General features: G+C 74.4%; 44 protein-coding genes and 2 tRNA genes (1 of these 46 running past the window's edge). 15 read left to right on the top strand and 31 right to left on the bottom strand.

From position 1 onward, the window contains the following. Positions 1 to 346, bottom strand: partial view of an SOS response-associated peptidase gene (locus ABZ457_RS08905; protein ID WP_359155476.1) — the 5' portion only. Its footprint begins 470 nt before the window's first position; the window shows 346 of its 816 coding nt (coding positions 1–346); the start codon lies at positions 344 to 346; the stop codon falls past the left edge of the window. A gap of 77 nt (positions 347 to 423) precedes the next feature. Between ABZ457_RS08905 and ABZ457_RS08900 the strand changes: the two genes are divergently transcribed. The 4 genes from ABZ457_RS08900 (at position 424) to ABZ457_RS08885 (ending at position 4,076) form a co-directional block, all read left to right on the top strand. Beyond that, complete coding sequence (locus tag ABZ457_RS08900; protein ID WP_359155606.1) at positions 424 to 1,167, top strand: M50 family metallopeptidase; 744 nt, start codon at positions 424 to 426, stop codon at positions 1,165 to 1,167. 40 nt (positions 1,168 to 1,207) lie between these two features. Next, entirely contained in the window at positions 1,208 to 2,557 is a 1,350-nt protein-coding gene (gene aroA / locus ABZ457_RS08895; RefSeq protein WP_359155474.1) for a 3-phosphoshikimate 1-carboxyvinyltransferase, read from the top strand. Between the two features lie 4 nt (positions 2,558 to 2,561). Beyond that, on the top strand, positions 2,562 to 3,602 hold the full coding sequence (gene rsgA / locus ABZ457_RS08890; protein ID WP_359155471.1) for a ribosome small subunit-dependent GTPase A: 1,041 nt from the start codon (positions 2,562 to 2,564) through the stop codon (positions 3,600 to 3,602). Positions 3,603 to 3,752: 150 nt separating this feature from the next. Next, positions 3,753 to 4,076 (top strand): multidrug efflux SMR transporter, encoded by a 324-nt coding sequence (locus ABZ457_RS08885; protein ID WP_359155469.1) that lies wholly within the window; start codon positions 3,753 to 3,755, stop codon positions 4,074 to 4,076. Here the strand turns inward: ABZ457_RS08885 and ABZ457_RS08880 are convergent. Beyond that, positions 4,042 to 4,707 (bottom strand): TetR/AcrR family transcriptional regulator, encoded by a 666-nt coding sequence (locus ABZ457_RS08880; RefSeq protein ID WP_359155467.1) that lies wholly within the window; start codon positions 4,705 to 4,707, stop codon positions 4,042 to 4,044. The genes ABZ457_RS08885 and ABZ457_RS08880 overlap by 35 nt on opposite strands. Before the next feature lie 169 nt (positions 4,708 to 4,876). Between ABZ457_RS08880 and hisN the strand changes: the two genes are divergently transcribed. Both hisN and ABZ457_RS08870 read left to right on the top strand, forming a co-directional pair. Beyond that, a complete protein-coding gene (gene hisN / locus ABZ457_RS08875) occupies positions 4,877 to 5,686 on the top strand; it encodes a histidinol-phosphatase (RefSeq protein ID WP_359155465.1) in 810 nt (269 codons plus the stop codon). Between the two features lie 197 nt (positions 5,687 to 5,883). Continuing rightward, positions 5,884 to 6,285, top strand: a complete 402-nt coding sequence (locus ABZ457_RS08870) for a CBS domain-containing protein (RefSeq protein WP_359155463.1) — start codon at positions 5,884 to 5,886, stop codon at positions 6,283 to 6,285. 213 nt (positions 6,286 to 6,498) lie between these two features. On the opposite strand, the gene ABZ457_RS08865 is transcribed toward ABZ457_RS08870, so the two are convergent. After that, a complete protein-coding gene (locus ABZ457_RS08865; protein WP_359155461.1) occupies positions 6,499 to 7,950 on the bottom strand; it encodes a catalase in 1,452 nt (483 codons plus the stop codon). A 182-nt stretch (positions 7,951 to 8,132) separates the two neighbouring features. On the opposite strand from ABZ457_RS08865, the gene ABZ457_RS08860 reads away from it, so the two are divergent. After that, positions 8,133 to 8,549 carry a Fur family transcriptional regulator gene (locus ABZ457_RS08860; RefSeq protein ID WP_359155459.1) on the top strand — a complete coding sequence of 139 codons (417 nt, stop codon included), beginning with the start codon at positions 8,133 to 8,135 and terminating at the stop codon, positions 8,547 to 8,549. A gap of 116 nt (positions 8,550 to 8,665) precedes the next feature. Here ABZ457_RS08860 and ABZ457_RS08855 read toward each other — a convergent pair. From ABZ457_RS08855 to ABZ457_RS08840, 4 genes are all read right to left on the bottom strand, one after another. Further along, positions 8,666 to 8,739 (bottom strand) — tRNA-Met (locus tag ABZ457_RS08855). A gap of 75 nt (positions 8,740 to 8,814) precedes the next feature. Beyond that, the gene (locus ABZ457_RS08850) at positions 8,815 to 12,075 is read right to left on the bottom strand and encodes a tetratricopeptide repeat protein (protein ID WP_359155457.1); all 3,261 of its coding nucleotides are present in this window, start codon (positions 12,073 to 12,075) and stop codon (positions 8,815 to 8,817) included. Between the two features lie 233 nt (positions 12,076 to 12,308). After that, a tRNA-Met gene (locus tag ABZ457_RS08845) sits at positions 12,309 to 12,382 on the bottom strand. 46 nt (positions 12,383 to 12,428) lie between these two features. After that, positions 12,429 to 15,323 (bottom strand): UPF0182 family protein, encoded by a 2,895-nt coding sequence (locus ABZ457_RS08840; protein ID WP_359155604.1) that lies wholly within the window; start codon positions 15,321 to 15,323, stop codon positions 12,429 to 12,431. Between the two features lie 137 nt (positions 15,324 to 15,460). Here ABZ457_RS08840 and ABZ457_RS08835 point away from each other — a divergent pair, with 137 nt between their 5' ends. Next, complete coding sequence (locus ABZ457_RS08835) at positions 15,461 to 16,018, top strand: PPA1309 family protein (protein ID WP_359155455.1); 558 nt, start codon at positions 15,461 to 15,463, stop codon at positions 16,016 to 16,018. Positions 16,019 to 16,093: 75 nt separating this feature from the next. Here the strand turns inward: ABZ457_RS08835 and ABZ457_RS08830 are convergent, their stop codons facing one another. The 4 genes from ABZ457_RS08830 to ABZ457_RS08815 form a co-directional block, all read right to left on the bottom strand. Then, a complete protein-coding gene (locus tag ABZ457_RS08830; RefSeq protein WP_359155453.1) occupies positions 16,094 to 17,182 on the bottom strand; it encodes a PDZ domain-containing protein in 1,089 nt (362 codons plus the stop codon). Between the two features lie 93 nt (positions 17,183 to 17,275). Continuing rightward, positions 17,276 to 17,452 carry a hypothetical protein gene (locus tag ABZ457_RS08825; RefSeq protein ID WP_359155451.1) on the bottom strand — a complete coding sequence of 59 codons (177 nt, stop codon included), beginning with the start codon at positions 17,450 to 17,452 and terminating at the stop codon, positions 17,276 to 17,278. 204 nt (positions 17,453 to 17,656) lie between these two features. After that, positions 17,657 to 18,136, bottom strand: a complete 480-nt coding sequence (locus ABZ457_RS08820) for a molybdenum cofactor biosynthesis protein MoaE (RefSeq protein WP_359155449.1) — start codon at positions 18,134 to 18,136, stop codon at positions 17,657 to 17,659. 132 nt (positions 18,137 to 18,268) lie between these two features. Beyond that, positions 18,269 to 19,381 (bottom strand): SDR family oxidoreductase, encoded by a 1,113-nt coding sequence (locus ABZ457_RS08815; RefSeq protein ID WP_359155446.1) that lies wholly within the window; start codon positions 19,379 to 19,381, stop codon positions 18,269 to 18,271. Positions 19,382 to 19,596: 215 nt separating this feature from the next. Here ABZ457_RS08815 and ABZ457_RS08810 point away from each other — a divergent pair, with 215 nt between their 5' ends. After that, a complete protein-coding gene (locus tag ABZ457_RS08810) occupies positions 19,597 to 21,114 on the top strand; it encodes a zinc-dependent metalloprotease (RefSeq protein WP_359155444.1) in 1,518 nt (505 codons plus the stop codon). Next, positions 21,111 to 21,644 carry an NUDIX hydrolase gene (locus ABZ457_RS08805; protein WP_359155442.1) on the top strand — a complete coding sequence of 178 codons (534 nt, stop codon included), beginning with the start codon at positions 21,111 to 21,113 and terminating at the stop codon, positions 21,642 to 21,644. Before ABZ457_RS08810 ends, ABZ457_RS08805 begins: the two co-directional genes overlap by 4 nt. Before the next feature lie 74 nt (positions 21,645 to 21,718). On the opposite strand, the gene ABZ457_RS08800 is transcribed toward ABZ457_RS08805, so the two are convergent. From ABZ457_RS08800 to ABZ457_RS08785, 4 genes are all read right to left on the bottom strand, one after another. Further along, positions 21,719 to 22,474, bottom strand: coding sequence for an AIM24 family protein (locus ABZ457_RS08800; RefSeq protein WP_359155440.1), 756 nt, complete (start codon positions 22,472 to 22,474; stop codon positions 21,719 to 21,721). A 19-nt stretch (positions 22,475 to 22,493) separates the two neighbouring features. Further along, a complete protein-coding gene (locus ABZ457_RS08795) occupies positions 22,494 to 23,174 on the bottom strand; it encodes an AIM24 family protein (RefSeq protein WP_359155438.1) in 681 nt (226 codons plus the stop codon). A gap of 13 nt (positions 23,175 to 23,187) precedes the next feature. Then, positions 23,188 to 24,885 (bottom strand): TerD family protein, encoded by a 1,698-nt coding sequence (locus ABZ457_RS08790; protein ID WP_359155436.1) that lies wholly within the window; start codon positions 24,883 to 24,885, stop codon positions 23,188 to 23,190. Positions 24,886 to 25,058: 173 nt separating this feature from the next. Further along, the gene (locus tag ABZ457_RS08785; RefSeq protein ID WP_018845588.1) at positions 25,059 to 25,682 is read right to left on the bottom strand and encodes a M48 family metallopeptidase; all 624 of its coding nucleotides are present in this window, start codon (positions 25,680 to 25,682) and stop codon (positions 25,059 to 25,061) included. 222 nt (positions 25,683 to 25,904) lie between these two features. On the opposite strand from ABZ457_RS08785, the gene ABZ457_RS08780 reads away from it, so the two are divergent. Together ABZ457_RS08780 and ABZ457_RS08775 are read left to right on the top strand one after the other, a co-directional pair. Continuing rightward, on the top strand, positions 25,905 to 27,083 hold the full coding sequence (locus ABZ457_RS08780; protein WP_359155433.1) for a TOMM precursor leader peptide-binding protein: 1,179 nt from the start codon (positions 25,905 to 25,907) through the stop codon (positions 27,081 to 27,083). Between the two features lie 63 nt (positions 27,084 to 27,146). Next, on the top strand, positions 27,147 to 28,556 hold the full coding sequence (locus ABZ457_RS08775; RefSeq protein ID WP_359155431.1) for an AarF/ABC1/UbiB kinase family protein: 1,410 nt from the start codon (positions 27,147 to 27,149) through the stop codon (positions 28,554 to 28,556). Here the strand turns inward: ABZ457_RS08775 and ABZ457_RS08770 are convergent. The 5 genes from ABZ457_RS08770 to ABZ457_RS08750 all read right to left on the bottom strand — a co-directional run bounded on the left by ABZ457_RS08770 (position 28,516) and on the right by ABZ457_RS08750 (position 32,377). Continuing rightward, complete coding sequence (locus ABZ457_RS08770; RefSeq protein WP_359155429.1) at positions 28,516 to 28,758, bottom strand: hypothetical protein; 243 nt, start codon at positions 28,756 to 28,758, stop codon at positions 28,516 to 28,518. The two genes, ABZ457_RS08775 and ABZ457_RS08770, sit on opposite strands and share 41 nt — an antisense overlap. 93 nt (positions 28,759 to 28,851) lie before the next feature. Then, a complete protein-coding gene (locus tag ABZ457_RS08765; protein WP_359155427.1) occupies positions 28,852 to 29,178 on the bottom strand; it encodes a hypothetical protein in 327 nt (108 codons plus the stop codon). After that, positions 29,175 to 29,543, bottom strand: coding sequence for a WhiB family transcriptional regulator (locus ABZ457_RS08760; protein ID WP_018845592.1), 369 nt, complete (start codon positions 29,541 to 29,543; stop codon positions 29,175 to 29,177). The genes ABZ457_RS08765 and ABZ457_RS08760 overlap by 4 nt, the downstream gene beginning before the upstream one ends. A gap of 170 nt (positions 29,544 to 29,713) precedes the next feature. Then, positions 29,714 to 30,037, bottom strand: a complete 324-nt coding sequence (locus tag ABZ457_RS08755; RefSeq protein WP_359155424.1) for a hypothetical protein — start codon at positions 30,035 to 30,037, stop codon at positions 29,714 to 29,716. 162 nt (positions 30,038 to 30,199) lie between these two features. Beyond that, positions 30,200 to 32,377 (bottom strand): ATP-dependent DNA helicase UvrD2, encoded by a 2,178-nt coding sequence (locus ABZ457_RS08750; protein ID WP_359155422.1) that lies wholly within the window; start codon positions 32,375 to 32,377, stop codon positions 30,200 to 30,202. Positions 32,378 to 32,541: 164 nt separating this feature from the next. Between ABZ457_RS08750 and ABZ457_RS08745 the strand changes: the two genes are divergently transcribed. Next, positions 32,542 to 32,784 (top strand): mycoredoxin, encoded by a 243-nt coding sequence (locus ABZ457_RS08745; RefSeq protein WP_177150610.1) that lies wholly within the window; start codon positions 32,542 to 32,544, stop codon positions 32,782 to 32,784. Between the two features lie 68 nt (positions 32,785 to 32,852). Here the strand turns inward: ABZ457_RS08745 and nudC are convergent, their stop codons facing one another. From nudC to ABZ457_RS08715, 6 genes are all read right to left on the bottom strand, one after another. Continuing rightward, entirely contained in the window at positions 32,853 to 33,800 is a 948-nt protein-coding gene (nudC, locus tag ABZ457_RS08740) for an NAD(+) diphosphatase (protein ID WP_359155420.1), read from the bottom strand. A 102-nt stretch (positions 33,801 to 33,902) separates the two neighbouring features. Further along, positions 33,903 to 35,321, bottom strand: a complete 1,419-nt coding sequence (locus tag ABZ457_RS08735; protein WP_359155417.1) for a dipeptidase — start codon at positions 35,319 to 35,321, stop codon at positions 33,903 to 33,905. 10 nt (positions 35,322 to 35,331) lie between these two features. After that, on the bottom strand, positions 35,332 to 38,877 hold the full coding sequence (locus ABZ457_RS08730; RefSeq protein WP_359155415.1) for an ATP-dependent DNA helicase: 3,546 nt from the start codon (positions 38,875 to 38,877) through the stop codon (positions 35,332 to 35,334). A gap of 174 nt (positions 38,878 to 39,051) precedes the next feature. Next, complete coding sequence (locus tag ABZ457_RS08725; RefSeq protein ID WP_359155413.1) at positions 39,052 to 40,086, bottom strand: hypothetical protein; 1,035 nt, start codon at positions 40,084 to 40,086, stop codon at positions 39,052 to 39,054. A 109-nt stretch (positions 40,087 to 40,195) separates the two neighbouring features. Beyond that, on the bottom strand, positions 40,196 to 44,275 hold the full coding sequence (locus ABZ457_RS08720) for a UvrD-helicase domain-containing protein (RefSeq protein ID WP_359155410.1): 4,080 nt from the start codon (positions 44,273 to 44,275) through the stop codon (positions 40,196 to 40,198). A gap of 102 nt (positions 44,276 to 44,377) precedes the next feature. Continuing rightward, positions 44,378 to 45,013: an MGMT family protein gene (locus ABZ457_RS08715; RefSeq protein ID WP_359155407.1), complete on the bottom strand. Its 636-nt coding sequence runs from the start codon at positions 45,011 to 45,013 to the stop codon at positions 44,378 to 44,380. Between the two features lie 176 nt (positions 45,014 to 45,189). Between ABZ457_RS08715 and ABZ457_RS08710 the strand changes: the two genes are divergently transcribed. Together ABZ457_RS08710 and ABZ457_RS08705 are read left to right on the top strand one after the other, a co-directional pair. Beyond that, positions 45,190 to 48,018 carry a lysylphosphatidylglycerol synthase transmembrane domain-containing protein gene (locus ABZ457_RS08710; protein WP_359155405.1) on the top strand — a complete coding sequence of 943 codons (2,829 nt, stop codon included), beginning with the start codon at positions 45,190 to 45,192 and terminating at the stop codon, positions 48,016 to 48,018. A 205-nt stretch (positions 48,019 to 48,223) separates the two neighbouring features. After that, on the top strand, positions 48,224 to 49,837 hold the full coding sequence (locus tag ABZ457_RS08705; protein ID WP_359155403.1) for an alpha/beta hydrolase: 1,614 nt from the start codon (positions 48,224 to 48,226) through the stop codon (positions 49,835 to 49,837). Positions 49,838 to 49,953: 116 nt separating this feature from the next. On the opposite strand, the gene moeZ is transcribed toward ABZ457_RS08705, so the two are convergent. The 5 genes from moeZ to ABZ457_RS08680 form a co-directional block, all read right to left on the bottom strand. Then, positions 49,954 to 51,132, bottom strand: coding sequence for an adenylyltransferase/sulfurtransferase MoeZ (gene moeZ / locus ABZ457_RS08700; RefSeq protein WP_359155401.1), 1,179 nt, complete (start codon positions 51,130 to 51,132; stop codon positions 49,954 to 49,956). 69 nt (positions 51,133 to 51,201) lie between these two features. After that, positions 51,202 to 51,984, bottom strand: a complete 783-nt coding sequence (locus ABZ457_RS08695) for a spherulation-specific family 4 protein (RefSeq protein ID WP_359155399.1) — start codon at positions 51,982 to 51,984, stop codon at positions 51,202 to 51,204. After that, positions 51,972 to 52,931 carry an NAD-dependent epimerase/dehydratase family protein gene (locus tag ABZ457_RS08690; protein ID WP_018845606.1) on the bottom strand — a complete coding sequence of 320 codons (960 nt, stop codon included), beginning with the start codon at positions 52,929 to 52,931 and terminating at the stop codon, positions 51,972 to 51,974. The genes ABZ457_RS08695 and ABZ457_RS08690 overlap by 13 nt, the downstream gene beginning before the upstream one ends. A gap of 140 nt (positions 52,932 to 53,071) precedes the next feature. Continuing rightward, a complete protein-coding gene (locus tag ABZ457_RS08685) occupies positions 53,072 to 54,040 on the bottom strand; it encodes a hypothetical protein (RefSeq protein WP_359155396.1) in 969 nt (322 codons plus the stop codon). 1,814 nt (positions 54,041 to 55,854) lie between these two features. Then, the gene (locus tag ABZ457_RS08680) at positions 55,855 to 57,498 is read right to left on the bottom strand and encodes a DUF3492 domain-containing protein (RefSeq protein WP_359155394.1); all 1,644 of its coding nucleotides are present in this window, start codon (positions 57,496 to 57,498) and stop codon (positions 55,855 to 55,857) included. Positions 57,499 to 57,671 lie beyond the last annotated feature (173 nt).

The raw sequence follows: 57,671 nt of genomic DNA, 5'->3' as shown, positions 1-57,671 counted from the left end.
CCCACTCGTAGTAGCCGTCGGCGGGCAGGATGCAGCGCCGGGACAGCAGGGGCTTGCGGAAGGAGGGCTTCTCGTGGACGGTCTCGGCGCGGGCGTTGATCATCCGCGCGGCGCCCTCGGGCGACTTCGACCAGGAGGGCACCAGGCCCCACTTCAGGGTCCGCATCTGACGAACCGGACGCCGGTCGTCCGCGTCTTTCAGAGGACGTTCCAGGATCGCGTACACCTCTTTGGTGGGCGCCACGTTCCAGTCGGGCGCCAGCGCCTCCTCCGGCTCCCACATCTCGACCTGGAACAGCCCCACGAGATCCTCGGGCTGCCGACTCGCTGCATACCGTCCGCACATAAGTGCCACACTGCCACTTCGATACGCCGTCCGAGGGAGCCACCCGCGAAATGGTCATCACACCGGTCACGCCGTCCATGGCCGAGCCCATAGCCGCCGGCCCGTTCATCGCCGACGGCTCGTTCGGCGACTTCTGGGACCGGCTGACCGGGACCCAGGACGCCCCCGAGGTCTGGCTCGTCGTCGCCACCGGCGTCCTCGCCCTGGCCGCCGTGCTCCCCGGCCCGCTGTGGCGCCTGTCACGGAACGCGGTCACCATCGCGCACGAGGGCGGCCACGGACTGGTCGCCCTGCTCACCGGCCGCAAGCTCCAGGGCATCCGGCTGCACTCGGACACCAGCGGACTGACCGTCAGCCGGGGCAAGCCGACCGGACTGGGCATGGTCCTGACCGCCGCCGCCGGCTACACGGCGGCGCCGCTGCTCGGCCTCGGCGGCGCCTGGCTGCTCGCCGCGCACCACATCACCCTGCTCCTGTGGGTGGCGACCGCCCTGCTGCTGGCCCTGCTGGTCATGGTCCGCAACGCCTACGGGGCGCTCACCGTGACCGTCACCGGCGCCGCGTTCCTGCTGATCTCCTGGCTCACCGGACCGGATGTGCAGTCCGCCTTCGCCTACGCGGCCGTGTGGTTCATGCTCCTGGGCGGGGTGCGGCCGGTGTTCGAGCTCCAGACCAAGCGGCGCCACGGGGAGGCGGCGGACTCGGACGCGGACCAGCTCGCCCGGCTGACCCATGTCCCGGCACTGGTCTGGCTCGGCTTCTTCCACCTGGTCGCGTTCTGCTCCCTGATCGGCGGAGGACGCTGGTTGCTCGGTTTGTGACGCATCAGGGGCTCGGTGACTACCCACTAAAGTGAAGGCCATGACCGAGACCGTGCACCCCCTGTGGCCTGCTCCCTACGCCGACGGCGCCGTCGAGGCGACGATCACCGTGCCCGGGTCCAAGTCGGTGACCAACCGGGCCCTGGTACTCGCCGCGCTCGCCTCCGAGCCCGGCTGGCTGCGCCGCCCCCTGCGCTCGCGCGACACCCTGCTGATGTCCGCCGCCCTCCAGGCGATGGGCGTGGGCATCGAGGAGACGGTCTCGTCCAGCACCGCGGGCTCCTCCGGTGGCGCCGGCGGCGCGGGCGAGGCATGGCGGGTCATCCCCTCCGGCCTGCACGGACCGGCCTCGGTCGACGTGGGCAACGCGGGCACGGTCATGCGCTTCCTGCCGCCGGTCGCCGCCCTCGCGGACGGCCCGATCCGCTTCGACGGCGACCCGCGCTCCTACGAGCGGCCGCTCGGCGGGGTGATCGGGGCGCTGCGCTCGCTGGGCGCGCGGATCGACGACGACGACCGCGGCGCGCTGCCGCTGACGGTGCACGGCGGCGGCGCGGTGGAGGGCGGCGCGGTGCGCATCGACGCCTCCTCGTCCTCCCAGTTCGTCTCGGCGCTGCTGCTCTCCGGCGCCCGTTTCAACCAGGGCGTGGAGGTGCGGCACGTCGGCGGGCCGCTGCCGTCCCTGCCCCACATCCGGATGACGGTGGACATGCTGCGCGCGGTCGGCGCGCAGGTCGACGAGCCGGAGACCGGCGGCGAGCCGAACGTCTGGCGGGTGGCGCACAGCGCCCTGCTCGGCCGGGACCTGACCATCGAGCCCGACCTGTCCAACGCCCAGCCGTTCCTGGCCGCCGCGCTGGTCACCGGCGGCCGGGTCACCATCCCGGACTGGCCCGAGCGCACCACCCAGCCGGGTGACGCGCTGCGGCACATCTTCACCGAGATGGGCGGTTCCTGTGAGCTGACCACCACCCCGCACGGCACGGCCCTGGTCTTCACCGGCGGCGGCCGGGTGCACGGCATCGACATCGACCTGAGCGAGGTCGGCGAGCTGACCCCGGGCATCGCCGCGGTCGCCGCCCTGGCCGACTCCCCCTCCACCCTGCGCGGGGTCGCCCATCTGCGGCTGCACGAGACGGACCGGCTGGCGGCCCTCACCAAGGAGATCAACGCGCTCGGCGGGGATGTCACCGAGACCGAGGACGGTCTGCACATCCGCCCGCGCACCCTGCACGGCGGGGTGTTCCACACCTACGACGACCACCGGATGGCGACGGCCGGCGCGCTCATCGGCCTGGCCGTGAAGGACGTCCGCGTCGAGAACGTGGCGACCACGGCGAAGACCTTGCCCGACTTCCCGCAGATGTGGGCCGAGATGCTCGGGGTCTGACGCCATGCGCCGCTACGGCAAGCACACCGACGAGGACGACATCCGCTCGCGCCCCAACCGCAAGGGGAACCGCCCGCGCACCAGCATCCGCCCCAAGCACGAGGACGCGGCCGAGGGCATGGTCCTCACCGTGGACCGGGGCCGGCTGACCTGCCTGGTCGACGGCCGGGTGGTGGTCGCGATGAAGGCCCGCGAACTGGGCCGGAAGGCGGCGGTCGTCGGGGACCGGGTCGGCATCGTCGGGGACCTGTCGGGCGACAAGGACACGCTGGCCCGGATCGTGCGCATCGAGGAGCGCAGTTCGGTGCTGCGGCGCACCGCGGACGACGACGACCCGTTCGAGCGGGTGGTCGTCGCCAACGCCGACCGGCTCGCCATCGTCACCGCCCTCGCCGACCCCGAACCGCGGCCCCGGCTGATCGACCGCTGCCTGGTCGCCGCGTACGACGGCGGGCTTGAACCGCTGCTGGTGCTGACCAAGTCGGATCTCGCCGCACCGGACGAACTCCTGGAGATGTACGGCGCGCTGGGTGTGCCCCATGTGGTCACCACCCGTGAGGAGTTCGTGGACGGTGTGGCCGCCGACCGGGTCCGGGAGCATCTGGCCGGGCGGACCACGGCCTTCGTCGGCCACTCCGGCGTCGGCAAGACCACCCTGGTGAACGCCCTGGTGCCGGAGGACCGCCGCCGGGTCACCGGGCACGTCAACGCGGTCACCGGCCGCGGCCGCCACACCACCACCTCCGCCCTCGCCCTGCCGCTGGCCGCCGCGGGCGGCGGCGAGGCCGCCACGGGCGAGGCGGCGGGCTGGGTGATCGACACCCCGGGTGTGCGCTCCTTCGGTCTGAACCACGTCGACCCCTCGCGGGTGATCCACGCCTTCCCGGACCTGGTGCCGGGGACGGAGGGCTGCCCGCGCGCCTGCTCCCACGACGAGCCGGACTGCGCCCTGGACGACTGGGTGGCCGAGGGGCACGCGGACCCGGCTCGTCTCTACTCGCTGCGGCGGCTGCTCTCGACGCGCGAGCGGCGCGAGGGCGACTGACGTCCCGTCGGGCGCGACGCGCGGGCGGGACGGGGGTCGGCGGGTCACCTGTCGCGGCCATCGGTGAGGGCATAATCGGCGCGAGTACGACCAAAAGGGCGCGCGTGCGACCCAAGAGCAGTCACCGACGACGTGGGAGGTCGAGGACCGATGGCGTGGCTGCTCGTAGTGGTCGCCGGACTGCTGGAGACCGGGTTCGCGGTGTGTCTGAAGCTCTCCCACGGCTTCACCCGGCTGTGGCCCACGATCGCCTTCGCGGCCTTCGCCCTGGGCAGCTTCGGCCTCCTCACCCTCGCCCTGCGCCGGCTGGACGTGGGCCCGGCGTACGCCGTGTGGACGGGCATCGGCGCGGCCGGCACCGCCATCTACGGCATGGTCTTCCTCGGCGACGTGGTCTCCGCCCTGAAGATCGTCTCGATCTCCCTGGTCATCTGCGGGGTCATCGGCCTCCAGCTCTCCGGCTCGGCCCACTGACCCCGGACTCCCCGGCGCCGAGCGCGGTCCGCACCAGCGCGCCGACCCCGTCGCCGGTGGGCGCGATCGCGTAGGACAGGGCCAGCCGGACGGCGAGTTCGCAGAGCACCGGCAGCCCGTCCGGATCGGCCTCCGTCCCGCCCGCACCGGGCTGCTGCCGTCCGGCGCGGGCGACCGCCGCGAGGGACCGCTTCCGTACGGCGGCCAGCAGTTCGGCGGGGTCCGGCGGCCCGCCGTCGGCGCGGCGCTGGGCGGGGACCGTGCGCCGGGGCGGACCGTCCGGCAGGGGCGGGGGCGCGGGCAGCAGGGTGTCCCGGCAGCCGGTGAGCAGCCCCCGCAGCAGGGGTCTCGCCGTCAGCCGGTCGACGGTCCACTCGGCGAGCGGGACGAGCCGGTCGGCGACGGTGTCGCCGGGCAGGGCGGCGATCCGTTCCACGCCCCGCAGAAAGGCGTCGGCCTCCCGGCGCAGCAGGGCCCGCGCGAGTCCGTCCTTGCTGCCGAACTCGTTGTAGAGGGTCTGCCGGGAGACCCCGGCGGCGCGGGCGACGTCGACCATCCGCACCGCGCTCCAGGGGCGTTCGCCGACGGCCCGGGCCGCGGCGTCGAGCAGGGCCTCGCGCGCTGCGGGCATCGTCGCCTCCCGGCCGTGGAGCCGCCGGCCGGTCCGGGGCCCGCCGACGGCCCGCCGGCGGAGCGGATTGCGCACAGGGTCGGGGCACCGGGCACGGCTGTCAAGGGAGGCGGACGGGCTCCGCCGGAGGTCCGGACCGGCGCCCGGCGCCCACCGATAGGGTGAAGGCATGCCCGACTACCACGATGATCTGCGCCTCGCCCACGTCCTCGCGGACGCCGCCGACGCCGTCACGACGGAGCGTTTCAAGGCCCTCGACCTCAAGGTCGAGACGAAGCCGGACATGACGCCCGTCAGCGAGGCGGACAAGGCCGCCGAGGAGCTGATCCGCGGGCAGTTGCAGCGCGCCAGGCCGCGGGACGCGATCCTGGGCGAGGAGTACGGCATCGAGGGCACCGGGCCGCGCCGCTGGGTCGTGGACCCGATCGACGGCACCAAGAACTACGTCCGCGGGGTGCCGGTCTGGGCCACCCTGATCTCGCTGATGGAGGCCGGGGAGGACGGGTTCCAGCCGGTGGTCGGCGTGGTCTCGGCGCCCGCACTGGGCCGCCGCTGGTGGGCGGCGAAGGGCGCGGGCGCGTACACCGGGCGGAGCCTGACCTCGGCGACGCGGATGCAGGTCTCCCGGGTGGAGCGGCTCGCGGACGCCTCGTTCGCGTACTCCTCACTCAGCGGCTGGGAGGAGCGGGGCCGGCTCGACGGGTTCCTGGACCTGGGCCGGGCCTGCTGGCGGACCCGTGCCTACGGCGACTTCTGGTCGTACATGCTGGTCGCCGAGGGCGCGGTCGACATCTGCGCCGAGCCCGAGCTGTCGCTGTGGGACATGGCGGCCCCGGCGATCGTGGTGCAGGAGGCGGGCGGCTCGTACACCGGCCTCGACGGCACCCCGGGCCCGCACAGCGGCAACGCGGCGGCGTCGAACGGGCTGCTCCACGCCGAGCTGCTGGAGTACCTGGGCGGGCAGTCCGAGCACGCCTGACCCCCGGCCGGCCCGGCCCCGGCGCCGGCGTGCGGGCGCGTCCGTGCCCGCGACCGGCGCCGGTACGCGCCCCGGCATGCCCCGCACGCCCTCTTGCCGCCTTCGCGCACGACTGGGACTCTGAAAGTCCCCCCACTTGTGAACTTGTGAATCCGTTCTCATGTGGGATCCGTCCACGCAGGAGGTGGCTCCAGTCCATGCTCGTCCGTGACGCCATGAGCACGGTGGTCCTCACCATCGGCCCCGCACACACACTCCGCCAGGCGGCCCGGTTGATGTCCGCGCGGCGCGTCGGCGCGGCCGTCGTCCTCGACGGCGACTCCGGCCTCGGAATCCTGACCGAACGAGACATCCTCAACGCGATCGGCGCCGGCCAGAACCCCGATCTGGAGACCGCGGGCACCCACACCACGAACGACGTCGTCTTCGCGGCACCCTCCTGGACCCTGGAGGAGGCGGCCGAAGCCATGACCCACGGCGGGTTCCGCCATCTGATCGTGACGGACCCCGGCGGTCCGGTCGGGATCGTGTCCGTCCGGGACATCATCCGCTGCTGGGTCCCGGCCAGGCGGCACGCGGACACGGCCGCGGCGACCTGACCCGACCGGACAGGCCCCTGTGCGGGGTCGGGTCCGACCGGGACCGGACATGCGAGGAGGGCCGGGCCCGGGCGGTGTCGGGTCCGACCGGGACCGGACATGCGAGGAGGGCCGGGCCCGGGCGGTGTCGGGTCCGACCGGGACCGGACATGCGAGGAGGGCCGGACCCCCTGGACAGGGATCCGGCCTCGCTCACCCCCGGCAGGCGGGCCGTCAGCCGCGCAGGGCCTGGACCGCGGCCTCCAGCCGCTTGCCGAAGTCTCCGTCCGCACTGCGGAAGTTGCCGATCGCCCGCTCGGCGATGTCCTCGCGCGAGACCTTGGCGATGAAGCCGGCGAGGTTGCCGACCAGCCGGTCCTTCTCGTCCTCGGACATCAGCCGGTAGAGGTTGCCGGCCTGCACGAAGTCGTCGTCCTCGGCATGCCTCGGGGTCGCGTGGTCACCGGCGACACCGGAGACCGGAGCCGGCGCCCACAGCGGCCGGTCCGTCTGGAACGGGCCGCCGAAGCTGTTCGGCTCGTAGTTCTTCGCGCCCTTGTGGCGGCCGTCGTAGAGGAAGCCGTCCCGGCTGTGGGTGCGCGCCTCGGTGGCGTGCGGGCGGTTCACCGGCAGATGGTCGGCGTTGATGCCGACGCGGTAGCGGTGGGCGTCGCCGTAGGCGAACAGGCGGCCCTGGAGCATCTTGTCCGGAGACGGGCCGATACCGGGGACGAAGTGGGCGGGGCTGAAGATCGACTGCTCGACCTCGGCGAAGACGTTCTCCGGGTTGCGGTTGAGCTCCAGCCGCCCGATCTCGATACACGGGTAGTCCGCGTGCGGCCACACCTTGGTGAGGTCGAAGGGGTTGAAGCGGTAGGTCGCCGCCTCGGCCGCCGGCATGATCTGGACGTAGACCGTCCAGGACGGGAACTCGCCGCGCTCGATGGCCTCGCGCAGATCGCGCTGGTGCGAGTCCGGGTCCTCGCCGGCCAGCCGGTTGGCCTCGGCCTGGGTGAGGTTCCTGATGCCCTGGTCGGTCTTGAAGTGGTACTTGACCCAGAAGACCTCGCCGGCCTCGTTCGTCCACTGGAAGGTGTGCGAACCGAAGCCGTCCATGTGCCGGTACGAGGCGGGGATGCCCCGGTCGCCGAAGAGCCAGGTCACCTGGTGGGTGGACTCGGGCGACAGGCTCCAGAAGTCCCAGACGTTGTCCGCCTCCTGGCTGCCCGTGTACGGGTCGCGCTTCTGGGTGTGGATGAAGTCGGGGAACTTGATCGCGTCCCGGATGAAGAAGACCGGGGTGTTGTTGCCGACGAGGTCGTAGTTGCCCTCCTCGGTGTAGAACTTCAGCGCGAAGCCGCGCGGGTCGCGCACCGCGTCCGCCGCGCCCAGGTTCCCCGCGACCGTGGAGAAGCGGAGGAAGGTCTCGGTCTCCTTGCCGATCCCGGAGAGGAACTTCGCCCGCGTGTACTTCGTCACATCGGCGGTGACGGTGAAGGTGCCGTAGGCCCCCGCGCCGCGCGCGTGGACGACGCGCTCGGGTATCCGCTCGCGGTTGAAGTGGGCGAGCTTCTCCAGCAGGAGCTGGTCCTGGACGAGAACCGGCCCGCCGGCGCCCGCGGTCTCGCTGTTCTGGTTGTCCGCGACCGGAGCCCCGGCTTCCGTGGTGAGCGGTCCCTGTGTCACGTGCGCCTCCTGCGTCTCTCTGCTGCCCTGCGGCCGCGCCGGAGCGCCGCCGAAACGGATCCCGCCGCCTGCCCCGTGGCCAGATCCGAAATCGATCCTACATTGGACTTAGTCCAAGTCAAGTTGTTGTCCGGAACCACACCCGTTCGGGATCACGGACCTCCGCTGTTACGCTGACCCTTATGAGTGACCTGTTGGAACGACTTCGCGGACGCGGCTGGCGCATGACCGCGCAGCGGCGCGTCGTGGCCGAGGTCCTCGACGGCGAGCATGTGCACCTGACGGCCGACGAGGTCCACGCACGCGCCGTCGAGCGCCTGCCCGAGATCTCCCGGGCCACCGTCTACAACACGCTGGGCGAGCTGGTCGGCCTGGGCGAGGTGCTCGAGGTGTCCACCGACCGCCGCGCCAAGCGCTACGACCCGAACGCCCACCGCCCCCACCAGCACCTGGTGTGCTCGCGCTGCGGCACGATCCGTGACGTCCACCCCGTGGGGAACCCGCTGGCGGACCTTCCGGACTCGGAGCGCTTCGGCTTCACGGTCTCGGACGTCGAGGTGACGTACCGCGGGACCTGCCCGAACTGCGCGAGCGCGTAACGCGGCGGCGACATGTACGGAGAAGGGCCCCGGCATGCGCCGGGGCCCTTCTCCGTATGGTGCTTGCCCACATGCCGAAGGCCCGGATCCTTGAGGATCCGGGCCTTCGGTTTCAGTAGCGGGGACAGGATTTGAACCTGCGACCTCTGGGTTATGAGCCCAGCGAGCTACCGAGCTGCTCCACCCCGCGTCGGTGAACCCAACCTTACGGGACGCCGCCGACCAGCGCAAATCCCTTCCGGGGCCGTGCCCGGGCCGGGCCCTCTCAGGCCCTGAGCTCCTGGATCAGCGCCTCGCGCAGCTTCCCCGCCCGCTCGGACACCTCCGCCGGGCCCAGCTCCACGGCCCGGGCGCACCACCGCTGCCCCTCCGCGAGCTCGCCCCGGCGGGCGGCGAGCAGGGCGAGGCGCAGGGCGGCCCGCCCGTGACCGGCCCGGGCCGCCCGGGTCCACCACAGGGACGCCTCACGCTCATTGCCCTCACGGGCGAGGAGCAGACCGAGGTTGAAGGCACCGCTGCGGCTTCCCGCCTCGGCCGCCTCCCGGTACCAGCGGGCCGCGTCCAGGTACTCGCCACGGGCCGCGGCCAGCATGCCGACCCGCACCTGCGCACGGCGGTGCCCCTGTTCGGCGGCCCGCTCGTACCACTCCTCGCACTCGCTCTTCTCCGCGACGGACTCACCGAGCGCGGGCGCGGCGGCCGGCGGGCGCCGGGCGTCGAGCAGCGTGGCGAGCCGGAAGGCGGCCTCGGTGCTACCGCCGCCCGCGGCACAGCGCAGATGGCGTTCGGCCTCCTGCTCGTCGCCGTCCCGGAGGCGGGCGATGCCGACCTGGAGGGCGGCCTCGGTGTGTCCCGCGGCGGCGGCGCGCTCGTACCAGGACAGCGCGGTGCGGTCGTCGTCCCGGCCCGCGTGCAGGATGCCCAGGTTGAACGCGGCGTCCACGCTGCCCGCCTCGGCGGCCTTGGAGAACCAGGGCTCGGCGCCGGTGTGGTCCCCGGCCTGGAGCAGCAGCACGGCGAGCGCGTTGGCGGCCTCCCGGTGCCCGGCGTAGGCGGCACGGCGGTACCACTGCTCGGCCTGCGGCGTCCGGTCCTGGGCCGCGCACAGCAGGCCGAGGTTATAGGCGCCGTTCACATCGCCCGCGTCCATCGCGGCGCGGTACCAGCGCTCGGCGGTCTGCGGCTCACCGCGCGCGGCGTGCAGGGCGCCGAGGGCGTTGGCCGCGTTGCCGTCGCCGTCCTGGGCGGCGCGCAGCCACCAGACGGCGGCGCTCTCCTCGTCGCCCGCGTCGCGCAGCAGGAAGCCGAGCGCGCAGGCGGCGCGGGGCTCGCCGTCCTTGGCGGAGGTGAGGTACCAGCGCCCGGCCTCCTTGAGCAGACCGCGCTGCTCCAGAATCGCGCCGAGGTGCAGGGCGGCCCGCCGGTGCCCGCGGGCGGCCGCCTGGCGGTACCACTGCTCGGCCTCGTCGAGCAGCCCGGCCACCGGTCCGCCGGCGACGGTCAGCCGCGTCCCGGTACTGGTGGCCCGCTCGGCGGCGGTGCCCTCGGTCGACCGGCCCCGGTCGCCCCGGGACGCCCCGGAGCCGCCCCCCGGCCGGGGAGCGCCGCCCCGCGACGGCCTGGAGCCGGTCCGGGCTCCGGGCCGGGCGGCGCCGGACCGCCGGTCGCCACCGGCTGCCGGGGCCCCGGCGGAACGGAGGTCGTCGGTGCGGGCCTGGGCGCGCGCGTCGGCCCGGTCCGCTCCGGGCCGCCGGTCGTCGCCACCGGTCGAGGCGGTCGGGCCGGAACGGACGGCGTTGCTCCGCGCACCGCGGGACCACCGGTCACCACCGCTCGCAGCCGGGCCCGAACGGCCGGCCTCGGCCGGGGCCTGCCCCCGGGCGGCCCGGCCGCCGTCGTTGCGCGCCCCGGCGCGCGCGTCGGCCCGGTCCGCTCCGGGCCGACCGTCGCCACCGGAACGGAGGGCGTCGGCCGGCTCCGTACCCGCGCGGGAGCCGTCAGCGCCTCCCGGTCGCCGGGTGCCGGCACTCGCGCCGTCCCGGCCCGAACCGGACGCTCCGGAGCCCGCACGAGCCCCGGTTCCGGTCGCACCGGACCGCCGGTCGCCACCGGTCGCCCCCGCCCGGCCGGAACGGGCGGTGTCGCCGCCCGCTGCGCCGGTGGGCCGGTCGCCACCGGCGGCCCCCACCGAGCCCCAACGGCCGGCCTCGGCCGGAGCGTGCCCCCGGGCGGCCCGGCCGCCATCGGAGCGCGCCCCGGCGCGCGCGTCAGCCGAGGCAGCGCCGGTGAGCCGGTCGCCACCGGCCACCCCCGCCATGCCCCAACGGCCGGCCTCGGCCCGGTCCACGCCGAGTTGCTCGTCGATGGGCGTCGGCGCCCGCCCGGCGGTCGGCTCGGTGCCGGTCGCCGCGCCCCGGCCGGAACGCGCCCCGGTCCGACCCGCGCCGACGCGGAAGCCCGCGCCGTCGCCGCCTCCCGACCGGTCCCGGCCGGTGCGGGCGCCGGTATCGGTGGCGTCGGACTGACCGCCGACGTCGCTCCGGTCCGCGACGGACGCCCCCGGGCGCGCCTGCGAGTCGGCAGACCCCTGGCCGGCGCCCGGCGTCTCGGCCGGCCCGCCCCCGTACACGTCCACCGCTCCGCCGCCACGACGCGGCGCACCGCGCCCGGTGCCGGGCGTACCGAAGTGCCCGTCACCGGAACGGAGTTCAGCCGCCGCGCCGCTGCCGCCCCGGCGCTGGACAGGCGCCCCCGCGCCGGACCGGTCCGTGTCCGTGAGCCGGCCGGCCCGGGAGCCCGGGCCCGCGACGCCGCCCAACGCGCCCTCGCCGCCGGGCACCAGCCCCGCGGACTCCTCGCTGCGGCGGCTCTCCGCCGCCGCCCGGCCCTCCAGACCGCGCGCCAGTCGGTACGCGGCCTCCCGGTGGCCCTGTTCGGCGGCGGTGCGCAGCCAGCGTTCGGCGCCGTCGTCGCCCCGGTGCTCCAGCAGGTCGGCGAGGGCGTACGCGCCCAGCGCGTGGCCCTGTTCGGCGGACTGGCGCAGCCAGTACTCCGCGGCGGGCTCGTCACCGCGCTCACGGAAGTGGCGGCCCAGCGCGTGCGCGGCCGCGGCCGAGCCGGCGACCGCGGCGATGCGCCACCAGCCGGCCGCCTCGTCGGCGTATCCGCGCTGGTGGAGAAGGACACCCAGATTGTTGGCGGCCGCCCGGTCGCCGTCGGCGGTCGCCCGCCGCAGATAGGGCTCCGCGCCGTCGAGGTCGCCCCGGCGCAGCAGCAGCGCGCCGAGCACGCTCATCGACGCGACGTCCCCCCGGTCGGCGGCGCCGCGGTGGCGCGCCTCGTCGCCGGCGGTCTCCGCCGCGTCGGCGTGACCCGCCCCGGGGAGCGGTCCCTCCCCCGTGACGGCGACGCGGCCCGCACGAGCGGCCGCGTCGACGCCGTCCATCGCGTCGGCCGCGTTCCTCGCATGCGGTTGTTCAAACCGCCCTGTCTCCAACAGCGTTGCCCTGTCCCCCATGAATTCCATCGTCGCACCACCCGCAACCCGCGTACACCTGGTATACCGCAGCCAGTGAGGTCACTTCAGCGTTTTGTCGACATGCCCACAGAGAGATAAGTGAAACACGTCGGAGGCCAACTGGTGCCGCGCGGCGCGCACTTCGTCCCGGATGCCCCCGAAGGAGGTCTCCCTGAACGCATGAACGTATCCGCACACGGAAGAGGACCCGGATCCAGTCGGATCCGGGTCCTCTTCTTCAGTAGCGGGGACAGGATTTGAACCTGCGACCTCTGGGTTATGAGCCCAGCGAGCTACCGAGCTGCTCCACCCCGCGTCGGTGAAACCAACCTATCACGACGCGGGAGGAGCCTCTGACCGGCTCAGTCGCTGCCCGACTGCTCCTCCTGGAGTCTGGCCTCGGCGTCGGCCGCGCGCTGCAGGGCCTTCTGGAGGTCCTCCTGCGCCTTGCCGTAGGCCGTCCAGTCGCCCTTCTTCATGGCCGCGTCACCGTCCGCGTACGCCTTCTGCGCGTCGGCGATCGCGTCCTTCAGAGCCTGGTCGCCCGAGGCGGGCGGCTGGTCCGGATCGGTGGGCGGGGTGTCCGGTTCCTCGCCCGGCGGCGGAGTCGTGCCGTCCTCGCCCGTGCCCTCGCCGAACACCTGGGACAGCGCGCCGCCCAGGTCGTTGGCGAAGCCGATCTTCTGCCCGTACACCACGGCCACCTTGCTCAGCAGCGGGTACTCGGAGCCACGGCCCTGGGCGTAGATCGGCTCGACGTACAGGAAGCCGCTGTCCAGGGGAACGGTCAGCAGATTGCCGTACTTGATCGTCGAGTCGGCGCCCTTGAGGTCGCGGACGAAGTTGGCGATCGGGTCGTGGCGGTTCAGCCGGCTCTGGATCTGCTCGGGGCCGTCGACCTTGTCGTCGGTGACCCGCATGAGTCTGATCTTGCCGTAGTCCTTGCTGTTGGCGTCCGCGTCGACCGCCATGAACGCCCGGAGGTTCGGACGGCCGCTGGGGGTGAACGTCGTCGTCAGCGAGAACTGCTGCGCCGTCTGGCCCGGCAGCTTCATCGACAGGTAGTACGGCGGGACCGCGTTGCTGTCGGACTTGGTCGGGTCGTTCGGGACCTGCCAGGCGTCACTCGCGTTGTAGAACGGAGCGGGCTCGGTGACGTGGTACAGGCTCAGCAGCTCGCGCTGGACCTTGAAGATGTCCTGCGGGTACCGCAGATGGGCCTTCAGCTCGGCCGGGATCTCTCCCTTGGCCTTCACCGTGCCCGGGAACGCCTTCTTCCACGTCTTGAGGACCGGGTCCTTCTCGTCCCACTCGTACAGCGTGACGGTGCCGTCGTACGCGTCGACGGTCGCCTTCACCGAGTTCCGGATGTAGTTGACCTGGTTCTGCTGGGCGACCACCGCGCGCTGCCGGTCGGTCAGCGAGTCGGCGGTGGTGTCACCGAGGGTCGTCCGGGAGGCGTACGGGTACCCGTTGGTGGTCGTGTACGCGTCGACGACCCACTGGATCCGCTTGCCGACGACCGCCGGGTAGGCGTCGCCGTCGATGGTCAGCCACGGGGCGACCGCCTCGACGCGCTCCTTCGGAGTGCGGTTGTAGAGGATCTTCGAACCCTCGCCGATGGCCCCCGAGTAGAGGATCTGCGGCTCGTTGAAGGCGACCGAGTACGCGGCGCGGTTGAGCGGGTTGGACAGGTCGATGCCGCCCTTGCCCTTGTAGCTCGTGGTGACCTGGCCGCCGCCGTCCTTCTCGTAGTCCAGCTCCTTCTGGGGCCCGCCGACGATCGAGTACTGGGTGGTCTTCTCGCCGTAGTAGATCCGCTGCTCGTACTCGCCGAGGCTGCCCTTGGACGGGATGCCCGACTCGGTGAACTCCGGCGCGCCCGTGATGCCCTTGGCCGTGCTGGTGCCCTTGGCCGCGACGGCGCCGTATCCGTGGGTGTACGTGAAGTGGTCGTTGATCCAGTTGCGCTTGTCGACGCCCTGGAGGTTCAGCTCGCGCAGACCGATGACCGTGTCCTGGCCGTTGTACCGGTCCACGTCCAGGGTGGCGGGGAACTGGTAGTACTTCCGCTCCTGCTCCAGCTGCTGGAACGTGGGCGAGACGATGTTCGGGTCGTTGATGCGGTAGCTGGCCGCCGAGTCCGCCTGCTCGCGCTGCTTCTTGGAGTCCGTGATCTCGCCGCGGCCCGTGTAGTCGGTCGGCTTGACGTCGGTGATCCCGTACGCCTCGCGCGTCGCGTCGATGTTCTTGCGGATGTACTCCGCTTCCTTGGCCTGCTCGTTCGGCTGGACCTGGAACTTCTGGACGATCGCCGGGTAGAGGCCGCCGATGAGGATCGCGGACAGCACCATCAGACCGAAGCCGATCACGGGGAGCTGCCAGGTGCGGCGCCAGAGCGTGGCGAAGAAGAGCACCGCGCAGATGATCGCGATGCAGAAGAGGATCGTCTTCGCCGGGAGGTAGGCGTTGGCGTCGACGTACCGCAGGCCCGTCCAGTTGCTGGTGGCCTTGAAGTCACTGGACTTCACGGCGAGGCCGTACCGGTCGAGCCAGTACGCCACGGCCTTGAGGGCCACGAAGATGCCGAGGAGCACCGAGAGGTGGCCGGTGGCCGCGCCCGTGGCCCGCGCCCCGGGGCTGGTGATGCGCAGCCCGCCGTACAGGTAGTGGGTGACCGCGGCGGCGATCAGCGACAGCACCACGGCGGCGAAGCCGAAGCCCAGCAGGAAGCGGTACCAGGGCAGGTCGAAGGCGAAGAACGCCACGTCCATGCCGAACTGCGGGTCCTTCTGGCCGAAGGACTCGCCGTTGACCCACATCAGCCAGGTGCGCCACTGGCTCGTCGCCGAGGCTCCGGCGATCAGCCCCACGAGCGCGGTGATCGCGAGGAGCACCCACTTCTTGTAGGGGGCGATGCCCATGCGGTACCGGTCGAGGCTCTGCTGCTCCAGCGACATCGCGCTCAGCGGCGGCCGCAGCCGGTGCGCCAGCCAGATGTTCAGCCCGACGACGCCCGCCATCAGCAGGCCGAAGACCGCGAACAGCCCGACCTTGGTCCACAGGGTCTTGGTGAACACCGACGAGTACTCGACGGAGCGGTACCACAGCCAGTCCGTCCAGAACCCGGCGAACATGACGAACGCCATGGCCAGAACGGCCAGGACGCCCAAGGTCATGAGCAGGGTGCGGACCCGCCGGGACGGCCGGCCCACTCTCATCCGTGGCCCGGTCGGGCCTCCGCCGCGGTCCGGCATCTGGAAAGCCAACGTGCGCACCTCGAAGTCGCGATCGGTGTGAAGCGGGCCCCGCGATCGTAGGGCCCCACCTATGCAACTTACCGAGGCTTTACCTAGTTCCCGTCACCGGGGAGGAAGGAGGCAGGATGTTCGCCATGTCCAACGTTTCCCCCTCCGGCCCCCCGATGGCCGCGAATCCCCTCACCCGTGCCGTGCTGGAGATCGACGAGTACGCGTCCGGCATCGGCTGGGACCAGCCCGCCCGGCTCTTCGCCCTCGTCGACACCGCCCGGCTGCGCGCCCAGGAGCCCGGTCTCGCCGCCCAGCTCGGCATCGACGAGGGGGACGCGGGCGCCGCCCTCACCCCCGTCGAGCAGGACGAGATCCCGGCCGGCACGGCGCTGGACGAGTTCCTCGCCACCGTCGCCTGGCCCGAGGCGGTGGCCGGCTGCGCGCTGACCGTGGAGCGGCTGATGCTCCCGCCGAGCGCGGAGGACTCCGTTCCGGCCGGCCTCGACGGCAACGCGCTCACCGACTGGGTGGCCTCCCACCCGGACCGCCAGGAGGTGCGGATGACGGTGGGGGTGCTGCGCGACGGCTCCCGGGAGTCGGCGCTGCGGCTGCGCGAGAAGGACTCGCCGAACGAGGTGCTGACGGGCGCGGGCCTGGTCCCCGGCCTCGCCGAGGCGCTGGCGGCGACCTTCGAGGACTGAGCCGCCGGGCACGCCCCTGCCGGGCCGCCACCCGCCGCGGCCCGGCTCACGGGTCGCGGGCGGGGCCCCGGCGGGTCAGCCGGTGGTGCAGGCGGGCAGCCCCGCCGTGTCACCCTTGCGGATCTTCTCCAGGGACCGCTTGGCGTCGTCGATGGTGTCGACCTTGACCAGGTTCAGCCCGTCCGGGATGTCGGAGGCGGCGCTCGCGCAGTTGGCGCTGGGCGTCAGGAAGTACTCGGCACCCGCCTTCCGCGCGCCGACGAGCTTCATCTCGATGCCGCCGATCGGCCCGACCTTGCCCGCGTCGTCGATGGTGCCCGTGCCCGCGACGAACTTCCCGCCGGTCAGATCGCCCGGGGTCAGCTTGTCCACGATGCCGAGGGAGAACATCAGGCCCGCGCTGGGCCCGCCCACATCGGCGAGGTGGATGTCGATGGTGAACGGGAAGGTGTGGTCCGTCCCGGCCTGGATGCCGACGATCGCCCGGTCGTCGTCCTCGGCCTTCACCGTCCTGACGGTGACCTTCTGCGTGGTCTTCGGCTCCCGCCCGGCCTTCTCGGCCGCGGCGGCCTCCTTGGCGGGCACGATCGTGAAGACGACCGGCTCCCCCGGCTTCCGCTCGACCACCTGCTCGGCGACGTCCCCGGGCTCCTCGATGCGCACATCGTCGACGGCCCGGATCACGTCCCCGGCGTGCAGCTCGCCCTCGGCCGGCGACCCCTTGACCACGGTGGCGACGACGACCCGGGACTTCACCGGGATGTCCAGCTCGCGCAGCGCGGCGACCTTGGCGCTCTCCTGCGACTGGCTGAACTCCTCCGCGTTCTCCTGGGTGGACTGCTCCTCCGTCTTGCCGTCCGGATAGAGCGTCTCGTGCGGCACCACGACGCTGTCGTGCGCGATCCAGCCGTACATCGCCTCGAACAGGTTCATCCGGTAGTCCGCGCCGGTCACCCGGACCGTGGTCATGTTGAGGTGACCGGTCGTGGGGAACGTCTCACGGCCGGAGATCTGGAGCACCGGCTCGCCGCCCGCGGACCCCAGGGTGTTCACGGTGGGCCCGGGGGACATCTCCGCGTAGGGGACCTTGAAGAACACACCCGCGCAGAGCAGCGCGATGAAGACGAGGGTGGAGGCGAGCATCGTCGCGGTGCGGCGTGGCATGGAACGACAGTACGGGAAGAGCCTGTGCGGGCACTGCCGGGGCCGGTCCGTACGGGCCCGCACACGGCCTGGACGCGCTCGGGGCGGCGGCGGTCAGTTCCGGACGGCGTCCGTGCCGGAACCGGCCCTCTCCATCGCGTCACGGAACCGGGCGTAGCCGGCGAGTTCGGCGACATCCCCGCTCGTACGGTTGCGCGAAGCCCAGCCGGCCCATATCGCCGCACCGACAGCGGCGAAAAGCGGAATCAGCAACCACGCCAGAACTGCCATCGCGACCTCCCTACCCCATGAGTGAAAGCGACTGAGTGATCAGCAGATTAGTCATCTGCGAGATCAACGCTCACCGCAGGGGTGGGGTTACGCAAATCGGGGCGGATGGGGTCCGAGGAGGTTTCAACGAAGCGTCAGGTCTCCAGGAGGCGCTACGCGCCCACCCACCCTCCCGTCACCCGACCACCACCCCCCGACGAGGCGCTACGCGCCCACCCACTCTTCGGTGCCGTCCGAGAAGGTCTGGTGCTTCCAGATGGGGACCTCGTGCTTGAGGTCGTCGATGAGCTTGCGGCAGGCCGCGAACGCCTCCCCGCGGTGCGGGCAGGAGACGGCGACGACCACCGCGAGGTCCCCCACACGGAGGTCACCCACTCGGTGGACCGCGGCCAGGGCCCGGACCGGGTACTCGGCGGCGACCTTCTCCGCGATCCGGCGCATCTCCGCCTCGGCGCTCGGGTGGCAGGAGTAGCCGAGGGCGTCGACGTCCGACCCGCCGTCGTGATCGCGCACGGTGCCGACGAAGAGGGCCGTGCCGCCGGCCGCGTCGTCGCCGACCGCCGCGAACACCTCGTCGACCGAGAGCGGGGTCTCACGGACGGCGATCAGGCGGACGGGATCGGGGGCTCCCCGCTCGCCGGGGTGGTCGGACTGCTCACCGGGGTGATCGTGCACAGGTGCCATGACGGCCATCGTGCCGTACCGCGCGGGGCACGCGAAATGGCCGCTCCCACGGTTCGCGCGCCCGGCCCTTTGGAGCCTCCTACAGGGCCGGGGCCGGACGCGGAACCGGGGCCGGGCCCGGCGTCCGGCCGGTCAGATCCGGCGGCGGGCCTTCCGCGCCCGCCGCACCAGCGCGGCCGTGCCCAGCAGTGCCACCGTCGCGCCCGCGGCCCCCGCCGCCGTCGCGTCCTTGCGGCCCAGCCGCCGCCCCGCCACGGTGTGCCGGCCCTCGACCTCCTCCAGCAGGGCGGTCAGCACCTCCTCGTTGGTGCGGCTCGGACGCCAGCCCGCGTCGTGGAGCCGGCTCACGCTGACCACCCAGGGGTGCATCGTGTAGGCGAGGTCCCCGGCAGGCGAGGGCGTCAGCCCGATCCGGTGCAGCCGCGCCGCCGCGCCGAGGGCGACCGCCGAGGGCAGCTCCATGCGCCGGATGCCGCTCAGCTCCTCGACCTGCTCCTGCTCCAGCCAGCCGTCGCAGCCGACCGCGAACTCGCCGTCGACCTTCTCCAGAGCCGCGTACTCCAGCGCGCTGACCAGGTCGTCGACATGGCAGAACTGCCAGGTGGGCCGAGATCCGGCCACCACCAGCAGCCGGGGCGACTCGAAGTACCGGGTCAGCGCGGTGTCGGTGCCGCCGACCAGGACCGCGGGGCGGACCACGGTGACGTTCAGGCCCGGGTGCGCGCGCGGCGCGCGGCGCGCCAGCCGCTCGATCTCCAGCAGGTCGCCGACACCGGTCGCCTCGGCCGTGGCCCGCAGCTCCGCGTCCTCGGAGAGCGGGATGTCGTTGTCCGGCAGAGCCCCGTAGACCATCGCCGAGGTGCACAGGACGACCCGGTGGACCCCGGCCGCCGCGGCCGCCGTCAGCACCGTCTGCGTACCGCGGACGTTGTACGCGGTACGGGCCGCCGGGTCCGACTCCAGATCGAGGTCGAGCGCGAGGTGCACCACGACGTCGGCGCCGCGGAGCTTCTCCGCGATGGCGGGGTCCCGGACGTCGAGGACATGCCAGTGCGCCTCGGGAACCTCGCCCCGGCGCTCGTCGATGGCGACGACCTGTCTGATCTCGTCGGACGCGGCGAGGCGCCTCACGAGCAGGTCTCCCACGCCCGTCGCGGCACCGGTGACCGCGACGACGGGGCCGCGCCCCGGCGCCGGGGTTGAGTGGTTTCGCGCTGCGCGAACCTGCGGATCTGGGGAACTCACCAGGCGTCTCCAGCGGTTGTCTTCAGTACGCAAGCGAATGACCCATGCGCACCAGGTGACGTCCATCCTGCCGCAGGCAGCGGTCCGGCGGGGCACCCAGCCCCTGAGCGGCGCCGTGCCGCAGCCGCCGGGGCTCCCGGCCGCTTAGGCTGGGTGGTGTTGTCAGGCAGTCGCCGTCGGCCGACAGCCGACGGCCCTACGAGCCGAGGAAACCCGTGAGTGACACCCCATTCGGATTCGGCCTTCCGCCGGAGGAGCCGGAGCACGGCGACGAGGGCAAGAAGAAGAATCCCGGCGGAGGTGACCAGGGCTCCGGCGGGTCCCCGGGCAACCCCTTCGGGTTCGGGCTCGGCGGGGGCGGCGGTGACAACCCCTTCGCCGCGATGTTCGGCGCCATGAACCCCAACGACCTCGGCGCGGCCTTCCAGCAGCTCGGCCAGATGCTGAGCTACGAGGGCGGCCCGGTGAACTGGGACATGGCCAAGCAGATCGCCCGCCAGACGGTCTCCCAGGGCACCCCGGACGGCACCAAGGACGCCAGCGTCGGCCCGGTGGACCGCACCGCGGTCGAGGAGGCCGTGCGCCTGGCCGACCTCTGGCTGGACGGCGTGACCTCGCTGCCGTCCGGTGCGAGCACGGCCGTCGCGTGGAGCCGCGCCGAGTGGGTCGAGGCGACCCTGCCCGCGTGGAAGCAGCTCGTGGACCCGGTGGCCGAGCGGGTCGGCGTCGCCATGGGCGATGTGCTGCCCGAGGAGATGCAGGCCATGGCCGGCCCGCTGCTCGGCATGATGCGGTCCATGGGCGGGGCCATGTTCGGTCAGCAGATCGGGCAGGCCGTCGGGGTGCTGGCGGGCGAGGTGGTCGGCTCGACCGACATCGGCCTGCCGCTCGGCCCGGCCGGCAAGGCGGCCCTCCTCCCGCTCAACGTGGAGAAGCTCGGCAAGGACCTCGGCGTCCCCAAGGAAGAGGTGCGGCTCTACCTCGCCCTGCGCGAGGCCGCCCACCAGCGCCTCTTCGCCCATGTCCCGTGGCTGCGCTCGCACCTCTTCGGCGCCGTCGAGGGGTACGCGCGCGGGATCAAGGTCGACACCGGCAAGCTGGAGGACGTGGTCGGCCAGTTCGACCCGACCCACCCGGAGCAGCTCCAGGAGGCCCTTCAGCAGGGCATGTTCCAGCCGGAGGACACGCCGGAGCAGAAGGCCGCCCTGGCCCGGCTGGAGACGGCGCTCGCGCTGGTCGAGGGCTGGGTCGACGCGGTGGTCCACGAGGCGGCCTCCTCCCGGCTGTCCTCGGCGAGCGCGCTGCGGGAGACCCTGCGCCGCCGCCGCGCCTCCGGCGGACCGGCCGAGCAGACCTTCGCCACCCTGATCGGGCTCCAGCTCCGGCCCCGCCGGCTGCGGGACGCCTCCCGGCTGTGGGCCTCGCTGACGGACGCGCGGGGGCTGGAGGGCCGTGACGCCCTCTGGGAGCACCCGGACATGCTGCCGACCGCGACCGACCTCGACGACCCGGACGGCTTCGTCCACCGCGAGCAGCTCGACTTCTCCGAGCTGGACAAGATGCTCGGCGAGGCGGCGTCCCCCAAGGCTCCCGGGGCGTCCAAGACTCCCGGGGCTCCCGGGGCTCCGGAGGCCGGGGAGAGCGGCACGGACGCCGGGGACGACGGTGCCAAGGACGACGGCGACGGCGGCAACGACGGCTCCGAGGACGGCAAGGGCGACACCGGCAAGTGAGTCTCCACGAGGACGCGGTCCTGGTGCTCAAGGGCTACCAGGGCCGCGACGACGAGCAGGCCGCGCTGCGGACCGCCTATCTGGACCATCTCGCCGCCCACCCCGACGGGATGTGGAAGTCCTGCCACGCGGGGCACCTCACCGCGAGTGCGCTGGTGATCGACCCGGAGCGCGGCCGGGTGCTGCTGACCCTGCACCGGAAGCTGAACATGTGGCTCCAGATGGGCGGCCACTGCGAGCCCGGTGATGTGTCCCTGGCCGCGGCCGCGCTGCGCGAGGCGACGGAGGAGTCCGGCGTGCCGGGCCTCACCCTGCTGCCCGGCGGGCCCGTCACCCTGGACCGCCACCCGATCCCCGCGCCCTGCCACTGGCATCTGGACGTGCAGTACGCGGCCCTCGCCCCGCCCGGCGCCACCGAGGCGATCAGCGAGGAGTCGCTGGATCTGCGCTGGTTCCGCTACGAGGAGGTCGCGGGCGTCGCCGACACCTCGGTCGTCCGGCTGCTGGAGCGGACCCTGGCCGTGCTGTGACCCGTGCGACGGAAGGGGCGGGGTGGTCGTGCGACCACCCCGCCCCTTCCGGTATCCGCGGGCTTCCGTGACCGTCAGTTCCAGGCGTTGTTCTGGTTCTGCGCGTGCGAGCCGTGCTGGCCGACGCCGAACTGGGCCCGGACGCCCTGGCCGAGGTCGGCGTTCTGCGGGGGCATGACCTCGCTCGGCTGCACCAGGGCGAAGCCCTGGCCGAGGAAGCTCAGCTCCCAGCCCTCCCCCGTGTTGCCGCGGCGGCGGCGCACGTTGGTGGAGTGCGTCTGGGCCTGCATCTGCACCCGCAGCCCGGACGACCAGGCGACGATCGCGTCGGCGTCGGCGTTGACGTACTTGTCGGGCGTGACCTGCATCATCAGCGGCTGGCCCGAGGTCATCAGCGCGACCTTGCCCCGGCCGGAGATATTGAGCTGGTACTTGCCCGAGCCGGAGATGCCGTACTGGCTGTCCACCGCGATGACCTCGGTGTGCAGGGCGGAGTCGAGCGCCAGGACATAGGCGCTGTCGACCGTCATGCCCTCCTGGTCCACGTCGACGACATGGATGTACTGCGCCAGGTTGGCGAAGTAGACGGTGCCCTGCCCGGAGCAGCGCATCAGGTCCAGGCCCTCGCCCGTGCGGGCGCGCGCCCGGCGCTGCGAGGAGGTCTGGTACTCGCCGTCGAAGTCGACCAGGCCCTGGTAGGCGACCATGGCGCCCTTGCGGGCGAGGACGTCGTCGTGCCCGCCGAGGGCGACCCGCAGGAGCTGCGGGTTCTGGACGACGTACCGCTCCTGGGACTGCTGCTCGGTGTGGCCGAAAAGCGAACTCTGCATGATGTGTTCCCGCTCCCCCTCAGCCCCGCACGCGCAGGCGGTCGGTGCTGTCCTCGCTCGGCTGTACGACGACGATGCCCTGGCCCGAGAAGGCCATCTGGTACGCCTCGCCGCTGCCCCGCCCGATCAGGGAGGACGCCTTGAAGCTGCGCTTCCCCTTGACCTTGAGGTTCGGGGACCAGGCGACCAGGGCGTCCGGATCGACGTAGGTCTCGTCCTCGCCGCGGCCGCAGTCGACGACGATCGGCGTGCCGCGCGAGGTGAGCGCGACCCAGCCGGTGCCCGCGATCTCGACGTTCCACAGGCCCTGGCCGGCGAGCTTGGCGAGGCCCTTGACCTTCTCCACGCCCCACTGGAGGTGCGCGTCGAAGGCGAGGACGTTGGAGCCGTTGACCGACAGGGAGTCGTTGTTGAGGTTGATGACGACCACGTCGGCCCCGTAGTCGGCGAGGTAGAGCAGCCCGTCGCCGGAGCACTTCATGATCGGGGCGCCCTCGCCGGTCACCCACTGGGAGGCGATCTGGCGGACGGCGGGCGGGTTGGGCTCGTACTGGACGAAGCCCTCGTAGGCGACCATGGAGCCGGTGCGCGCGTAGAGGTCCTGGCCGGTGGCCATGGCGACCTTGAGCATGGTGCGGCCGTGGTTCTCCATCCGGGCCGCGATGGGTGTCGGGGCGTAGCCCGCAAGTTGCTGGTTCATTCTCCGGGCTCCCTCAGACCTCGTAGGGCTGGACGACGATGAAGTTGCCGGGGGCGCCCCGGAACTGGAGGTTCACGGTCTCCCCGCTGTGGCCCGGGTACGCGTTGCGGCGCAGGCGGACCTGGCTGGAGAGGATGACCTGGGAGGCGGCGGACCAGGCGACGACCGCGTTGCAGTCGGCGAAGGTCGTGGGCGTGACCGGCAGGACCACGGGGACGCCGTGGGTCTTGACGACGACGGTGCCCGTGCCGTGGAACAGCATCGTGAACAGCGCCCCGCCGGGGATGCCGTGGCCCTCGATGCGACGGACCTCGTACTGGAGGGTCCCGTCGAAGGCGAGGACGTTCTCCGCGGAGACGCAGATGCCGTCGCCCTGGAGGTCGATCTGGTGCAGATGGGAGCCGTCCTCGGCGAGGAAGACCTGGCCGCGGCCGGTGCAGCGCATGAGCTGCATCTCCTGGCCGGTGGCGTCGCCGACGATGCGGCCGCTGAACCCGGCGCCCTTGTAGCTGAAGTCGACTTTGCCCTGGTACATCACCATGCTGCCCTGCCGGGCCAGCACCGGGGTGCCGCCCATGGTCAGGTCGACCCGCATGAGCTGCTGGTTCTGCGGGGTCCAGCGCTGCCCGGTGGGCGTCTCGCGGTACGCCTGGAGGGCGGCCTGGAGTCCGGGGCCGGCCTGGGGCGCGCCCTGCGGGACGCCTGCGTGCGGGGCGCCGGGCGGCTGCTGGCCGTAAGGGCCCGGGGCCTGCTGGGCCTGCTGGGCCTGCTGGCCGAACGGCGGGGCGGGCGGCGGGACCTGGCCGCCGTGACCCTGGCCGGGGAACTGCCCGGGCGGCTGCTGGCCCGGGACCTGGCCGAACGGGGGCTGCTGGGGTCCGCCCGGCGGCTGCCCGTACGGGGCGGGGGCGGGCGGCGGCACGGTGCCGGCCGGGGGCGTCGCCATGGGCGCGGCCATCGTCGGCGCGCTGTGCATCTGCGGGCCGGGAGCGGCCGGCTGCGGGGCCGGTGCCGGTGCCGCGGGAGCGCCGAAGGAGGGCGCGGGCTGGGGGGCCTGCGGGGCCGGGGGCGCCTGCGGGGCACCGAAGGCGGGCGGCGGCACGGGCGCGGCGGGCGCGCTAGGCGCGCTGGGCGCGGCGAACGCCGGGGGCGCGGCCGGGGCCTGCTGGGGCGCGGGCTCCTCCTCGGCCACCTCGCCGCCGAAGTTCTTCAGCAGCGCCTCCAGTCCGCCGTCGAAGCCCTGGCCGATGGCGGCGAAGCGCCACACGTCCTTGAGGTAGAAGTCGCCGAGCATCAGCGCCCGCTCCGTGCTGAACTCGGAGCCGTCGAACGCGTACCGGACGACCTCCTCGCCGCCCGCGACGATCCGGATGTAGCCCGGGCCGATCTGCGACATCTGCCCGGCACCGTCGATCGTGGCGGTGAAGGAGAGCTTGTGGATGCTCGCCGGAATGCGGTCCAGCGTGACGCGGAACGACTCGGTGTCGCCCGCCTGCGCGCCGAGGAGCTGCACGGACTCCTCGGGCGACTTCGGCTGGTTGAAGAAGATGAAGTAACGGTCGTCGGAGAGCTGCTCGTTGGCGTCGAGACCGAAACAGCTGATGTCGAACGTCAGCCCGGGAGCGGAGATCTGCACGCCGACGTACAGATCCGTTCCCGGAGTGAGATCACTGATCTTGGCCTTGTGGCCGCGCTGGAATTCCCTGGCCATACGTGACGACCGTCCCCCATCCTGAAAGCTGATTGCGTCGCGTCAGGCTAACCGCTGCGGGCGACATTGAGCCAAGCCGGTACACATTCGGTACAGGACCGTCGACCTCGTGAGGGCGTCGTCACTCGGCGCGCGGAGGCGTCGGCGTGAGTCACCGCGCGGAGGCGGTCGTGTCAGTCCTCGGCGGCCGCGGCGTGCGGGAGGCGGCCCGCCGCGACCACGCCCTCCAGATAGCCGCGGGCGCGCTCGGTGCGCGGATACGCCTCCAGCAGCCGCCAGAACCGGGGGCCGTGGCCCGGCACCAGCAGATGGGCCAGCTCGTGCAGCAGCACGTAGTCGACGACGTACTCGGGCATGCCCTGGAGGCGGTGGGAGAGGCGGATGCTGCCCTCGGCCGGGGTGCAGGAGCCCCAGCGGGTGTTCTGGTTGGTCACCCAGCGCACGGAGGCCGGCTTGGCGCGGCCCTCGAAGTACTGGGCGGACAGCCGCTCCGCGCGTTCGGCCAGTTCCTCGTCGCCGAGGACCCGCTTGCTCTCCTGCGCGGCGAGCTTGTCGAGCATCACCCCGACCCAGCGCCGCTCCTCGGCCTCCGACATCCGGGCCGGGATGAGGACGATGGTGCGGTCGCCCTCGCGGTAGGCGGAGACCGTCCTGCTGCGCCGGGCGCTCCGGCGGACCTCGACCGCGCTCGCGGCGGTCCCGCGGGGCGGGTGACGTGTCGCGTTTCGCTGCGTGCTTCCCGCGCCGCGCGCTGAGGTCTCCCCCGAGGTGAGCCGGGTGGACGGGTCGACGGGCACGCGCCCGACGTTACCTGCTGTTCCGGTGGGAAGTCCCGCCCCCGGCGCCCGTTCCCGCGCGTTCCCCTCCATCGCTGCACGATTTGAACGACTAATACCCCATGCCTGTGGACAACTTTTCACACGGCTCACGGCGGAACGGCATTCTGACAACGGATCGGCAACCGAAGATCCAATTCACGGGGACCTCCGGGAACCACGGGGAACGGAACGGGGGACGATATGCGTCCGATGATGAAGCCCGCACTGCGGCGGGCATGGCGGGACCGGCAGTCGGTGCAGTTCGGGGTGACACCGGAACGGGCGATGACCGTCGGGCCGCTGGACACGGCGACGGGCTCGCTCGTCGACCTGCTCGACGGCACACGGGGCATGGAGCTGCTGCGCGCCGAGGCCCGCGCCCGGGGGCTGCCCGAGGGCCGGGCGGACGCCCTGGTCCGCCGGCTCGCGGACGCCGGGCTGCTCGACGACACCGGGCCCGCCACGAGTCCCGCGGCCGGTGCGCTGCGCGGCCGGGCGGCGGCCGTGGAGCGGCTGCGGCCCGACCTGGCGTCGCTCTCCCTGGTCCATCCCGAACCGGGCGGCGCCTTCGCGCGGATGGGCGGGCGCAGATCGGCCCGGGTCCTGGTGCGCGGGGCCGGGCGGGTCGGCGCGGCGATCGCCGCCACCCTCTCCGCGGCCGGGATCGGGCAGGTGGAGGTCCGGGACGGCGGCGTCACCGAGCCGGGGGACACGGCGCCCGGCGGGATCGGGCCGGAGGAGACGGGCGAACGGCGGGACGCGGCCGCCCGGCGGCTGGTGCGCCGCTCGGCCCCGGACCGCCCGCCCCGCGCCACCGCCGCCGGGGCAGGTGCCACCGCCGGAGCCGGGGCCCGGGAGCCGTGTCTCTCGCTGGTGGTGGTCGCACCGCGTGACGGGCTCGGCGCGTACGCCCCGGACCCGGTGATCGCGCAGGGCTGGGTCGCCGGCGGAATCCCCCATCTGTACGCGGGGGTGGTCGAGGCGACCGGTGTGGTGGGGCCGCTGGTCCTGCCGGGGGCCACACCGTGCGCGGAGTGCCTGGAGCGGACCCGCACCGAGCGGGACCCGGCCAGGGGGATGCTGCTGGCGCAGTGGCGGTCGGGCGGCCGCCGGGCGGTGCCCCCGGCCTGCGACACCGCCCTCGCCTCGGCGGTCGCGGGCCTGGCCGCCTGCCACGCCCTGTCCTTCGTCGACGGAGACCTGCCGGGGAGCACCGGGGCCCGGTGGGAGGTGTCCCTGCCGGCCGGCGGCTGGCGGCGGGAGAGGGTGGCGGCCCACCCCGACTGCCTCTGCGGCGCCTCGCGCGCCGGCGGGGAGGCGCACTCCGGTGGCGAGGGCGCCTCGGCCCGACGGGAGGCGCAGGGGACAATGGCCGGGTGACCGCCGTCAACGGGCCCGGCCCGCACGGCACATGCGACAGCCGACTGGGTTTTGGAGGGGCGTATGTCTGATCTTCCCCGGAAGGCGGTCACGAGGACCGCCAAGCTGGCAGCACTGCCGATCGGTATCGCCGGGCGGGCGACCTGGGGCCTCGGCAAGCGGATCGGCGGCAAGTCCGCGGAGATCGTGGCGCGGGAACTGCAACAGCGCACCGCGGAGCAGCTGTTCAAGGTCCTCGGAGAGCTGAAGGGCGGTGCGATGAAGTTCGGGCAGGCCCTGTCCGTCTTCGAGTCCGCCCTCCCGGAGGAGGTCGCCGGGCCGTACCGGGCGGCCCTGACGAAGCTTCAGGACGCGGCTCCCCCGATGCCGACCCGGACCGTGCACGGGGTGCTGGCGGAGCGGCTGGGCGAGGAGTGGCGGGAGCTGTTCCTCGCCTTCGAGGACAAGCCGTCCGCCGCCGCGTCCATCGGGCAGGTGCACCGGGCGGTGTGGCACGACGGGCGGGAGGTCGCCGTCAAGGTCCAGTACCCGGGGGCGGGCGAGGCCCTGCTGTCGGATCTCGCCCAACTGAGCCGTTTCGCCCGGCTGCTGGGGCCACTGATCCCCGGTATGGATGTGAAGCCGCTGATCACGGAGTTGCGGGACCGGGTTGCTGAGGAGCTGGACTACGAGCTGGAGGCGGCGGCCCAGCGCGCGCACGCGGCGGAGTTCGCCGGCGATCCCGATGTCCTCGTCCCGGACGTGGTGCACCACTGCGAGCAGGTGCTGATCACGGAGTGGATCGACGGGACGCCGCTGGCCGAGGTCATCGGCGAGGGGACGCCCGAGGAACGCGACCGGGCCGGGCAGCTCCTCGCCCGGTTCCTGTTCTCCGGTCCGGCGCGCACCGGGCTCCTGCACGCGGACCCCCACCCGGGGAACTTCCGCCTGCTGCCCGGCGAGGACGGCACGGGGGCGCGGCTGGGGGTGCTGGACTTCGGGACGGTGGACCGGCTGCCCGGCGGGCTGCCGCCGACCATCGGCCGCTGCCTGCGGATGACGCTCGACGGGGAGGCCGACGCCGTCTACCGGCTGCTGTGCGAGGAGGGCTTCGTCAAGGAGACCATCGATCTCGATCCGGACGCGGTGCTGGACTATCTGCTGCCGATCATCGAGCCGGCCGAGGCGGAGGAGTTCACCTTCACCCGCGGCTGGATGCGGGCGCAGGCGGCGCGGATAGCGGATGTCCGCTCCCCCGCGCACCAGTTGGGGAAGCAGTTGAACCTGCCACCCGCCTATCTGCTCATCCACCGGGTGACGCTGAGCACCATCGGCGTGCTGTGCCAGCTCAACGCGTCGGTGCGGTTGCGCGAGGAGCTGGAGACCTGGCTTCCCGGTTTCCCCGCCCCCGGAGGCGAGGACTCCGCCCCGGAGGCGGAGGCGGCCGGGGCGGCTACCACCACGACGAGTCGAGTCGCCCCTCGATCGACCTGATGTTGTCCCGGGCGCACCCCTCGCAGAGGTAGCGCCGGACGCCGTCCTCCACCGAGCAGGTCCAGGTGACGGGGGTGCCCTCGGCCACCCTGCCGCAGCGGGAGCACACGGTCGCCCCGGTCTCCTCGGGCGCCCCGGTCCCCTCGGGGGTGCCCGCGCCCTCGTCCGGCTGTCCGGTGGGAGGCGTCCTGTCCTGGTCCACCCGGCGACGATACCCCGCGGCGGCGCGGGCGGACGGAGAACGCCCCGCGGGGGCCGGTCCGTTCGGACCGGCCCCCGCGGGGTGGTGCGGCGGTCAGTTCATGACCGCCATGGCCAGTGCGCGGCGGGCGCGCATCGACACGCGCTCGGCGCGGCGCTGCATACGCCGGGCGGCGACCAGGCGCTGCGCCTGGCGTTCCGCGTCGGCTTCACGCCGACGCTCGTGCATATGCGCACGTGCCAGGGCTTCGGGGATGAGTTGCATTTCGCGGGTCCTGTTCTGACGCGAGGTGTTCGCGTCGCGGGTGGTGGTGACGTCTGAGATCGCGGAGCCGTTCGGCTCGCCGGCGGACGAGGTCATCGGAGCCTGCTTCTGGGGATCGTGCGTGACGGGTCGGTCGATGGTTCCGGTGGCGTTCATGCCGCGACCGGGTTCTTGCGCGGGCGGCCACGCGGCCGCTTGCGGGCGACGACCACGCCCTGGACGAAGAGCTCTCCGCCCCAGACACCCCACGGCTCACGCCGCTCCTTGGCACCGGCGAGGCAGGCCTCGACCAGCGGGCAGGTACGGCAGAGGGACTTGGCGTACTCGACGTCCGCGGGCGACTCGGCGAAGAAGACCTCCGGGTCGTAGGAGCGGCACGGTACGGGGACGCCGAGGTTCTCGATGGCGTCGTCGAGCGCGGTCAGCGCGGTGAGGGGAGTCAAGGCGGTTTCCTCGGTCGGTGCGGGCGGAGCGGGGGTCTCGGTGAGCGGTACGGACGGGGCGTGCGCTTCGAGTTGCACGGTGGGTGATTCCTCGTCTGGTCGTGCCGGCCGGTCGGCCGGTTCTGCTGCTGGTACCGGGTGGTGCTGGTCCCCGAGGCCCCTCGTTCCGTCTCCCGTTGGGGAAAACAGAAGGGCCGCGGATCCCGGGTGGGGTTCCGCGGCCCTGAAGGCGCCTGCCTGATGGTGGATCAGGCTGGATGACTCCAGGGTTCGAGCCCGCGGAAGGCCCACATCATGTGGTGCTGCGTCGTCTGCTTCGTCTCGGCACTGGCCGCCGCAAAGGCATAGGCCGGGGCCTGCGCCGCTGCTACTCCTGCTTCCAGTGCCTTGGTCGGTCGCTCATTGCGCTCCCGGACGGGGAGGCCGGCCCGCAGGGACGCCGGAAGGACGGCGGAGATGCCGGACAGACCGGTGCCCTGGAACGCGGAGGAGAAGCCGAGCGAGCAGATGGAAGCGACCGAGGGATCGGTCATTTTGGCGGTGCTGACGAAGCTGGTCTCGATGCTGATCACTGGAATCGCCTCCTCTCGGCGTCTCGGGGACCGGCGGGCCGGTCACACTCTGCGGACAAGTAGAGCACGAGGACAGGGCTTCGAAGAAGCCGCTGTTCTCGTGGTTAAGAACCTATGGGGCTTGCCGGGGCAGGCGCAAACTATTTTTCCGACGAGTTTTCATCAGTCGTCCTCGGCGCCGTCCGCAGGCTCCTCACCAGCGCAGATGGCCAGCACATCGGCTCCGAAACGGTCCAGCTTGCGGCTGCCCACACCGGAGATCCCCGCCAGCTCGCCCTCGCTGCCCGGCACGGCCTCCGCGATCGCCATCAGCGTCTTGTCGGTGAAGACGCAGTAGGCGGGCTGCCCGAGCTCCTTCGCCTGCTCCGAGCGCCACTCGCGCAGCCGCTCGTACAGCGCCTCGTCCATGTCCGAGGGGCAGTCCTCGCAGCGCATCAGCTTCATCTCGCCGGCGTCCGTCAGCGTCTTGCCGCAGACCCGGCACAGCACCGGCCCACGGCGCTTGCGACGGCCGCCGGCACCGCGCTCGACCCCGCCGGCTCCCCCGGCCCCGCCCCGGGAGCCGGGAGCCGGGGAGCCGGGCCGCAGGCCGTTGAGGAAGCGGCTCGGGCGGCGGGAGGCCCGCCCGCCGGGTGAACGGGACAGCGCCCAGGACAGCGAGAGGTGGAGCCGGGCCCGGGTGACCCCGACGTAGAGCAGCCGGCGCTCCTCCTCGACCTGCTCGTCCGTCTTGGCATAGGTGATCGGCATCATGCCCTCGGTGAGGCCGACCAGGAAGACCGCGTCCCACTCCAGGCCCTTGGCCGAGTGGAGGGAGGCGAGGGTGACGCCCTGCACCGTGGGGGCGTGCTGGGCGGCGGCCCGCTCGTCCAGCTCGGCCACCAGGTCGCCGAGGGTCGCCCCCGGCCGGGCCCGAGCGAAGTCCTCGGCGAGGCGCACCAGCGCGGCCAGCGACTCCCAGCGGTCCCGCACGGCACCGGAGCCGGCGGGCGGCTCGGTGGTCCAGCCCTTGGTGGACAGGACGGCGCGCACCTGGGCGGGCAGGTCCTCGGCGTCGTCGAGGAGGGCGTCGTTCGCCCCGGCGCGGGCGGCGCCGCGCAGGGCGACGCCCGCCTCGCGGACCTCCTGCCGCTCGAAGAAGCGCTCCGCGCCCCGCAGCTGGTAGGGCACGCCCGCGTCGGCCAGGGCCTGCTCGTAGACCTCGGACTGGGCGTTGACCCGGTAGAGGACGGCGATCTCGCCGGCCGGGACGCCCGCCGCGATCAGGTCCCGGACCCGGCGGGCGGTGCCCTCGGCCTCGGCGGGCTCGTCGCCGTACTCGGTGTAGACCGGCTCGGGGCCGGCGTCGCGCTGGGAGATCAGCTCCAGGCGGTGCTCGGCGGCCCGGCCGCGCGCCTGGGAGAGCAGCCCGTTGGCCAGGTGGACGACCTGGGGGGTGGAGCGGTAGTCCCGGACGAGCTTGACCACGGTGGCGCCGGGGTGGCGGGTGCGGAAGTTCAGCAGGTGGTCGGGGGTCGCGCCGGTGAAGGAGTAGATCGTCTGGCTGGCGTCACCCACGACGCACAGGCTTTCCCGGTCGCCGAGCCACAGGTCCAGCAGGCGCTGCTGGAGGGGGCTGACGTCCTGGTACTCGTCGACCACGAAGTGCTGGTACTGACGGCGGACGTGGTCGGCGATGTCGTGCCGGTCCTGGAGGATGCCGACCGTGAGCAGCAGGACGTCCTCGAAGTCGATGGCGGAGCGGTCCCGCTTGAGCTGCTCGTACATGCCGTAGATCTGGCCGACCTCCGCCGGGTCCCGGGGGGCGTCGCGCAGGGACTTGGCGACGGCGGCCGGGTAGTCCGCCGGGACGGTCTGGGTGACCTTGGCCCACTCGATCTCGCTGGTGACATCGCGCAGCTCGTTGCGGTCCAGGCGGATGCGGCAGCGGGCCGCGGCCTCGGCGACGAGCTGGATCTTGCGCTCCAGCAGCCGCGGCAGCTCCCCGCCGACCGCCTTCGGCCAGAAGTACTGGAGCTGGCGCAGGGCGGCGGAGTGGAAGGTGCGGGCCTGGACACCGCCCGCGCCGAGCTGGCGCAGCCGGCCGCGCATCTCGCCCGCCGCGCGGTTGGTGAAGGTGACCGCGAGCACACTGGCGGGCGGGAGTATCCCCGCGCGCACCCCGTAGGCGATGCGGTGGGTGATGGCGCGCGTCTTGCCCGTGCCGGCTCCGGCCAGCACGCACACCGGGCCGTGCAGGGCGGTCGCGACCTCGCGCTGCTCGGGGTCGAGCCCGTCGAGCACCGCGTCGGCCGTCTCGGGGGCCTGCGGGAACAGAGAGGAGTGCGTTGCTGCTGTCACCCCGCCATGCTGCCAGGTCCGGTGGGGCGGGTGCGCCGGGTTGTCCACAGGCAGCCCGATTGTTCGTACCGGCGGTGCGGGAATCGCGCGGGCGTCCCGTACGTTCTACGTCCCGGCGGGCCGACACCGAGAAGCCCCACCGACGAGCGAGGAGCGCAGAGACGATGCAGGGCACCGTGACGATGTACAGCACCACCTGGTGCGGGTACTGCCGCCGGCTGAAGAGCCAGATGGACCGCGAGGGCATCGCCTACACCGAGGTCAACATCGAGCTGGACCCGGAGTCGGCCGCGTTCGTCGAGAAGGCCAACGGGGGCAACCAGACGGTCCCGACCGTCCTGTTCCCGGACGGTTCGACGCTGACCAACCCCTCGCTGGCCCAGGTCAAGCAGAAGATCGGCGCCTGAGAGAGACGAGGTCCGGGCCGCCCGCCCGGGCCCCAGGCAGCCGAACCGGGCTCGGCCCGCGACGCGGCTCAGGCCGCGTCGCCCGGCTTGGGCAGCGGCTTGCCGTACCAGAGCTCGACGAGACGGGCCGCGATCGAGATGCCGTAGGGAGGCAGCACCTCCCCGGACTCGAACGCGGCCCGCAGCTCCTCCCGGGAGAACCAGCGCGCCTCGTGGATCTCCTCCCCGTCCACGACGATCTCCGAGGAGACGGCACGGGCGGTGAAGCCGAGCATCAGGCTGGACGGGAAGGGCCACGGCTGGCTGGCCACATAGCCGACCTCGCCCACCGAGACGCCCACCTCCTCGCGCACCTCGCGCCGCACCGACTGCTCGATGGACTCCCCCGGTTCGACGAAGCCCGCCAGGGTGGAGAAGCGGCCCTCCGGCCAGTGCACCTGGCGGCCCAGGAGGGCGCGGTCCTCGTCGTCCGTGACCAGCATGATCACGGCCGGGTCGGTGCGCGGGTAGTGCTCCGCGCCGCACGCCTGGCAGCGGCGGATGTGCCCGGCCGCCGCGATCACGGTCCGCTCGCCGCAGCGGGAGCAGAAGCGGTGCAGCCGCTGCCAGTTCTCCAGTGCCACGGCGTGCACCAGCAGACCGGCGTCCCGCGGGGACAGCAGCAGCCCCGCCTCGCGCAGCCCGGCGGGGCGGGCGGACTGGTCCATCCGGCCCGGCAGGGAGTCCTTCTGGAGGGCGAAGTAGCGCACCCCGTCCTCGTCGGTACCGAGGAAGTAGCGATGCGTCTCGGTGAGCGGCGCCTCGAAGGCCGGGGTCATGACCAGCTCGGTGCGGCCGTCGGGGGTGTCGTCGATCAGGGCCTGGCCGCCGGAGACCACGAAGACACGGGTCGTGGGGTGGCTCCACGCCGCCGCCAGCCATGCCTCGTCCAGGCGGTTGTGCGCCTCGCGGTCGATCCCGCTCGGCGCGGTCAGGCCGATCGGGCGGTCCCAGGCGGCGTAGCTGTCGGTGCTCACGGTGTTCTTCCAACTCCCCCGGTGCGGATGGCTGTCGGGTCCGGTGCGGATGGCGGTGGGGCGGTCCGGCGGGCCGCCGGGACGCGGTGGGGCGGCCGGGCGTCAGGCGTCCGGGCCGCCGGTCCCGCGCAGGGTCCCGGCCAGGTCCTCCCACAGGTGTGCCGAGGCTTCCACGCCCTTGAGGAGCAGGTCGAGTTCGACCTTCTCGTTCGGTGCGTGCCAGCCGTCGGACGGCACCGAGATGCCGAGGAAGAGGACGGGGGCGCCCAGCACGTCCTGGAGGTCGGCGGCGGGACCCGAGCCGCCCTCCCGGGTGAAGCGGATCGTCTCGCCGTCGAAGGCGCGGCCCATGGCCCGGACGACCGAGCGGAGCGCCGGGTGGTCCAGCGGGGTCAGACAGGGGCGGGTCGCGGCGCTGAACGCGATCCGGTGCCGGATACCGGCGGGGACCCGCTCGGCCACCCAGTCGGCCACGGCCCGCTCGATCTTCTCGGGTTCCTGGCCCGCGACCAGCCGGAAGGACAGCTTCACCGTCGCCGAGGCGGGGACGATCGTCTTGCCGCCGGCGCCCTGGTACCCGCCGCCGATCCCGTTGACCTCGGCCGTGGGGCGGGCCCACAGGCGTTCCAGGGTGGTCCAGCCGTGCTCGCCGAGGGTGGCGCGGGAGTGGGCGGTGCGCAGCCAGGACTCCTCGTCGAAGGGCAGTTCGGCGAAGAGCCGCCGTTCGGCGTCGGTCAGCGGCGGGATGCCGTCGTAGAAGCCGGGCACGGTGACGCGCTCGTCCTCGTCGTGCAGGGCCGCGACGATCCGGGCGGCGACGGTGGCCGGGTTGGGGACCGCGCCGCCGAACGAGCCGGAGTGGATGTCCTGGCCGGGGCCCTCGAAGGTGATCTCGCACTCGGCGAGGCCGCGCATGCCGGTGCAGACGGTGGGGGTGGTCTCGGACCACATACCGGTGTCGGAGACGATCACGGCGTCGGCGGCGAGTCGGCCGGCGTGCCGTTCGACGAGGTCGCGGAAGTGCGGGGAGCCGGACTCCTCCTCGCCCTCGATCAGCAGCTTGAGGGTGACGGCGGGCGCGGTGCGGCCGGTGGCGGCCAGGTGGGCGCGGACGCCGAGTGTGTGGAAGAACACCTGGCCCTTGTCGTCGGCGGCGCCGCGCGCGTACAGCCGGTTGCCGGTGACCACCGGGTCGAAGGGGTCGGTGTCCCAGCCGTCCTCGCGGGCGGCGGGCTGGACGTCGTGGTGGCCGTAGACCAGGACGGTGGGCGCGTCCGGGTCCTCGGCGGGCCACTCGGCGTAGACGGCGGGCGCGCCGGGGGTCTCCCAGATCTCGGCGACCGGGAAGCCCGTCTCCCGCAGTGCGGCGGCCAGCCAGTCGGCGCTGCGCCGCACATCGCCGGCGTGCTCGGGCTGCGCCGACACGGACGGGATGCGCAGCCACTCGACCAGCTCGTCGACGAAGGCCGCGCTGTGCTGCCGGATGTACGTACGGACGGCGCTGTCCGGGGTCTCGCTCATGCTCACGAGCCTAACGGGCCCCGCCGGCGGACTCGCCGGGCGTCCCGCCCAGCAGGACGCGCTCCAGGGCCTCGCGGCCCGGCAGGTCCGGGGGCCGGACCACCTCGCCGGTGCGCACGAAGACGAACGCGGCGGTGACCGCCTCCGGGGGGACGCCCTGCTGCTCGGCCCAGGCCAGGCGGTAGACGGCGAGCTGGAGGGGGTCGGCCCGGCCGTCCCGGGCGGTCTTCCAGTCGACGATCTCGTACGCGGGGCCGGAGCCGGGGCCGCCGTCCCCGGTGCCGGGGCCCCCGGTCTCCGTGCGGTAGACCGCGTCGATCCGGCCCCGCACCACGCGTCCGGCCAGGGTGAACTGGAAGGGCGCCTCGACCCGGTACGGGGTGCGCCGGGCGTACGCGGTGCGCGCGAACGCCTCCTTGAGCGCGGCCAGGTCCTGCTCGTCGGCGATGTCGTGGTCGTCGGCCGCGTCCGGGCCGGCCGCTCCGGGCAGCTCGTCCGGGCCGAGCACGGGCAGGGGCACCTCCTCGAAGCGGGACTCGACCCAGGCGTGGAAGCGGGTGCCGCGCCGGGCCGCCCGGTGCGGTGGCCGGGGCATCGGGCGGGCCAGGTCGCGGGCGAAGCCGTCGGGGTCGGCGGCGAGGCGGAGCAGCTGGGAGGCCGAGAGGGAGCGCGGCAGCTCGACGTCCCGGACGGTGGCGCGGGCGCGGCGCAGTTCGCCGGTGAGGGCGTCCAGGTCGCGGTCCCAGGAGTCGAGGACCCTGACCTCCTCCGGGGTGAGGGGTTCGGCCGGGGCGTGCGGTTCCGCCGGGGCGGCGGGCGCGGTTTCCTGGGGCGGGGCCGGGGGCTGGTGGGGGACGGCGGCGGCCGGGGCGTCGGGCAGCTCCCCGGGCGCCTCGCCACGGGGGTCGTCGTACGGTTCGCCGTACGCGCGCTCGTCCGGGTCGCCGAAGGGGTCGTCGAACGGCGGCGGGGGCTCCTCCTCGGGCGGGGCCTCCTCGGGCCAGGCCCAGTCGGCGTCGTCCGCAGGCTCCGGCGCCCGGTCGTCCGGCGCCGACGCCAGATGAGCGAGGACCGTCTCGGCGGCCGCCCGGCGGCGGGCCAGGGAGGCCGGGTCGAGCGGCAGCGGCCAGGCCAGGTCGTCGCCCCGCTCCCGCAGCGCCGGGTTCTCCGCGTCCTCCTCGGGCTCCTCCGCCCATGCCTCGATCTCGCCGTGCCCCCGGGCGCAGTGGTCGTGCAGGGCCCGGAGGAAGGCGGAGGGGCCGCGGCGGCGCTTCTGGTCCGGGCCCCACCAGTGCCCGGACCCGAGGAGGAGGGACCGGGGCCGGGTGAAGGTCACATAGCCGAGGCGGAGTTCCTCGGTGTGCTGGTGCTCCTTCATCGCCGCCTTGAAGTCCTTCAGCCCGGCGGCGTCCCAGCCGGCGACCTCCGGCAGGGTCTCCGCGTCACCGCGCAGGGCGTGCGGGAGGACCTGGGGCTGGGAGGTCCAGGACTCGCGGGCGCGGTCGCTCGGGAACTGCTTGGCGACCAGGCCGGGGACGGCGACGACATCCCATTCGAGGCCCTTGGACTTGTGCGCGGTGAGCACCTTGACGGTGTTCTCGCCGCCGGGGAGGGCGTTGTCGAGGCCCTTCTCGTACTGGGCGGCCGTGCGCAGGAAGCCGAGGAAGGCGAGCAGGGTCGTCTCGCCGTCGAGGGCGGCGAAGGAGGCGGCGATGTCCAGGAAGTTGGCCAGGGTCTCGCGGCGGCGGGCGGCCAGCGCGTGCGGGGAGGCGGAGAGTTCGACGTCCAGGCCGGTGGCACCGAGCACCCGGTGGAGGACGTCCATCAGCGGGTCGGCGAGCGAACGGCGCAGCTCGCGCAGTTCGGCGGCGAGGCGGGCGAAACGGACCCGGGCCTCGGCGGAGAACGGCAGTCCGTCGTCCGGGGCCGCGCCGCCGCCCGCCTCCAGGAAGGTGTCCAGGGCGTCCGCGAGGGAGATGATCTCGGCCGGGTCGGTGCCCTCCACGGCGGCGGCGAGACGGCGCTCGGGGTCGTCGTCGCCGTCCGGCCGGTGGACCAGGAGGCGGGCCCGCCGCCCGAGGAGGGCCAGGTCCCGGTGGCCGATCCGCCAGCGGGGGCCGGTCAGCAGCCGGACGAGGGAGGCGTTGGCCCCCGGGTCCTGGAGGACCTCGCAGACGGCGACCAGGTCCGCGACCTCCGGCAGGTGCAGCAGCCCGGACAGTCCGACGACCTCCACGGGGACGTCCCGGGCGACCAGGGCGCCCTGGATCTCGGGGAAGTCGCGGGCCGTGCGGCACAGGACGGCGATCTCCCCGGGCGCCTTGCCGGTGCGCACCAGATGGGCGATGGAGTCGGCCAGCCAGGCGATCTCCTCGGCGTGCGTGGGCAGCAGGGCGCAGCGCACGATGCCGTCCCGCTCGGCGCCCGGGGCGGGGCGCAGGGCCTCGACGCCCTCGTGCATGGCGCGCAGCGGGGTGGCGAGGCCGTTGGCGAGGTCCAGGAGGCGGCCGCCGCTGCGGCGGTTCTCGCTCAGCGCGAAGCGGGTCGCGGGGGTGCCGTCGGCGTACGGGAAGTGCCGCGGGAAGTCGTCCAGGTTGGCCACGGAGGCCCCGCGCCAGCCGTAGATCGCCTGGCAGGGGTCGCCGACGGCGGTGACGGCGTGCCCGGTGCCCTGGCCGAACAGCCCGGAGAGCATGAGGCGCTGGGCGACGGAGGTGTCCTGGTACTCGTCGAGCAGGACGACCCGGAACTCGTCGCGCAGGACCGTGCCCACCTCGGGCCGGGTGAGGGCCAGTTCGGCGGAGAGGGCGATCTGGTCCCCGAAGTCGAGCAGATCGCGCTCGCTCTTGGCGGTGCGGTAGCGGACGGTGAGGTCGAGGAGTTCCCGACGGGCCCGGGCCGCCTCCGGGACCTTGCGCAGGTCGGGGTTGCCGAGCTTCGCCCCGGCGAGGGCGGTGAGCAGTCCGGCGTCGTGGCGGTCCAGGGCCTCGGGGCGGACCAGGTGCTCGGCGAGTTCGGCGTCGAGGGCGAGGACATCGCTGACCAGGGTGGGAAAGGACCGGGTCAGGGCCGGGTACGGTCCGGGGGCCTCGCGCAGCACACGGGCGGCGAGCTGGTAGCGGGTGGCGTCGGCGAGCAGCCGGGCGCTGGGCTCCAGACCGATGCGCAGCCCGTGGTCGGTGAGGAGCTGCCCGGCGAAGGCGTGGTACGTCGAGATCCGGGGCTCGCCGCCCACCGCGTCGTCCCCGGAGCCGTCGACGGGCAGCGCGTCCGGGTCGGTCACCCCGGCCCGGACGAGGGCGGTCCGGACGCGCTCGGCCAGTTCGGCGGCGGCCTTGTTGGTGAACGTGAGCCCGAGGACCTGCTCCGGGGCGACCTGCCCGGTGCCGACGAGCCAGACCACGCGGGCCGCCATGACCGTCGTCTTCCCCGACCCGGCCCCGGCCACGATGACCTGCGGGGCGGGCGGCGCGGTGATGCAGGCCGTCTGCTCCGGGGTGAAGGGGATGCCGAGGAGCTCCTTGAGCTGCTCGGGGTCGGTGATGCGCGCGGTCACCGGAAGAGGCTAACGGGGAGCGCGGACAGTCCGTCGCGGTCCCAGGTGGGGCCCGGGCCCGCGACCCGGGGCGGGTGGCCGGGTCCCGGGGCGGGGCGGGTGGCCCGGGCCGCGCCCGCCCGGGGCGAGGGCCCGGGCGGGGCGAGGGCCCGGGCGGGGGCCGGGCTCAGGGCCTCAGGACGCGGCCTCGTCGTCCGCGCGGCTGCCCGCGTTGAACCCCGTGTCGCCGCCCGTGTCCGGGTCGGACTCGGTGTCCGGCTCCGGGGAGAGCTCGGGGTCCGGCTCCTGCTCCGGGGCGGGTGAGGTGCCGTCCGGGTCCGCATCCGGGTCCGGGTCGCCGAGCAGCCCCTCCAGGTCCACGACCTCCCCGGCGGGCGGCGCGGTCACGGCGACCGGCTTGCCGTAGTCCGAGAACGTGACGCCGCCGGGCTCCTCGCCCCCCGCCCTGACGACCTTCAGCAGATACGGTTCGCCCTCCTGCGCGACATACGCGGTCACCGTCGCCGAACCGTTTCGCTTGACGAGGGTGGTCGCCCGCGCGCCGCCGACCGCGCCGTCCCGCCCCAGGGTCAGGCCGCTGCTGATCCCGCCGGCGCCCTTCAGCCCGGCGAGCATCTCGTCCAGATCGCACAGCCCGCGCAGGTCCTCGACGGCCCCGGCCGGGAGCTTGACCCAGCGGTCCTTCACCAGCTCGACCACCGCGTCGCCGCTCCCGTCGTCCGGGGAGGCGGAGGGGCGTGAGCGCATCGCGGCGCGCCAGAAGGCGTCGTCGCCCTTCATATAGACGACCTCGCCCAGCCGCCGGACGTCGGCCCGCCCGCCCTGGACGCCGAGGCGGCCGGTGCAGTCGGCGCGGGAGTCCATCGCGAGGTCGACCGTGACCAGGTCGCCCCCGCTCTCGATCTCGCCCTTCATCCGCAGCGAGGGCGCCTGTTCGGTGGCCGCGACCGCGCGGTCCGCGATCTGGTCGGCGCTCAGGCCGCGGAACGGTCCCGCCGTGGCGCCGTCGGTGGCCGCCGCGGTGACCTTGCGCGCTCCCGCGCCACCGCCCGTCTCGCCCCCGCCGTCCCCGGAACAGCCCGTCAGCACGGCCCCGGCGCAGACGCAGACGAGTGCCGCCGCCGCGGCCCGGCCCGCGGGGCGGGCCGCCGTGACCGTCGTCGTCTTCGGCGTGGTCCCGGCCGGCCGGGACGTCCTGGTTGCCGCCATGTGTCAACTCCCATGAAGATCCGCAGCCGGGGGCGCCATGGCTGCTGTGGACCTTCATTGGATGCGGACGAACCCTCAGGAAACGGGCGACAAGCGATCAGCGCACCGATCATTCCACTATTTGGCGGCCCTCCGGCTGCGCGCTGCACGAGGCGCGGAAGGCGCAGTGCGCGCAGTGCTGCCCGGCGCTGGGCGCGAAGCGCTCGTCCAGGACCCGCCCGGCGGCCGTCGCCAGCAGGTCGCCGACCCACTCCCCGTCCGGCGGCTCCTGCGCCTGCACCTTGGGCAGCGCCTCGCCGCCCTCCTTCTTGGGGGCGGCCTGGCGCAGATGCACCAGCTCGGCCCCGCCGGGCTCGGGGCGTCGGCCGTCGAACACCTCGTCGACCGCGCCCTCGCGCACCGCGAGCTGGTACACGGCGAGCTGCGGATGGCGGGCGACCTCGGCACCGGTGGGCGCCTGCTTGCCGGTCTTGAAGTCCACGACGTACGCCCGGCCGCCCGCGTCCTGCTCGACCCGGTCCATCGAGCCGCGGATGCGGACCTCGTACTCCCCCGCCTCCAGGGTCACGTCGAAGTCGTGCTCGGTGGCGGCGGGGGCCCGGCCGCCGCGGTCCATGACGTGCCAGCGCAGGAAGCGCTCCAGGGCTGCGCGGGCGTGCTCCTTCTCCTGGCGGGACTTCCAGGGGGCGTCGAAGACCAGGCCGTTCCAGACCGAGTCCAGACGCTCCATCAGCACGTCGAGATCGGCGGGAGTGCGGCCGGAGGCGACCTCGTCCGCGAGGACGTGGACCACGTTGCCGAAGCCCTGGGCGGCGGTGGCCGGGGCGTCCGCCTTCACCTCGCGGCCCAGGAACCACTGGAGGGCGCAGGTGTTGGCGAGCTGGTCGAGGGCGCTGCCGGACAGGGCGACGGGCCGGTCCCGGTCGCGCAGGGGCACGGCGCTGCGGGTCGGCTCGTCCATGCCCCACCAGCGGTAGGGGTGCGCGGACGGGACCAGGGGCTGGCCGTCCTCGTCGGTGAGGGCGGCGAGGCGCGCGAGCCGGCGGGCGGCGGCCTCGCGGAGCGCGGGGGACGCGTCCGGGTCGACAGTGGTCGCGCGCAGCTCGGCGACGAGGGGGGCGACGGCGAGGGGGCGGCGGGGGCGGCCGGTGACGTCGACGGGCTCGACGCCGAGTTCCGTGAGGAACCGGGAGGGCTGGTCGCCGTCGTCGGCCGGGGCCTTGACGGCGGTCACGACGAGACGGTCCCGGGCGCGGGTCGCGGCGACGTAGAAGAGGCGGCGCTCCTCGGCGAGGAGGGCGCCCGGGGGGAGGGGTTCGGCGAGGCCGTCGCGGCCGATGCGGTCGGCTTCGAGGAGTGAACCGCGGCGGCGCAGGTCGGGCCAGAGCCCCTCCTGTACGCCCGCGACGACGACGAGCCGCCACTCCAGGCCCTTGGAGCGGTGCGCGGTCATCAGGCGCACGGCGTCGGGGCGGGCCTCCCGGCGGGTCAGGGTGTCGGCGGCGATGTCCTGGGCGTCCAGCTCCTCGATGAAGTTGAGCGCGCCCCGGCCGCCGGTGCGCTCCTCGGCGCGGGCGGCGGTCTCGAACAGGGCGCACACGGCGTCGAGGTCGCGGTCGGCGTTCCGGCCGCCGGGGCCGCCGCGGAAGGCGGAGCGTTCGAGGCGCTGGGGCCAGGGGGTGCCGTCCCAGAGCAGCCACAGGGCCTCCTCGGCGGTGCCGCCGCCGGCCAGCAGCTCCCGCGTCTTGCGCAGCAGCACACCGAGCCGCTGCGCGCCGCGCGCGTACGCGGGGTCGTGCGCGACCAGCCGCTCGGGCTCGGCGAGCGCGCGGGCGATCAGCACGTCGGACGGCGGGGGCACGCGGTTGCCCGCGGCCCGCTCCTCGTCCCGCAGGGCCCGCCCGAGCCGGCGCAGGTCCGAACTGTCCATCCCGCCCAGCGGCGACGTGAGCAACCCGATCGCGGTCTCGGCGTCGAGCCCACGGGGGGGTTGGGGGGCGGCGGCGGCCTCTGCCCCGCCCGGCCCGGGTCCGGGCTCGGCGGGGGCGGCCTCCGCCTCGGCGGGGCCCTTGTTCTCGGGGCGCGGGCCCGCGCCCGCGTGCTCGGGGCCGCCCGTCAGGGCGGCGTGGGCGGGGTCCTCGCCCCCGGCACGCACCCCGGCCGGGGAAGCGATGGCGTCCACCGGCCCGGCCCCGGGCCCCGGCCCGGCGGGGCCGGGGGTCTCGGGCGTGAGCCCGTCAGCGGATTCGCCGCCTACGGGGGTACCGCCGCCGGGGCCCGGGCCAACCGGGCCGGGCCGGGCCCCGGTCCGGCCCTCGGCCTCTGCGGGACCGTGGGCGTCGGAGTCCGGTGCGGGCGACCCTGCGCCGCGACGCGCGGCCACGGACTTCGGACCCTCCACCGGAGGCCCGGCGGCGGGGGCCCCGCCCGCCGGGGTGGCGGCCTCCGCCTCGGCGGGACCGTCCCCCGGGGCCTCGGCGGAACCGTCCCCCGGGCCCGGTCCGGCGTCAGGGCCCGGGCCCGGGTCGGCGTCCGCGGGCTCGGAGCCCCGCGCCCCGGTCGGCGAGGCGGCCTCCGACACGGGGGTACCGCCGCCGGGGCCCATGCCCGGGTCGGCGTTCGCGAGCCCGGGCTCCGGGAGGCCAGCCGGGTCCACGGCGGCCGCCGGGCGCGGGACCGGGTCGGCGTCAAGGCTCGCGGGCCGGTCCGGGTCGGCGGGCGTGGCCTCGGGGTTCGGCCCGGAAACCCCCTCCGGCGGGGTGAGCGCCGCCTGCGCCGCCGTGCGGAGGGCGGACAGCAGGGGCGCGACCGCCGGCTCGTGGCGGAGGGGGAGGTCGTCGCCGGTGACCTCGACCGGGACGCCCGCCGAGATCAGGGCGCGGCGCAGGGACGGGATCGTGCGGCCGCCCGCGCGGACCAGGACGGCCATCTCCTCCCAGGGAACGCCGTCCTCCAGGTGCGCCCGGCGCAGGATGTCCGCGATGTTGTCGGTCTCCGTGGACGCCGTGGGGTACGTGTACGCCTCCACCCGGCCGCCGTCGCGGACCGCCGCCGGCTCCCGGTGCGCGCGGACCCGGTCCGCGGGCAGCCGGGTGAGCGGCATCCGCCGGGTGAGCAGGCGGGTCGCCGCCAGCAGGGCCGCCCCGCTGCGGCGGTTGGCGGTCAGGACCGCGACCCCGGAGGGCGCCCCGTCCCGCCGCCGGAAGACCCCGGGGAAGTCGAGGATGCCGTTCACGTCCGCGCCCCGGAAGGCGTAGATCGACTGGTCCGGGTCGCCGAAGGCGACCAGCGTCCGTCCGCCGCCCGCCAGCGCCCGCAGCAGCCGCACCTGCGCCGGGTCGGTGTCCTGGTACTCGTCCACGAAGACCGCGTCGTACGGGAAGTCCCCCGGCGACAACTCGCGCTCGGCGAGCAGCACCGCGCGGTGCACCAGCTCGGCGTAGTCGAGGACGCCCTGCATGTCCAGGACGTCCAGGTACTCCGCGAGGAAGGCCGCCGCCGCCCGCCAGTCCGGGCGTCCGGCCCGGTCGGCGAAGCCGGCCAGCGCCTCCGGCCCGAGGCCCAGCTCCCGGCTGCGGGCGATCACCGCGCGGGCCTCGTCGGCGAAGCCCCGGGTGGTCAGGCAGGCGCGCAGGTCGGCGGGCCACCGGACCCCGCCGGGAACGCCGTCGCGCTCCATCGCCACATGCCCGGCGAGCAGCTCGCGCAGGGCCACGTCCTGCTCGGGGCCGGAGAGCAGGCGCAGCGGCTCGGCGAAGAGGTCCGCGTCCTGGTGCGCCCGGACCAGGGCGTAGCAGAAGGAGTGGAAGGTGGTCGCCTGCGGACCGTGCGCGCCGCCGAGCCGCAGCGCCATCCGGTCGCGCAGTTCGACGGCGGCCCGGCGGCTGAAGGTGAGGACCAGGATGCGCGCCGGGTCCCCGCCCCGGGCGATCCGGGCGGCGACCGACTCCACCAGGGTGGTGGTCTTGCCGGTGCCCGGTCCGGCGAGGACCAGCAGCGGTCCGTCCGTGTGATCAACCACCGCGCGCTGGGCTGCGTCCAGGAGAGGGGGATCCACGGGGGCGGGTGCGGTGCGCACCAGCCGGTACGCGCCCGGGGACCGTTCCCTGTGCCCCTGCGGGCGCGGGGGGACCCCCGGCCGTACCTGCTGCGGGTACGGCGTACGCCCGGTGGTGGAGGAGGAACTCACAGTGGATCGCCGGTCCTGGTGGGTGTGCTGGTGTCGGTCCTGCGGCGCGCGGTGCGCCCCGGCGACGCTACGCCAGGGCGCGGGCCCCGCGCAGCGGCCGGGTCAGGTCGCCCGGGTGGGCCTCGCGCCGCCCGCGGTGTCGCCGCCCGGCGGAAGCTGTTCGGTGTGAGCCCCCTCCTGCGCGCCCCCGCCCGGCTCGGCCACCGAACCCCGCGCGCCCCCGCCCGGTTCCGCGGCACCCGGCGCGCCCCCGGCCCCGCCGGCGCCCCCGCGCGTGCCGCCCGGTTCCGCGCCTGCGAGCCCGGCCGCGCCCGTGCCGTCCCAGCGGGCCCGCCGCATGTCGAGCCGCGGCACATGCCCCTCGGCCGCCCGGGACGCCTCCCGCAGCGGGGTGCCCTCCGCGCGGTAGTGCTCCAGGGCGCGCAGCTCGTGCCCGGGCAGCAGCACGCCGTCCGCGCGCACCACGCGCCACCACGGCACGGGGCCGCCGTACAGCGCCATCGCCCGGCCGACCTGGCGGGGGCCGCCCTCGCCGAGCCATTCGGCGACGTCCCCGTAGGTCATCACCCGGCCCGGCGGGATCAGCTCGGCGACCTCCAGGACCCGCTCCGCGTATTCGGGGTACTCGGATCCCGGAAGGTCCGGGGAGCCCGAGGGTCCCGGGGAGTCCGAGGGGTGTTCGGGCACATCGCCCTTCCGGTCGTCCATCCGCCCCATCCTGCCCCACGCCACCGACAACGCCGGAGAGCGGAGGAGAATCGGACCAGCGGCACCAAAGGGGCACATCCCGGTGGAGTCACTCCCCCGCATTGCACCCTGATGCCCCTCTCTGTCGTCCGGCCGTGCCACCATCGTGCGGGCGGTGACTGGTGATACGAGATCAAGAAGAGACCGAGACGGCGAAGGAGCAGGGCGTGCAGCCTCCGAAGGCGGCGGACGGCCCTGAGACCGGGCCGCCCCCCGGCACGCCCGGAGACGGGGCGGACCGTTCCGCCACCTCCTCCGCGACGCCCCCCGCCACGACGCCTCCGGCGACCGGCCCGGCGGCCCCCGCGTCCACCCCCGGCCCGGCGGGCACCGGCCCGGCCGACCCCGCCACCGGCTGCCGCGCCCGGGCCACCGCGTCCGGCGCCACCGCCCTGAGCGCGGGCGGCGACCTCGCGGACCGGGTCTCGGGCGACGAGCCCCTGCTCGCCGCCCGCGTCCACCGCCCCTCCGACCTGATGCGGCTGCTCGGCGGCATCCTGGCCATCGCCGTCGTGCTCGCCGTCGCCGCCTTCGCCCAGGGCACCACCACCGGCCTGGAGTCGGACATCAGCAAGGGCACCGGCCAGGCGCCCGACCTGCTGGTCAAGCTCGCCGGCCTGGTCTCCAGCATCGCCGTGCTGCTGGTGCCCGTCGCCTTCGCGATCGAGCGGCTGGTCAAACGGGACGGTCTACGCATCGCGGACGGCGTCCTCGCCGCCGTGCTGGCCCACGGCGTGACCCTCGCCACCGACCTGTGGGTCTCCCGCGCGGCCCCCGGCAGCCTCCAGGACGCGCTGACCGTGCCGCAGTCCAACGGACTGACCGACCCGGTGCACGGCTATCTCGCGCCCGTGATCGCCTATATGACGGCGGTCGGGATGGCCCGCCGGCCGCGCTGGCGCGTGGTCCTGTGGATGGTGCTGCTGCTGGACGCCTTCGCGATGCTGGTCGCCGGCTACACCACCCCGTTCTCGATCATCCTGACCGTGCTGCTGGGCTGGACCGTCGCCTACGGCACCCTCTACGCGGTCGGCTCGCCGAACGTCCGCCCCACCGGGCAGACGCTGCTCGCCGGGCTGCGGCACGTCGGCTTCCGCCCGGTCAGCGCGATGCGCGCCGACGACACCCCGGAGAACGCCGACCAGGACCGCGGCCGGCGCTATCTGGTGTCCCTGGAGGACGGCCCGCCGCTGGACGTCACCGTGGTCGACCGGGAGCAGCAGGCGCAGGGCTTCTTCTACCGGGTCTGGCGCCGGCTGACCCTGCGCTCGATCACCACCCGCCGCTCCATCCAGTCCCTGCGCCAGGCCCTGGAGCAGGAGGCCCTGCTCGCCTACGCGGCCATCGCGGCCGGCGCCAACGCCCCCAAGCTGATCGCCACCTCCGAGCTCGGCCCGGACGCCGTGATGCTGGTCTACGAGCACCAGGGCGGCCGGCTGCTGGACTCCCTGGCCGACGAGGAGATCACCGACGAGGTGGTCCTCGGGGCCTGGCGGCAGGTCCGGGCCCTGCAGTCGCGCCGGATCGCGCACCGGCGCCTCGCCGGGGACGCGATCCTGGTCGACCCGGACGGCCGGGTGATCCTGACCGATCTGCGCGGCGGCGAGATCGCCGCGGGCGACCTCGTACTGCGGATGGACATCGCCCAGCTGCTGACCACGCTGGGCCTGCGGGTCGGCGCGGAGCGGGCGGTGGCCGCGGCGGTGGAGGTACTCGGCCCGGACACGGTCGCCGACTGCCTGCCGCTGCTCCAGCCGATCGCGCTCAGCCGGTCCACCCGTGCCACCCTGCGCCAGCAGGCGCGCGAGCGGGCGCAGCGGGAGCGGGATGCGGTCCTGGAGGCGTCGGCCGCCGCCCGGCGGGCCCGGGGCCAGGAGGACCGGCCCACCGAGGGCAAGGACGGGCGCAAGGCGGCCCGCAAGGTCGAGAAGGCGGAGAAGCAGGCCGACAAGCGGGCCGTGGACGAGGCCCTGGAGGAGGCGCGCGAGGAGGATCTGCTGACCCAGATCCGGGCGCAGGTGCTGCTGATCCGCCCCCAGGCGCCGGTGGAGCCGGTCCGGCTGGAGCGGATCAGGCCGCGCACCCTGGTCAGCTTTATCGCGGGCGCGGTCGCCGCGTACTTCCTGCTCTCCCAGATCGCCGGCATCGACTTCGGCACGGTCTTCGGCCGGGCCCACTGGGGCTGGGTCGCGGCGGCGGCGGCGTTCTCCGCGCTGAGCTACATCGCGGCGGCGATGAGCCTGCTGGGCTTCGTGCCGGAGCGGGTGGGCTTCCGGCCCACGGTCGTGGCGCAGGTCGCCGGGTCCTTCGTGAAGATCGTGGCCCCGGCGGCGGTGGGCGGCGTGGCGCTGAACACCCGCTTCCTCCAGCGCTCCGGGGTGCGCCCCGGGCTGGCGGTGGCGAGCGTGGGCGCCTCGCAGCTGTTCGGGCTGGGCTGCCACATCCTCCTGCTGCTGCTGTTCGGCTATCTGACGGGGACGGAGCGCACCGCGTCCTTCACCCCGTCGAGGACCGTGATCGCGGGTCTGCTGACCGTCGCGGTGCTGGTGCTGGTCGTCACGGCCATCCCGTTCATGCGGAAGTTCGTGGTCACCCGGCTGCGCTCGCTGTTCGCCGGGGTGGTGCCGCGCATGCTGGACGTGCTCCAGCGGCCGATGAAGCTCCTCACCGGCATCGGCGGGATGCTGCTGCTGACCACGTTCTTCGTGCTCTGCCTGGACGCCTCGATCCGCGCGGTCGGCGACGGCGCCCAGCCGATCAGCTACGCGAGCATCGCGGTCGTCTTCCTCGCGGGCAACGCCCTCGGTTCGGCCGCCCCGACCCCGGGCGGTGTGGGCGCGGTCGAGGGTGCCCTGCTCGGCGGTCTGCTGCTGGTCGGGGTGCCGTCGGAGGTGGCCGCGCCCGCGGTGCTGCTCTACCGGCTGATGACGCTCTGGCTGCCGGTGCTGCCGGGCTGGTTCGCCTTCACCCACCTGACGCGCAAGGGCGCGCTCTGACGGATCCCCCGGCCCTTCGGCGGGCCGGGGGCCTCGGGCACTCGGGCACTCGGGCGGAGGAAAGTGCGGAGGGAAGTCCAGACCCGGAGCCGGAAGTCCACCCGTACGGCACAGCGCCCTCACCCGGTGGGAGCACCGGCCGCTGCGCCACCCGCATGGGCCCGTCGCCCATGCGGAGCAGACCCCGGCGGCGCACGATGGCCGCATGCCGACGACCTCCGCCACCGCGCACCGCACCGCCGCCGCCCGGGCCGCCCGCCGTACCGGGGCGGGGGCCGTCCGCCGGCGTCCCGTCCGGGCCGCGGCCGCCGCGCTCGCCGTCCTGCTCGCCGCCGCCGGCTGCTCCGACGGCGGCGGGGACGAGGACCGGCCCCGGGACTACGCCGCGCAGAAGCTGGAGTGGAAGCCGTGCCCGGCGCCGTCCGACGCGGAGGGCGGCGGCACCGAACCCTCCCCGCTGCCCGGCGGCACCACCTGGGAGTGCTCCTTCATGGAGGTGCCGCTCGACTACGACGACCCGGGCGGCGAGGCGATGGAGCTGGCGCTGATCCGCGCCCGGGCGAGCGACCCGGACCGGCGGATCGGCTCCCTGGTGTTCAACTTCGGCGGCCCCGGCGGCTCGGGCGTCGCCACCCTGCCCGCGGCGGCCGCCGACTACGGCACCCTGCGCACCCGCTACGACCTGGTGAGCTTCGACCCGCGCGGGGTCGGCCGGAGCGTGCCCGTGGAGTGCCTGGACGACCAGCAGATGGAGGAGTGGATCGCCGAGGACTCCACCCCGGACGACGCGGCCGAGGAGCGGGCGTACATCGAGGGCCTGGCCTCCTTCGCGGACGCCTGCGAGGAGAACTCCGGCAATGAACTCCCGCACGTCGGCACCGAGAACGCGGCCCGCGACATGGATCTGATGCGCCAGGTGCTGGGCGACGAGAAGCTGCACTACTTCGGGATCTCCTACGGCACCGAACTGGGCGGGGTGTACGCCCACCTGTTCCCCAAGAACGTCGGGCGGGCGGTCTTCGACGCGGTCGTGGACCCGAGCGAGAACTCCGAGCAGAGCTCGCTGGGCCAGGCCGAGGGCTTCCAGCTCGCGCTGACCAACTTCCTCCGGGACTGCGTCGACCGGGGCGACGACTGCCGGCTGCCCGGTTCCACGCCGGGCGAGATCCAGGACTGGATCATCGAGTTCCTGGACGGGCTGGACAGCAAGCCCATCCCGGGCATCGGCGACCGGATGCTGACACAGAGTCAGGCGCTCAACGGCATCGCCCAGACCCTCTACTCGCGCGAGTACTGGGAGCTGCTGGAGCAGGGCCTCGACGAGGCGGAGGGCGGCAACGGCGGTCTGCTGATGGCCTTCTCGGACGCGCTGACCGGCCGGAACGAGAACGGGACCTACAGCAACGCGCAGGCGGCGGGCGCGGCGATCGGCTGCGTCGACTCCAAGGAGCGCTACACGCCGGAGCAGACCCGGGCGAAGCTGCCCGAGTTCCGGCGGGCCTCCCCCGTGTTCGGGGAGTTCCTCGGCTGGGGCCTCCTCGGCTGCACCGAGTGGCCGGTGCCGGGCACCTGGACCCACCCGGACGTCTCCGCCCCGGGCGCCCCGCCGATCGTGGTCATCGGCAACACCGGCGACCCGGCGACGCCTTACGAGGGAGCGCGGGTGATGGCCGAGGCACTGGGCCGGGGCGTCGGCGTACGGATGACGTACGACGGCGAGGGGCACGGCGCGTACGGCAACAGCGCCTGTGTGGACCGGGCGGTCAACGGCTATCTGCTGAACGGGCGGGTGCCCCGGGACGGCACGGTCTGCCGCTGATCGCGCGCCCCCGGCACGGCGAGGCCCCCGGGCCGCTCGCGCGGTCCGGGGGCCCGTCGCCCCTCGGGGGCCGTTGGGGAACGGCGGTCCGGTGGCCGCCGTCCGGTCCGGTCCGGTCAGTAGACCGGCTTCTCCGGCTCGATCTGGTTCACCCAGCCGATGACCCCGCCGCCGACGTGCACCGCGTCCGCGAAGCCCGCGGACTTCAGGACCGCGAGGACTTCCGCACTGCGGACACCCGTCTTGCAGTGCAGGACGATCTTCTTGTCCTGCGGCAGGTCCTGGAGGGCGGTACCCATCAGGAACTCGTTCTTCGGGATCAGCCGCGCGCCCGGGATCGAGACGATCTCGTACTCGTTGACCTCGCGGACGTCGATGATGTCGATGTTCTCGCCGTCGTCGATCCACTCCTTGAGCTGCTTGGGAGTGATCGTCGAGCCGGCCGCCGCCTCCTGGGCCTCCTCGGAGACGACGCCGCAGAAGGCCTCGTAGTCGATGAGCTCGGTGACGGTCGGGTTCTCGCCGCAGACCGCGCAGTCGGGGTCCTTGCGGACCTTGACCTGGCGGTACTGCATCTCCAGGGCGTCGTAGATCATCAGCCGGCCGACCAGCGGCTCACCGATGCCGGCGAGCAGCTTGATGGCCTCGTTGACCTGGATCGACCCGATGGACGCGCAGAGCACGCCCAGCACGCCGCCCTCGGCGCAGGAGGGGACCATGCCCGGCGGCGGGGGCTCCGGGTAGAGGCAGCGGTAGCAGGGGCCGTGCTCGGACCAGAAGACGGACGCCTGTCCGTCGAAGCGGTAGATCGAGCCCCATACGTACGGCTTGCCCAGCAGCACGCAGGCGTCGTTCACCAGGTAGCGGGTGGCGAAGTTGTCCGTGCCGTCGACGATCAGGTCGTACTGGCTGAAGATGTCCATCACGTTCTCGGCCTCAAGCCGTTCCTCGTGAAGGACCACGTCCACATAGGGGTTGATCCCCTTGACCGTGTCCCGGGCGGACTCGGCCTTGGAGCGGCCGATGTCCGCCTGGCTGTGGATGATCTGGCGCTGCAGGTTCGACTCGTCGACCTCGTCGAACTCCACGATGCCGAGGGTGCCGACACCGGCCGCGGCCAGGTACATCAGGGCAGGCGACCCGAGGCCGCCGGCGCCCACGGCCAGCACCTTGGCGTTCTTGAGCCGCTTCTGCCCGTCCATCCCCACGTCCGGGATGATCAGATGACGGGAGTACCTGCGGACCTCGTCTACGGTGAGCTCGGCGGCCGGCTCGACCAGGGGTGGCAGCGACACGGAGACCTCATCAATACAGGCTGGTGGGTGAGTACGGTTGCTCTCCCCGTAACACTGCCACGCCCCTTCTCATTCCGAGACACCCGGTCCGATCCGCGAGACGATTTCGTCCCAGTAGCCGGGCAGCGCCTCGAAGGGGCTGAGCTGCCCTTTTCCTTGCGGGGCGGGTCCGCGGTCGGTGAAGAAGATCGTCCCGGCCCCCTGCCAGCGGGCGATCCTGGTCGCCTCCTCCAGGTGTGTGCGCGGGACGCCGTGCACGAAGTGGGCGAACCGCTGGGGCGGGTACTCCGCCGTCCACTCCGCCACCTGCGACCAGCGGTACTCGGCCCACGGCCCGGAGAAGGTGACCAGTTGGTCCGCGGCCTCCGCGTAGCCGGGGTAGGGGTGGGTGCCGTGGCCGAGGACCAGGTGCCCGCCGTCCAGCAGGGCGTCCAGGGTGGCGGTGGTGCGGCGCACCTGGGGCAGGTCGGCGCGGTCCACGGGGGCGCGGTCCAGCAGGAAGCCGTCGACCTTGTACCAGTCGGCGAAGCGCTGGGCGTCGCCGACGAGATCGCCGAACGGGCGCCCGCCGTGGGCCAGGTCCAGATGGCCGAGGACCCGGACGCCCGCGTTCCGCAGGCGTCCGGCGGCCTCCAGGCAGTGCGGGTCGGGCAGCCGGCCGGGCCCGCCCGCGACCCTGCCGTGCCCGCCCGCGACATTGAGGACGACCCAGTGCAACGGCGTGCCGGGGCGGGTGAGTTCGGCCCACTCGACGGGGGCCAGCAGCGGGTGCGCGTAGCCGGGGACGCCGAAGCCGAGCCCTTCCGAGCCGGTCGCGGCGAGCTGCGTCCCGGTGGTGGTCAGATGCGGCATGCCGCCTCCATCCAGATGTCGGCGAGCGACTCCTCCAGGTTGATCCGGGGCCGCCAGCCGAGGCGGTCGCGGGCGGTGCGCACATCGGCCTGCTGCCAGGCGCCGCAGCCGTCCGGGTAGGGGGACGGGCCGGCGGCCAGGTGCTCGGTCACGGACTCCGAGCGGGGCGCGCCGATGAGGTGGCGTCCGGGCGGCGCGTCCAGTTCGTGCAGGGCGCCCGCGTAGCCGGCGACCCGGGCGAGGACGGCGGCCGCGTCCCGGAGCTTGACGGCCCGGCCGGTACCGATGTTGACGACGCCCTGCGCGGCGGAGAGGGAGGCGGCGTGCACGGCGCGGGCGACGTCGCGGACGTCGACGAAGTCGCGCTGCACGCCGAGGCCGCTGAGCTTCAGTTCGCCGTCGCCCTGCTGCATGGCGCGGCGCATCGCCTCGGCGAGCCGGCCCAGCGGGGAGCCGGCCGGGGTGCCGGGGCCGACGGGCGAGAAGACCCGCAGCACCACCGCGTCCAGCCCCGATCCGAGGACCAGTTCGGTGGCGGCGAGCTTGCTGACGCCGTAGGGGCCGCCGGGGCGGGGCACCGCGTCCTCGGCGGTGGACGAGCCCTGCTGGGAGGGCCCGTACTCGGAGGCGCAGCCGATCTGGACGAGCCGCGCCCCGCAGCCGCTGCGGCGCAGCGCCTCGCAGACGGTGGCGACGGCGACGGTGTTGTGCCGGGTCAGTTCACGGGCGCCGCCTCGGGTCGCGCCCGCGCAGTTGATGACGACACCGGGGTGGACGGCGCCGAGGAAGCGGGTCAGGGCGCCGGGGCTGCCGCCCGCGAGGTCGAAGCGGACGTCGGCGTCGTCGCCGCGGCCGAGGGCGGTGAGGTGGACGGCCGGGTCGGCGAGGAGCCGGTCGGTCACGAAGCGGCCGATGAAGCCGTTGGCACCGAGCAGTAGCACCCTCATCGCGCGACCTCCTGGGGGTTGCGGGACGTCACCGGGTGGAGCGGGGTCATGCGGTTTCTCCTTAGGGGTTCTCACTGTCGGTGCCGTGTGGCCGGCGCCTGTTCGCGGTGCCGGCACCGCGAACAGGTCGCGCCGGCGGGTCAGCGGGTGTGCGCCGAGGCGCGGACCAGGACGGTGGAGGCGTGGACGAGGAGTGCCAGGGCGGCGGCCGCGCAGGCCGCCACGGGCACCACGGCGGGGCCCCAGCTCGCGACGAGGTGCTCCACGGGCCGGGCCACGAGATCCAGGCCGGGCAGCCGGCCGGACAACAGCAGGGCGGGTACGGCCGCCTCGACCGCGCAGGCGGCGGCGAGGGCGGCCGAGGCGGGTTCGGGGAAGCCGTGCACGACGAGCAGCCGGGCCAGGAACAGCAGCGCGCCGAGCGCGACGGCGGCGCCGAGTCCGCCGGTGGCGGTCGTGCCGGGCGCGAGCAGCCCGGTGGCGGCGGCGAGCGCGCCGAGGGCGGCGGTGTGCAGCAGCACGACGGCGAACAGCAGGGGCCGCGTCCCGGCGGCGAACTCCACCAGCCCCCGGGCGGTCTCCGCGCGGCGGCGCGCCCGTACGGCGAAGAGGTGGGCGCACCAGGCGGCGGGCACGAGGGCGAGGGCGAGCGGTACGAGGGGCAGCGGGTCGGCGGGCGGGGGCCCGTCGGGGCCGCCGCCGGCGATCTCCGCGACCAGGCCCTGGCCGCAGACGGTGTACGCGATCAGCCACAGCACCCACAGCCGCGCGGCGGGCGCGGGTCGCCGCGCGCGGGCGCGGAGCGGGCCGGTGCGCAGCGCGAGCACCAGCGCGACGGCGGTCGCGAGGACGCCCACGGCGGCGACACCGAGCCGCGCGCCCCCACCGGTGAACGCGACACCGGCGACGGCGAGCCCGCACACGACCCCGGGCACACCTGTCCGCACGTCCACCCGGGTGGGCTCCGCCGCCCGCGCCCGCACCTCGGGCTCCACATCCCCCGCCCGCGCGAACATCTCCTCCGCGAGCGAGAACACATCCCGATGCCGAAACCGCGCCGCGGCCCGGTCCGTGACCCCGTGCGCCTCCAGCCCGGCGGCGATCTCCAACGGATCGACGGCCCCTTCGCACAGCCCCCGATGCCGATGCAGCAACCCCTTGACGGGGTCCCCGCCTGCGCGGCGGGAGCGGTTACGGGGGGTGGGATCCGCCCCGTGGGGGTGGGGGGTGGATGCCGGGCTCGCCGGGGTGGGGTCGGGGCCCTCCGCGGGCCCGGGCCCTGCCGGACCGGGCGGGGTGGGCCCCGGCTGCGCCCCGGGGGCGGGCGCGTGGCTCGCTGCGGTGGGGCCGGGAGCGGGTACCGGGTCCGCCCCGTCGGGACCGACGTCTTGGACGGGCTCGGGGCCCGCCCCGGCGAGGGCGGCACCGGGAGCGGGCTCCGGGTTCGCCCCGGAGGCGGGCGGCCGGACCGGACCGGGCGGGGTGGGCTCCGGCTGGGCCTGGGAGGCGGACGGGGTGGGGCCGGCGCCGGGAGCGGGCTCCGGGCCGGCCTCGCTGCGCGGCGCGCCGGGGCCGCCGCTGGGCGCGGGCGCCGCGATCGCCTGGCCGGGCTGGGCCGCACCGGGCGGGGTGCGTTCCGGCCGCACCTGGGAGGCGGGCGCGCCGACGCGGGGGCCCGTGACGGGCCCCGGCTGCGCCCCGGAGGTCGGCGCGCTCGGAGCCAGCGGGGTGGGACCCGCCCCGCTGGGGTGGACAGGACCGAGCGGGCCGGGCTCCGACTCCGCGTCGGGAGGGGGGACGCGGCGCGACCCGGCCTCGGGGCGCGCCTCGGAGGCGGGCTCGCTGGGGCGGGGCCCCTGAGCAGCCCCGGGCCCGTGCTCCCGCTCATACGCGGGGGCGACGCCGACCCCACTGGAGGGAGCACCGCCCGCACCGGGCAGGGGGGTTGGCCCGCTGCCCGGCACGGGCCCCCGGCCCGTCTCGTGGCGTGGCCCGCCAACACCCCCGGGTCGGGCCCCGAGGTCCTCGCCGAGCGCTGAGCCCGGCTCGGCATCGCCGATCACTCGCTCCGCATCGATTGCCCCCGGGCCGTCCCCGGCCGGACCAGGCGCGGGAGCCGGGCCCGCCCCCGCGTGGGCCCCGGCGGAGCCGGGAGGAGGCGCGGACGCCTGCCCTCCGGCACCCGGGCCTGCGTCCGGCGCGGCCGCCGGGCCGGTGCCGCCGCTTGCGCTGCCCGTCCCCCTTGGGGACGGACGCTCCGCGCCGGGGCCCAGCACGGCCGAATGCGGTCCCGGGATGTCGCCGGGAGCAACCGTGCCCCCCGGCGCAGGTGCCGGGTGGCCGTCGCCCGCGCGGCCCGCCCCCACCGAAGATGGACCCTCCACGTCGGGGCGCGTCTCGGCGCCCGGGCCGGGCAGGGGCCGCGCCCCGCCGGCGCCAACCCCCGCACCTGGAGCGGGAACCGGCGCTCCGTCAGAGCACGCGCCGTCGCCCGGAGCGCCCGAAGGCGGTCCCGGCACGTCGCCAGGGGCGGGCACCGCGCCGAACGCCCCCGCAGCCACCCCGGCGGAGCCGGGAGGGAACGTGCCCTCCGGCGCAGACGCCGGGTCGGCGTCACCCGCGCGGCCCGGCTCCGCAGCGGGCTGCCGGTCCGGGCCGCCCGGCTCGGGCGCCATGCCACTCGCGTCGGGCCGCGGCCCCACCGGGCGGGTGTCACCCCCACACCCCGCCGCCCCCGCCCCCCGCGACTCGTCGCGAATCGCGTCGAGGGCCGTCAGCGCCGCCCACACCGCGCGCACATGGTCCGCGTCGGTCGGCGGGGCCGGGGCGGGACCGGGGTCGGGTGCGGACGACGGGCCCGGGTCGTCGTCGGCCGCGGCGGCCGCCGCGGTGAGCGCCGCCTCCCTCGCGGTGCGTGCCGCGTTCATGACTGGGTCTCCTTAACCGTGCCCGCCGTCGCCCAGCCCGGGGTGTGGGCCGCGCCCGTGAGGCGGCCGGGGACATGGGTCTCGGCGGGGTGCGCGAAGGGCACCGGCTCGCCGTCCGCGTCGACGGCCTCGGCCGCCCGCCGGACCGGGGAGCGGGAGATCAGCTCCAGGTAAATGCCCCGAAATGCCGTCAGGTTCTGTTCGACGGTGAAGAGTTCCAGCGCCCGCGCCCGTGCCGCCGCCCCCAGCCGCGCCCGGCGCTCCGGGTCGCGCAGCAGCGCCAGGCACGCGTCCGCGAGCGCCCGCGGGTTGCGCGGCGGGACGACGAGCCCCGTGCCGCCGATGACCTCCACGACCGCCCCCGCGTCCGTCGACACCGTCGCCCGCCCGCAGAACATGGCCTCCACCAGGCTGACCGGGAAGCCCTCGACGACGCTGGAGAGGACGACCACGCCCCCGGCGGCGTACGCGTCGGCCGTGTGGGGCGCCTCCGGGGAGCCGATCTCCTCGAAGGAGACCGGGTTGTCGCCCATCGCGTGCGCCCCGGCCGCCTCGTCCGGGAAGAGCTGCGCGGCGAGCCCCCGGCAGTGCGCCAGATAGCCCGCGTCGCCCCGGCAGCCGCCGGCCGGCGACATGCCGAAGAGCCGCAGCCGGGCCTCCGGTTCCTCCTTGCGGATCTCGGCGAAGGCGTGCAGCAGGGCGATCAGGTCCTTGGCGGGCTCGAAGGCGCCGACCCACACCAGGGTGTGCCCGTCCCCGCCGTCCGCGCCCTCCCCCACGGCGGCGAACCGCTCGGCCGCCATCCCCGGGTGGACCGTGCGGATCCTGTCCCGGTCGGCGCCGCACCGCTCCTGCCAGCGCCGCGCATGGGTGTTGCCCGGGGTGATGAGCTCGGCCTGTGCGTACACCTCCCGCGCGAGCTGCCCGTGGAAGCCGGCCAGGAGGGCGCGCACGGGGGCGCTCGCCCCCGCCTCGCGCCCGGCGAGGTACCGGGCGCGCAGCTGCACGCCGTACTCGGTGACCAGCAGCGGGAGTCCGCAGAAGCGTTTGGCCAGAAGGCCGGGCAGGGCCCCCGTACCGCCGGACGCGGCATGGCACAGATCGGCGGCGGCCAGGGTGTCGTCCTCGTACCAGTCGAAGGAGAGGGGGCGCAGGGCGCGTTCCAGCCCGTCGGCCGCGTCCAGCAGATCGGCGACCGTCACCGCCCGCAGGGCCCGGTGCGCGCCGGGCGCACGACAGGCGGACTCCAGAGCGCGCAGGGCCACTTCGGAGCGGAGGGCGGCCGGCAGCCCGCCGTGCTCGCGGGCGAGACCTGCGAGGGCGTGGAGCGCGTCCGCGAAGCCGTCCCCGCCGGTGGCCGCCGCGGCCACCAGGGCGCCGAAGCCCTCGGCGAACCGCCGCCGCGTGCGCCGCCCGTGGCTGACGCCGTCGTCCGCAGGCGCCCACAGGGCGGCGGTGCGCACCAGCCGCGCGTTGGGGGGCAGCGGCGGCACACCGCGCTCCTCCTGTGCGGCGCTGCGGCTCGTCGCGTAGACGTCGAACTCGTGCTGTTCGAGCCCGCGCACCAGCCGGTCGCACCAGAGCCTGGACTCACCCGTCGCATACGGGTAGCCACCTTCCGTGACCAGTCCGATCCGCACGAGTCCACCCCCGATCTCCCTTGTGGGCGGCCGCCGTTGGATCCCGGCGGCTGACAGCGGGACGACGTTATGCGGAGGTGCCGCAGCGGGCGGTCACCATCGCCCTGGCCACCGCCCTCCAGGAGTCCTCGCTCCGCAATATCGACTACGGCGACCGCGACTCCCTCGGACTG

The organism is Streptomyces sp. NPDC005805, assembly GCF_040630445.1.
Lineage (GTDB): Bacteria > Actinomycetota > Actinomycetes > Streptomycetales > Streptomycetaceae > Streptomyces.
This window is presented reverse-complemented; position numbering and strand designations above follow the sequence as displayed.

Coding starts and splice junctions, on each gene's coding strand:
- ABZ457_RS08695 (WP_359155399.1), bottom strand. CDS start 51,984: ATGCCGCATCTGACCACCACCGGGACGCAGCTCGCCGCGACCGGCTCG.
- ABZ457_RS08800 (WP_359155440.1), bottom strand. CDS start 22,474: ATGCAGAGTTCGCTTTTCGGCCACACCGAGCAGCAGTCCCAGGAGCGG.
- hisN (WP_359155465.1), top strand. CDS start 4,877: ATGCCCGACTACCACGATGATCTGCGCCTCGCCCACGTCCTCGCGGAC.
- ABZ457_RS08690 (WP_018845606.1), bottom strand. CDS start 52,931: ATGAGGGTGCTACTGCTCGGTGCCAACGGCTTCATCGGCCGCTTCGTG.
- ABZ457_RS08885 (WP_359155469.1), top strand. CDS start 3,753: ATGGCGTGGCTGCTCGTAGTGGTCGCCGGACTGCTGGAGACCGGGTTC.
- ABZ457_RS08835 (WP_359155455.1), top strand. CDS start 15,461: ATGTCCAACGTTTCCCCCTCCGGCCCCCCGATGGCCGCGAATCCCCTC.
- rsgA (WP_359155471.1), top strand. CDS start 2,562: ATGCGCCGCTACGGCAAGCACACCGACGAGGACGACATCCGCTCGCGC.
- ABZ457_RS08780 (WP_359155433.1), top strand. CDS start 25,905: ATGCGTCCGATGATGAAGCCCGCACTGCGGCGGGCATGGCGGGACCGG.
- ABZ457_RS08825 (WP_359155451.1), bottom strand. CDS start 17,452: ATGGCAGTTCTGGCGTGGTTGCTGATTCCGCTTTTCGCCGCTGTCGGT.
- ABZ457_RS08870 (WP_359155463.1), top strand. CDS start 5,884: ATGCTCGTCCGTGACGCCATGAGCACGGTGGTCCTCACCATCGGCCCC.
- ABZ457_RS08900 (WP_359155606.1), top strand. CDS start 424: ATGGCCGAGCCCATAGCCGCCGGCCCGTTCATCGCCGACGGCTCGTTC.
- ABZ457_RS08725 (WP_359155413.1), bottom strand. CDS start 40,086: ATGGCGGCAACCAGGACGTCCCGGCCGGCCGGGACCACGCCGAAGACG.
- ABZ457_RS08830 (WP_359155453.1), bottom strand. CDS start 17,182: ATGCCACGCCGCACCGCGACGATGCTCGCCTCCACCCTCGTCTTCATC.
- ABZ457_RS08840 (WP_359155604.1), bottom strand. CDS start 15,323: ATGCCGGACCGCGGCGGAGGCCCGACCGGGCCACGGATGAGAGTGGGC.
- ABZ457_RS08735 (WP_359155417.1), bottom strand. CDS start 35,321: ATGAGCGAGACCCCGGACAGCGCCGTCCGTACGTACATCCGGCAGCAC.
- ABZ457_RS08790 (WP_359155436.1), bottom strand. CDS start 24,885: ATGGCCAGGGAATTCCAGCGCGGCCACAAGGCCAAGATCAGTGATCTC.
- ABZ457_RS08880 (WP_359155467.1), bottom strand. CDS start 4,707: ATGCCCGCAGCGCGCGAGGCCCTGCTCGACGCCGCGGCCCGGGCCGTC.
- ABZ457_RS08765 (WP_359155427.1), bottom strand. CDS start 29,178: ATGAACGCCACCGGAACCATCGACCGACCCGTCACGCACGATCCCCAG.
- ABZ457_RS08860 (WP_359155459.1), top strand. CDS start 8,133: ATGAGTGACCTGTTGGAACGACTTCGCGGACGCGGCTGGCGCATGACC.
- ABZ457_RS08775 (WP_359155431.1), top strand. CDS start 27,147: ATGTCTGATCTTCCCCGGAAGGCGGTCACGAGGACCGCCAAGCTGGCA.
- ABZ457_RS08795 (WP_359155438.1), bottom strand. CDS start 23,174: ATGAACCAGCAACTTGCGGGCTACGCCCCGACACCCATCGCGGCCCGG.
- ABZ457_RS08745 (WP_177150610.1), top strand. CDS start 32,542: ATGCAGGGCACCGTGACGATGTACAGCACCACCTGGTGCGGGTACTGC.
- ABZ457_RS08850 (WP_359155457.1), bottom strand. CDS start 12,075: ATGGAATTCATGGGGGACAGGGCAACGCTGTTGGAGACAGGGCGGTTT.
- aroA (WP_359155474.1), top strand. CDS start 1,208: ATGACCGAGACCGTGCACCCCCTGTGGCCTGCTCCCTACGCCGACGGC.
- ABZ457_RS08820 (WP_359155449.1), bottom strand. CDS start 18,136: ATGGCACCTGTGCACGATCACCCCGGTGAGCAGTCCGACCACCCCGGC.
- ABZ457_RS08705 (WP_359155403.1), top strand. CDS start 48,224: ATGCCGACGACCTCCGCCACCGCGCACCGCACCGCCGCCGCCCGGGCC.